The organism is Streptomyces sp. NPDC001668 (assembly GCF_042893155.1).
GTDB lineage: Bacteria > Actinomycetota > Actinomycetes > Streptomycetales > Streptomycetaceae > Streptomyces.
Map to the genome: position 1 here is coordinate 1 of NZ_JBIAUQ010000013.1, position 57236 is coordinate 57236.

Genomic DNA, 57236 nt, shown 5'->3' on the forward strand with positions numbered 1-57236 from the left:
ATGGTGTGCCGGGAGCGCGGGTCGAGCCCGGTGGTCGGCTCGTCGAGGAAGATGATCCGCGGGCTGCCGACCAGGGTCATGGCGATGTCGAGACGCCGCTTCATACCGCCGGAGTAGGTGGAGGCGGGCTTCTTCGCCGCCTCCACGAGGCCGAAGCGCTCCAGCAGCTCCGCGGTGACCCGCCTGCCCTCGCTCCGGGGGAGGTGGTGCAGGTCCGCCATCAGGAGCATGTTCTCCTCACCGGTGATCAGCCCGTCCACGGCGGAGAACTGCCCGGTGACGCCGATCGCGGCCCGCACCGCCTGCGCCTCGGCGGTGAGGTCGTGGCCGCCGACCTCCGCCTGTCCGGCGTCGGCGGAGATCAGGGTGGAGAGGATCTTCACGGCGGTGGTCTTGCCGGCGCCGTTCGGTCCGAGCAGGGCGAACACCGACCTGGCCGGGATCCGCAGATCGATGCCGTCGAGGACGGTCTTGTCCCCGTAGGACTTGCGCAGGCCGGTGGCGGAGACGGCGGCCGGGGAGCCGTCTCGACTGGATGTGGGCATGACAGAAGAAGGCATGAGGCCCTCCCGTTCGAAGGCTGAAGTGACCGGGCGATGGGTGAGACGGGCGCTGGTGCGGGCGGGGCCGACCGGGAGACGGTCAGGCTTTGGCGCGGAAGACGTCGATGTTGCCCCAGTTGGTCCGTGCGCGGACCTTGACCGTGTCCTCGGTCTGCTCCGGGGCCTCCGAGGCGGCGAGCGTGTTGCGCACCAGCCCGCGGTTGGAGCTGACGTCGAGCCAGGCGGCGGCGCCCTCACGGATACCGACCTCGATGGAGCCGTTTGAGGTCTCCAACTTGACGTCACCGCAGGCGACTTCGGCCACCCGAAGAACGCCGTTGGTAGCGGTGCCGGTGACCGACGCCTCCGCGCACGCGATGTCGATGGCGCCGTTGGCACCGCTCACGCGCAGGTCACCGGAGACGGCACCGACAGTGGTGTTGCCGTTCGAGTTCTTCAGGACGGCGGGACCGGCAACGGTGCCGACGCGCAGGTTGCCGGAGCTGGTGGTGATCTCGGCCTTGCCCTCGATCCGGTCGACGACGATCGAGCCGTGGGAGGCGGTCAACTGGACCGGCCCAGTGGTGTCGAGACGAACGTCACCGACCGAGGTCTTCACCCTGACCTCGCCGAGCCGGCCCTCACCGAGCACCTGGGCCCAGGCGCCGGTCACCTCGACGCGTGAACCCGTGGGAAGTTCGACCGTCACGTCGGCGACACCGGAGGGGCCGATCATGCGGCGCTCCTTCGTCTTCACGGTCAGAACTCCGCTCGCGTAGCTCACTTCGGTCTGCTCGGCGGCGCGTACGTCCTTGTCCCGCTGCGGGTCGCGGGGCCGCACCTCGACGACGGTGTCGAGGCGGTCGCCCGCGGTGAGGCGGAGGGAGCCGGCGGCCACGTGGGCGTTGACCGAGATCGGTTCGGGAGTGTCGAAAGAAGGCATGGCTGTCCCGTCCTCTTGAGTCTTTGGGGCGTCCCCGCTGGTGGGACGTGGTGTGAGTGAAGCGCCTTTCCGTGCGGGCAGATGCGGCTAGCGCACCCAGCCCGTGAAGCTCTGTCCGACGTTCTGGACCTTGCCCGGCGTACGCTGCGGCCGGGTTCCGCCGTCGACCGAGGCGGCCACGGCACGTACCAGCCAGGCGTTGACCGACAGGCCCTCGCGGCTCGCGGCCTCCTCGGCGCGCGCCTTGAGGTGGGCAGGCAGCCGGAGGTTGACGCGAGCGGTGCCGCCCTCCTCGCCGTCAGCCGGGTCCTTGAACGGTTCGAGCGGGGCGGCCGGCGCCACGGGGGCGTCACCCTCGGTGGGCGGCAGCGTCACGACGAAATCGGGGTCGAGGCCGCGCAGCCGTACGTCGACCGAGCCTGGGGCGAGTTCACGGGTGATCTCGTCCATCGCGGCGGAGAGCACGTTGAGCATGACCAGCCGGGTCGCCGACTCCAGGGGAGCGGTCAGCCTCTCGGCCAGCTCACGGGCTTCGTCGCCTCCGGCTTCGGCAGCCACCGCGAGTTCGCGGCGGAGGTTGTCGACGTACGGTGTGAGGTCCATGGCGTCATCATGGCACCACAGTGATGCCACACGCAACCCCGCTACATCGAGTACGGCGATAGAAGCCGCCTCACCAGCGAGAATGCGGCGAGGACGGGAATGGCACCGGGTGGTGTCATCCGGTGCCATGCTGCGCCACCCGGTGCCACCCGGTGCCACCCGGTGCCACCCGGTGCCATGCGGCGCCAAACGTCGCGCTTCAGTGAGCCGTCAAGCGGGCCTGGCGGATGCAGGTGTCGAGGGGCCCGGGAACGGTGGTGGTCATCGGTCGTCTTCTCCTCGGGGGCGCCCTGGTCAGGGGCTGTGTGACGACGCCTGTGCGTCATCCCTGACGGCCTGCTGACGGCGCTGGGGTGCCGTGCCCACGACCAGCACCATGGTGAGGCCGCCGCCCGGGGTGTCCTCGGCGTGGATCGTGCCGCCCATCGCCTCGGTGAAGCCGCGGGCGACCGCGAGCCCGAGGCCGACGCCGGCGCCGCGCGGGGAGTCGCCGTAGCGTTGGAAGGGTTCGAAGATGCGGTCCTTGGCCTGGTCGGGGACACCGGGGCCACGGTCGACGACCCGCACCTCGACGCGGTCGGCGAGGGCGCTTGCGGCCACCAGCACCTTCTCGCCCGGGGGGCTGTACTTGACGGCGTTCTCCACGATGTTGGCGACGGCCCGCTCCAGCAGGCCCCGGTCGACGTCGACCATCGGCAGGGTCTCGGGGATGTCGAGGTCGACGCTGTCCTCGGGGACACCGCCGAGCGCCATCGGGATCACCTCGTCGAGGTCGGTCTCGCGGATGATCGGCGTGACGGTGCCGGTCTGGAGGCGGGACATGTCGAGGAGGTTGCCGACCAGGTGGTCGAGGCGGTCGGCGCCCTCCTCGATGGCCTCGAGGAGTTCCGCCCGGTCCTCGTCCGACCACTCGACGTCGTCGGAGCGCAGGGAGGTCACCGCGGCCTTGATGCCGGCCAGCGGGGTGCGCAGGTCGTGCGATACGGCGGCCAAGAGCGCCGTGCGGATGCGGTTGCCCTCGGCGAGCGCGCGGGACCGGTCGGCCTCCTCCTGGAGACGTCGGCGGTCCAGGACGACGACGGCCTGTGCGGCGAAGGCCGCGAGCACCCGGCGGTCCTCGGCCGGCAGTACCCGTCCCGTCAGCGCGAGCGCCATGTGGTCGCCGACCGGTACGTCGACGTCCGCGTCGTCGGGAACGGCGCAGGGGTGTGCGCCCACGCTCCCGGCACAGGTCCAGGGCAGTACGTCGCTCTCGCGTTCCAGCAGTGCCACCGACTCCATGCCGAAGGTCTCGCGGACTCGTTCGAGCAGCTCCTCCAGACCGGTCTCGCCGCGCAGGACGTTGCCCGCCAGGAAGGAGAGGATTTCCGACTCCGCGCGAAGACGGGCCGCCTGATGGGTGCGGCGGGCCGCGAGATCGACGACGGATGCGACGGACACCGCGACCCCGACGAAGATCACGATGGCGACGATGTTCTTCGGGTCGGCGATCGTGAACGTGTGGACGGGCGGGGTGAAGTACCAGTTCAGGAGCAGGGAGCCGGCCGCCGCCGAGGCCAGGGCGGGGAAGAGTCCGCCGAGGAGGGCGGCCGCCACCGTCAGCGTCAGGTACAGCAGCATGTCGTTGGCGAGCCCGACGTTGGGGGACACGCTGCTCAGCAGCCAGGTCAGCAGCACAGGGCCGCCGAGACCGACCAGCCAGCCCCAGGTCACGCGGGACCGGCCCAGCCGTGCACCCCGGTTGACCGGCAGCCCGCGTCCCTTGCCGGCCTCGTCGTGGGTGATCAGGTGGACGTCGAGGTCAGGTCCCGAGTCCCGGGCGACCGTGGCGCCGACGCCGGGTCCGAAGACGTACTGCCAGCTCCTGCGGCGGGAGACGCCGAGCACGATCTGGGTGGCGTTGACCCCGCGCGAGAAGTCGAGCAGGGCGACCGGTATGTCGTCGCCGACGACGTGGTGGAAGGTGCCCCCGAGATCCTCGACGAGGGTGCGCTGGTCGGCCAGCTCCTTCGGGGAGGCGGCGGTGAGGCCGTCGCTGCTGGAGATGTACACGGCGAGCACCTCACCGCCGGCGCCCTTCTCGGCGAGCCGGGCGGCCCGCCGTATCAGCGTCCGTCCCTCCGGACCGCCGGTCAGGCCGATGACGATCCGTTCCCGTGAGCCCCAGATGGTGGAGACCTGGTGCTCATTGCGGTACTCGGTGAGATAGGCGTCGACCCGGTCGGCCACCCACAGCAGCGCCAACTCCCGCAGGGCGGTGAGGTTTCCGGGGCGGAAGTAGTTGGAGAGGGCCGCGTCGACCTTGTCTGGTTTGTAGATGTTGCCGTGCGCCATACGTCGGCGCAGGGCCTGCGGGGACATGTCGACCAGCTCGATCTGGTCGGCACGGCGTACGACCTCGTCGGGGACCGTCTCGCGCTGCCGTACCCCGGTGATCGACTCGACCACGTCCCCCAGGGACTCCAGGTGCTGGATGTTGACCGTGGAGACGACGTCGATCCCGGCCGCCAGCAGCTCCTCCACGTCCTGCCAGCGCTTGGTGTTGCGGGAACCGGGGACGTTGGTGTGGGCGAGCTCGTCGACGAGGGCCACGTCGGGGCGACGGGCGAGGACCGCGTCCACGTCCATCTCGGTGAACACCGAGTCCCGGTACTCGATCGCCCGGCGCGGGATCTCCTCCAAGCCGTGCAGCATCACCTCGGTGCGCGGCCGGCGGTGGTGCTCCACGAAGGCGACCACGCAGTCGGTGCCCCGCTCCACCCGGCGGTGCGCCTCGGACAGCATCGCGTAGGTCTTGCCGACGCCGGGAGCCGCGCCGAGGTAGATGCGGAGCTTGCCGCGTGCCATGTTCACCCTTCGAAGCGGTAGCCCATGCCGGGCTCGGTGATGAGATAGCGGGGGTGCGCCGGATCTGCTTCCAGCTTGCGCCGCAGCTGGGCCATGTAGACCCGCAGATAGTTGGTCTTGTTGCTCTGGGAGACGCCCCAGACCTCCTGGAGCAGCTGCTTCTGGGTGATCAGCCGTCCCGGGCTGGTGACCAGGATCTCCAGCAGGTGCCATTCGGTCGGGGTGAGGCGTACGTCGCGGCCGTCCCGTACGGCCCTCTTGGCCAGCAGGTCGATGGTGAAGTCCGCCGTCTCGACGAGCGTCGTCCCGGTGGCGAGCGGCGTCTCCTCGGTGCGCCGTACGGCGGCCCGCAGCCGGGCGAGCAGTTCGTCCATGCTGAACGGTTTGGTGACGTAGTCGTCGGCGCCGGCGTCCAGCGCGGCGACCTTCTCGTCGGAGCCCTGGCGGGCGGACAGCACCAGGATGGGCACCCGGGTCCAGCCGCGCAGGCCCTTGATGACATCGACGCCGTCCATGTCGGGCAGGCCCAGGTCGAGCATCACGACATCGGGTTGCCGGGTGGCCGCGAGCCGCAGCGCGGTGGCGCCGTCGGCGGCCGCGTCGACCCCGTAGTGGCGTGCCTGGAGATTGATGATGAGGGCCCGTACGAGCTGCGGGTCGTCCTCCACCACCAGCACCCGTGTCATCGGCGTGTGCCTTCCTGTCGTACGTCGTGGGGACGTACCCGCTGGGTGACTGCGGGAGTCGGCGCACCCGGTCGTCCGGGCCGCCGACTCCGCTGTGGGTCGTGTAACGCCATCAGCTTTTGGCCGTGAGTGCCTTGAGCGCGATGTTGAGCTCCAGGACATTGACCCTGGGTTCGCCGATGAAGCCGAGGGTGCGGCCCGTGGTGTGCTCGTCGACCAGCTTCCGCACCTGGGCTACGGTCAGGCCGTTCTTCTCGGCGACCCGGTGGACCTGGAGGTCCGCGTAGGCCGGGGAGATGTCCGGGTCCAGGCCGGAGCCGGAGGAGGTGACCGCGTCGGCGGGGACCTGGGAGGGCTTGACCCGGTAGTCGGCGGTGGAGTTGTCCTTGACGACCTTGGCCTTGGCCTCCTTGACCGCCTTGACGAGCTCGGGGTTGTCGGCGGAGCGGTTGGTGGCGCCGGAAAGGATCAGCTTGTACTGGGTGTTGACGGAGTTCTCGCCGAGCCCATCCGCCGGCCGGGGCTGGAAGTAGTCGGGGCCGTAGCCCTGTTGGCCGATCAGCGAGGAACCGACGACCTTCCCGTCCGCCTTGATCTCCGAGCCGTTCGCCTGGTCGTGGAAGAGGGCCTGGGCGATGCCGGTGACGGCCAGCGGGTAGAGGACGCCGGTCACCAGGGTCAGCACCAGCAGGGCCCGCAGCCCCGCCCACAGCAACCGGCCGGTGTTGGTTAGGGAGTTGTTCATGGCTTTCAGCACGCTTTCAAGGAGTCACAGCCCGGGGATGAGGGAGATGAGCAGGTCGATGAGTTTGATGCCGACGAAGGGGGCGATCAGGCCGCCGATGCCGTAGATCGTGAGATTCCTGCGCAGCATCTTGTCGGCGCTGACCGGCCGGTACTGCACGCCCCGCAGGGAGAGCGGGACCAGCGCGATGATGATGAGCGCGTTGAAGATGACGGCGGACAGGATCGCGGAGTCGGGCGAGGACAGGCCCATGATGTTGAGCTTGTCGAGGCCCGGGTAGACGGCCGCGAACAGCGCCGGGATGATCGCGAAGTACTTCGCGACGTCGTTGGCGATGGAGAAGGTTGTCAACGCGCCCCGGGTGATGAGCAGTTGCTTCCCGATCTCGACGATCTCGATCAGCTTGGTCGGGTTGGAGTCGAGGTCGACCATGTTGCCGGCCTCCTTGGCGGCCGACGTACCGGTGTTCATGGCCACGCCGACGTCGGCCTGGGCCAGCGCGGGCGCGTCGTTGGTGCCGTCCCCGGTCATCGCGACGAGTTTGCCGCCGGCCTGCTCCCGCTTGATGAGCGCCATCTTGTCCTCGGGGGTGGCCTCGGCGAGGAAGTCGTCGACGCCCGCCTCCTCGGCGATCGCCTTGGCGGTCAGCGGGTTGTCACCCGTGATCATGACGGTCTTGATGCCCATGCGCCGCAGTTCGTCGAAGCGTTCGCGCATGCCTTCCTTGACGACGTCCTTGAGGTGGATGACTCCCAGGACGCGGGCACCGTCGGTGTCCTCGACCGCGACGAGCAGCGGGGTGCCACCCGCCTCGGAGATACGGTCGGTCAACTCTCGTGCGTCCGAGGCGACTTCACCGCCCTGTTCGTCCACCCAGGCGATGACCGAACCGGCCGCGCCCTTGCGGATCTTGCGTCCCTCGACATCCACTCCGGACATCCGGGTCTGGGCGGTGAAGGCGATCCACTCGGCGCCGACCAGCTCACGCTCGCGCAGGCCGTACTTCTCCTTCGCCAGTACGACGATGGAGCGGCCCTCGGGCGTCTCGTCGGCCAGCGAGGAGAGCTGGGCGGCGTCGGCCACCTCGGCCTCGGTCGTCCCGGCCACCGGGACGAACTCGGCGGCCTGGCGGTTGCCGAGCGTGATGGTGCCGGTCTTGTCGAGCAGCAGCGTCGACACGTCACCGGCCGCCTCCACCGCACGCCCCGACATCGCCAGGACGTTGCGCTGGACGAGCCGGTCCATGCCGGCGATGCCGATCGCCGAGAGCAGGGCGCCGATGGTCGTCGGGATCAGGCAGACCAGCAGGGCGACCAGCACGACCATCGTCAGGTGCGTGCCGGCGTAGTCCGCGAAGGGCGGGAGGGTCGCGACCGCCAGCAGGAAGACGATCGTCAGGGACGCCAGCAGGATGTTCAGGGCGATCTCGTTCGGCGTCTTCTGCCGGGCCGCGCCCTCGACCAGGTTGATCATCCGGTCGATGAAGGTCTCGCCGGGCTTCGTCGTGATCTTGATGACGATCCGGTCGGAGAGCACCTTCGTGCCACCGGTGACCGCGCTCCGGTCACCGCCGGACTCCCGGATGACCGGCGCCGACTCGCCGGTGATCGCCGACTCGTCGACGGAGGCCACGCCCTCGACGACGTCACCGTCGCCGGGGATGACGTCACCGGCCTCACAGACGACCAGGTCGCCGATCTTCAGCGCGGTTCCGGGGACCTCAGTGCCGTCCACGAGACGTGCCACCGTGTCGGTCTTCGCCTTGCGCAGGGTGTCGGCCTGCGCCTTGCCGCGGCCCTCGGCCACCGCCTCCGCGAGGTTGGCGAAGACGACGGTCAGCCACAGCCAGGCGCTGATGGTCCAGCCGAACCAGTCCCCGGGGTCCTTGAAGGAGAACACCGTGGTCAGCACGGACCCGATCCACACCACGAACATCACGGGCGACTTGACCATCACCCGCGGGTCGAGCTTGCGGAAGGCGTCCGGCAGGGACCTGAGGAGCTGCTTGGGGTCGAAGAGGCCCGCGCCGACACGGCCCTCGGCGGACTTGTGCCCGGTGGGTACGTCGCTGTGCGGCGCCCGGGTCGGTGTGGCTGTGGACATCTCTTCGCTTTCGATACGGGTGGTCATGACGCCAGCCCCTCGGCCAGCGGCCCCAGCGCGAGCGCCGGGAAGTACGTCAGACCGGTGATGATGAGAATCGCGCCGACCAACAGGCCCACGAACAGCGGTTTGTTGGTGCGCAGGGTGCCCGCCGTCTCAGGGATGGGCCGCTGCTCGGCGAGTGAGCCGGCCAGGGCCAGTACGAACACCATGGGCAGGAAGCGGCCCAGGACCATCGCCAGGCCCAGGGTGGTGTTGAACCACTGCGTGTCCGCGTTCAGCCCCGCGAAGGCCGAGCCGTTGTTGTTGGCGGCGGACGTGTAGGCGTAGAGGATCTCGGAGAACCCGTGCGCCCCGCTGTTGGTCATCGAGTGGACCGGGGTCGGCAGGGCCATCGCGATCGCGGCGAAGACGAGCACCAGCGCGGGCGTGATGAGGATGTAGCAGGCGGCGAGCTTGATCTCCCGGGTGCCGATCTTCTTGCCCAGGTACTCGGGCGTACGGCCGACCATCAGCCCGGCGATGAACACCGCGATGACCGCCATGATCAGCATGCCGTAGAGGCCGGAACCGGTACCGCCGGGCGCGATCTCGCCCAGCATCATGCCGAGCATGGTGATCCCGCCGCCGAGCCCGGTGAAGGACGAGTGGAAGGAGTCCACGGCACCGGTCGACGTCAGCGTGGTCGACACCGCGAAGATCGACGAGGAACCGACGCCGAACCGGACCTCCTTGCCCTCCATCGCCCCGCCCGCGATCTGCAACGCCGGGCCGTGGTGGGCGAATTCGGTCCACATCATCAGGGCGGTGAAGCCCACCCAGATCGTGGCCATGGTCGCGAGGATCGCGTACCCCTGCTTGACCGAACCGACCATCACCCCGAAGGTGCGGGTCAGCGAGAACGGGATCACCAGCAGCAGGAAGATCTCGAACAGGTTCGTGAAGGGGGTGGGGTTCTCGAAGGGATGCGCGGAGTTGGCGTTGAAGTAGCCGCCACCGTTCGTGCCGAATTCCTTGATGGCCTCCTGCGAGGCGACCGCTCCCCCGTTCCACTGCTGCGAGCCGCCCACGAACTGGCCGACCTCGTGGATCCCGGCGAAGTTCTGGATGACACCACAGGCGACCAGCACGATCGCGGCGACGAAGGCACCCGGCAGCAGGATGCGGGTCACCCCGCGCACCATGTCGGCCCAGAAGTTACCCAGTTCACCGGTGCGGGACCGGGCGAACCCGCGCACCAGCGCCACGGCCACGGCGATGCCGACGGCGGCCGACACGAAGTTCTGGACAGCCAGTCCGGCGGTCTGTACGACATGGCCCATGGCCTGTTCGCCGTAGTACGACTGCCAGTTGGTGTTGGTCACGAACGAGACCGCGGTGTTGAACGCCTGGTCCGGGTCGATCGCCTTGAAGCCCAGCGAGCCCGGCAGTACACCCTGGAGCCGCTGGAGCAGATAGAGGAAGAGCACGCCCACGGCGGAGAAGGCGAGGACACCGCGCAGGTAGGCGGGCCAGCGCATCTCCGTGTCGGGGTTGGCACCGATGCCCTTGTAGATCCACTTCTCCACGCGCCAGTGCTTGTCGGTGGAGTAGACCCTGGCCATGTAGTTGCCGAGGGGAATGTGGGCGAGCGCCAGCGCCCCTATGAGGGCGAGCAGCTGGAGAACGCCGGCGAGTACGGGACCCATGTCAGATCTCAGAACCTCTCCGGGAAGATCAGGGCGAGGACGAGATAGCCCAGCAGGGCGACGGCCACGACGAGGCCGACGATGTTCTCGGCGGTCACAGCTTCGTCACCCCCTTGGCGACGAGAGCCACCAGCGCGAAGACCGCGATCGTGGTGACGACGAAGGCCAGATCGGCCATCGCGAACTCCTAGAAGAGGTTCGGAAGAGATACGGACAGAAAGAGGAAACCCCGCCCCTGGCCGGAATCGACCGGCCATTGACGAGTCCCTTACGGCGGCCCCCGCACCTTTGACGGACCCCTTACGGCCCCGTCCCAGCCGCTCTCACAACGGCCCGCACAACGGCCCGCACAAGGGCTCTCACAACAGGCGGAACCGCAGCCGGCAGATCACCGCGTCGGTCTCCCTGCGCACGGCGTGCGCGACGACGGCGCCCCGCTGGTTCTGCAGCAGCCGCTGCCACAGCCGCTCCGGCTCCGCCTCCGGGATCAGCACCGTGACCCGGGTGGCGGGCTCGGCCGCGGCGATCTCGCGGACGTAGGCGGCGATGGGACGGCCCAGGGAACGCCGCTCGCACGACAGCCGCACGAGCGGGACACCCGGGTCCCACGCGGCCCAGGACCGTTCCAGGGCGTGCAGGGCGGCACGGTCCTCGGGATCGGGGTAGCAGACGGTGACCGCGCGCACCTCGTCGCCCAGGGAGGCGGCGGCCGTCAGGGCCTCCGACGTCAGCCGGGACAGGGAGGAGACGGGCACGATCACCAGCGAGCGCTCGCGACGCGGGGGTTCCGGGATACGGCCCAGACCGAGCCGCTCGCCGATGCGGCGGTAGGCGCGATGGACGGCGAGGAAGGCGGCGACCAGCAGCGGCAGCGCGATCACGACCAGCCAGGCGCCCTCCTCGAACTTCTCCAGCGTGACGACGACCGTGGCCACGCCGGTGAGCAGGGCACCGAAGCCGTTCAGCAGCGCCTTGCCCTTCCAGCCCGGCCCCCGCTGAAGCAGCCAGTGGCGGACCATTCCGACCTGCGCGACGGTGAAGCCGACGAAGACACCGATGGCGAACATCGGCACAAGGGTGTTGGTGTCACCCCCGGAGAACACCAGCAGCGCGGCGGAGATCGCGGCCAGGGCCAGAACACCGTGGCGGTGGACCTGGCGGTCGGCCTTCAGCGCGAAGACGTGCGGCAGGTAGTTGTCGCGGGCGAGCAGCTTCAGCAGCACCGGCAGCCCGCCGAAGGAGGTGTTGGCCGAGAGCGCGAGCAGGATCATCGTGGCGAACTGGATGACGTAGAAAGCCCAGTTGTGCCCGAGCGAGGCGTCCGCGAGCTGGGCGAGGACGGTGACGCCCTCGACGGGCTGGAGGTGGAAGCGGCCGATCAGCACCGACAGGCCGATCAGCATCACACCGAGCACGGCCCCGAGGGCGACCTCCGCGCGCTGGGCCCGCCTGACCCGTGGGCGGCGGAAGGAGGGCACCGCGTTCGCGATCGCCTCGACGCCGGTGAGCGCGGCACACCCGGAGGCGAAAGCTTTCAGCAACAGCAGCGCGCCCACGGTGGTGGCGTTGTCGGCGAGCACGGAGGCGTGCCCGTCGGCGGTGGCCGTGCTCACCGGCCCGGACCGGAACAGGCCCACGGCTATGAGCGCGAAGATCGACCCGACGAACACCACCGTCGGCACGATGAAGACCCTCGCGGACTCGACGATGCCCCGCAGGTTGACGCCCGTGATCAGCACGAGCACCGCCAGGCACAGCCACAGCCGGTCTCCGTAGAGGGCCGGAAAGGCCGAGGTCAGGGCGGCCACACCGGCCGTGACCGCGACGGCGACGTTCAGCACGTAGTCGAGGACCAGCGAGGCCGCCGCCACCAGGCTCGTGCGCGCGCCCAGATGCGTCTTCGCGACGGCGTACGAACCACCGCCGTCCGGGAACGCGGCGATCACCTGCCGGTACGAGGCCACCAGCACCGCCAGCAGTCCGGCGATGGCGAGGGTCACCGGCAGCGTGAAGCCCAGACCGTGCGCCCCGGCCGCGGCCAGCACGAGCACGATCGCCTCGGGGCCGTACGCCACCGACGCCATCGCGTCCAGCGACAAGGCGGCAAGGCCCGTGACGGCGGTGAGGCGATGGCGCTCGCCGGTATCCGGTGGCTCCTCACCGGCGGGGACGGCGCCCGGTTCGACGGTCAGAACGGACATGGCGGCGAGCTCCTTCGACGTATCTGGACCCCGCGCCCCCGGATCCGTGCGCGGTGCACCCAGGGTGTGCCGTCTCCATCCGCCGCCGACCGGTCTTAGCGGCTTCTTCGCGCCGGAGCAGGTGACTTTGACGCGACCTTGACGGGGTGCGGACGACCCGGGTGAGAGCGGCATCAGAGTCCCGTCAAAGGGGGTGCGTTCCGGTCCCCCGCATCCCTACGGTCACCTGCATGGCAACCCGCGACGACACGTGCGAGACCACCGGCACGGCACACGACCTCCGCTGGGCACGGGACGTGCGGGACTCGGTGCGCTGCGCGGGCGTACTCCTCGCACTGCTCCTCCTGCTCGACTGGGGCACGGGGCGGCTCACGCTCCTGCGAGGCGCCCTGTGGATCGCCCTGGCGCTGCTGCTCTTCCTCACGCTGTACCCGGCTCACGTCCACGCCGGTGCGAACTGGCTGTCGTCCCGTCGCCTGCTGCGCGAACGCCGGGTCCGTACAGATCTGTTGGTGTCCGTGCGCCGTCTGGACGGCGTCTCGCAGCGGCTGTTGCTGCGGGACGCGCTGGGTGGACGGGTGGAGATCGACCCCGAAGTACTGGTGAGGAACCCTCAGTTGTGGTTCCGCCTGGAGGCGGGCGCCCGGAAGGCGGCGACGGACGGCACGCTGCTGTGCGGGGCGACCGCCTTGCGCCACCTCTCCCGGCGCGTCGACCACGAGACGGCCCACGCCGTCTTCAGGGCGTCGGGGCTGGAGTGACGCCTTCGCGTGCCATGCCGCATCAAACGACCCAGGTAGTGGCCGTTGCCGTAGGCCCGCAGCTCGACCTCCTCCGAGGCGCAGCCGGTCACGCTGCCGTCCAGGTCCGTGCGGAACGGTACGAGGGCGAACGCCCCCAGGGATTCGGGCACCTCCTACGCTCGGCGCACCACTGGGCGCGGGGTCTGCTCGGGCCGCTCGGCCCCGGCCTGTTCCGCGCAGGGCAGCGACACGACCATCGTCAGGCCGCCGCCGGGTGTGTCCTCCGGGGTGAGGGTGCCGTTCATCGCCTCGGTCAGACCGCGTGCCAGGGCGAGGCCGAGCCCGAGGCCCGTGGTGTTGTCGGTGTCGCCGAGCCGCTGGAACGGCTCGAAGAGGCGCTCCCGGCCGTCGGGCGGAAGCCCGGGGCCCCGGTCGACAACTCGCAGCTCGACCCGGCCCGCCAGGGCACTGGCGGTGACCAGCACCTTCTGTCCGGGCGGGGTGTGCCGGACGGCGTTGCCGACGAGGTTGGCCACCACCCGCTCCAGCAGGGGCGGATCCGCCAGTACGGCCGGGATCTCCTCCATGTCCCGTGCCTCGGCTTCCGGTGCTTCCGCGAGCGCCATCGGGAGCACCTCCTCCAGGGTCGTGGCCCGCAGGTTCAGGGTGAGGACACCGGCCTCCAGGCGGCTGAGGTCGAGGAGGTTCTCCACCAGCCGGCTGAGCCTGGCCATGGACTCGTCGGCGGTGGCGAGGAGTTCGTCGCGGTCCTCCGGGCTGAACTCCACCTCCCGGCTGCGCAGTGAGGTCACCGCCGCCCAGCCTGCCGCCAGCGGGGTGCGCAGATCGTGGCCGACGGCCCGCAGCAACGCCGTACGCGTCCGCTCTGCGGCCCTCACCGGCTCCACCTCGGCCGCCACCTCGGCCAGCCGGGCCCGCTCGACGGCGGACCCCATGTGTGCGGCGAACGCGGCGAGGACGCGCCGCTCGGAGGAGGAGAGCGGGCGTCCGCGCAGCACCAGGTAGGCGTCCGGGCCGGCGGGCACGGCGGTGGCGCCGTCGCCGTCGGGCGGTTCGTCGACGAGCTCCGCGGAGTCCATGCCGAAGGTCTCGCGGGTGCGTTCCAGCAGGGCGGGAATGGTGGCGCCGCCGCGCACGATGCTGCCCGCGAGCGACGACATGGTCTCGGCCTCGGCGGTGGCGCGGGCCGAGCGGCGGGACAGCCGCAGGGAGCGGTCGACGACGGCGGCCACGGTGGCGGCCACCACCGCGAACACCCCGAGCGCGATCAGCGCGTCGGGGTCGTCGAGGGTGAAGGCGCCGATGGGTGGGATGAACCAGTAGTTGAGCAGCAGGGACGCCGTCACCGACGCGATCAGGGCGGAGGCGACCCCGCCTATGCAGGCCACGCCCACCACCGTGAGCAGGAACAGCAGCGCCTCGCTGGTGAGATCGAGAGAGCCGCGCAGGCGGTCCAGGACGAGGGTGAGCAGCACCGGCGGCACCAGCCCGGCCACGGGGCCCTCGACCAGCCGCCCGGTCGACAGGGTCCGGCGGCGGGACGGCAGCAGGGTGCCCCGTCCGGCCCGCTCGTGGGTGACGCGGTGCACGTCGATGTCGCCGGACAGCTCGGTCACGGTCTCCCCCGTGCCCGGCCCGGTCAGGAACCGTTCCAGACGGCCCCGGCGGCTGGTGCCCAGCACCAGCTGGGTGGCGTTCTCGGCGCGGGCGAAGTCGACCAGGGCGGTGGCGATGTCGTCGCCGACGACGGAGTGGTAGCTGCCGCCGAGGTCCTCCACCAGCCGCCGCTGCCGGGCCAGCGAGGCATGTGAGACCCCGGCGGCCAGGCCGTCGCTGCGGGCCACGTGCACGGCGAGGAGATCACCTCCGGCCGACCGGGCGGCGATCCGGGCGGCCCGCCGGATCAGCGTGTCCCCCTCAGGACCGCCGGTCAGCGCGACCACGACCCGCTCCCGGGTCTCCCACACCCCGCCGATGGAGTGCTCGGCCCGGTAGGTCTGGAGCGCCTCGTCGACCCGGTCCGCCACCCACAGCAGGGCCAACTGCCGCAGGGCGGTCAGGTTGCCGGGCCGGAAGTAGTTGGCGAGGGCCGCGTCGACCTTCTCGGGGGCGTAGACGTTGCCGTGTGCCAACCGTCGCCGCAGGCCCTCGGGCGGCATGTCCACCAGCTCGACCTGATGGGCCCGCCGTACGACGTCGTCGGGCACCGTCTCGTGCTGCGGCACCCGTGTGATCTTCTCGACCACGTCGCTCAGGGACTCCAGGTGCTGGATGTTCAGCGCGGTGACGACGTCGATGCCCGCGGCGAGCAGCGCCTCGATGTCCTGCCAGCGTTTGGCGTTGCGGCCGCCGCCGGGGGCGTTGGTGTGGGCGAACTCGTCGACGATCGCGACCTGTGGGCGGCGGGCCAGCACCCCGTCGAGGTCCATCTCCTCGAACTGTCCGCCGCGGTAGTGGCAGCGGGCCCGCGGGACGATCTCCAGACCGTCCAGCATGGCCTCGGTGCGCGGCCGGTCGTGGCACTCGGCGAAGCCGACCACCACGTCCGCGCCCCGGGCGGCACGGCGCCGCGCCTCGTCGAGCATCCGGTAGGTCTTGCCCACCCCTGGGGCCGCCCCGAGGTAGACCTTCAGTCGTCCTGGCCGTACGTCACCACTCATCGCCGCCGACGCGCTCCGCTCACTGGCTCAACTCCCACAGGAGGCGGGTTACTTCTCCTACCGAAGCGTCTCCGGGAGCCGGCCGGGGTGTGTGTTAGCGCTTCCTTGGCGCCCGTCGCAGGGACCTTGACACTGCCTTGACGTCCCCCGGGCGGATAGGGTGAAGGCGGTGTGCCGGGAAGTCTGGTCGGCGTGGGAGTCATGGCGGCTCCCTCATGACCCCAGGGGGACGGCATGCGCGGCGTGGGCACGGTTCTGGCACTGGTCGTCCTCGCCACCCTGGTGGCGACCTTCGCCCGCCGGTGGCGCATCCCGGCGCCGTCCCTGCTGGTCGTGGCCGGTCTGACCGTGGCGCTGCTGCCGGGCACCCCGGACATCGAGATCAGCCCGGAGGTCATCGGCCTGGTCGTGCTGCCGCCGCTGCTGTACGCCAGCGCCGAGGAACTGTCGTGGCGTGAGCTGAAGGCCGTGTGGAAGCCGGTCGGCGTCCTGTCCATCGGCCTGGTGCTGGCCTCGGCGGCTGCCGTCGGCTGGGTGGCGTCCCAGGTCACGCCCCTGTCGTGGCAGATGGCGCTGGTGCTGGGCGCGGTGCTGGCCAGCACCGACCCGGTGGCCGTGACCGCACTCGGCAGACGCCTCTCCCTGCCGCCCAAGGTGCAGGTCCTCGTGCAGGCGGAGAGTCTGTTCAACGACGCGACCTCGCTGGTGCTGTACCGGGTCGCGGTGAGCGTGGCGGTGGCGTCGGCGGCCGGATGGGGCCCGGCGGGCGGCGAGTTCGTCGTCCTCGCGGGCGGCGGCACGGTCATCGGCGCCGCGGTCGCCGGGGTGGTCGCGCTGATCCGCCGGCGCACCGAGGACCCGGTCCTGGAGACGGTGATCTCCCTGGTCACGCCCTATGCCGCCTACGTCCTCGCGGAGGCCGCCCACACCTCCGGTGTCACCTCGGTCGTGGTGGCCGGTGTCGTCCTGGGCGGACGCGGCGACCGCCTCACCAACGCCCGGATCCGCCTCCAACTGCACGCCGTGTACGGCACGGTGGTGTTCCTGCTGGAGAGCGTGGTGTTCTCCCTCATCGGTCTGGCCCTGCCCGCGCAGGTCCGGGCCTTGGACGACGGCGACCGGGCCTGGCCGCTCTACGCCCTCGCCGTGGCCGGCACCCTGGTCGCCGTACGACTGCTGTGGCTGGCACCGCTGTCGGCGGTCGTCCAGCGCAAGGGCGGGATCCAGCGGATGAACTGGCGGGTGCCGTTGGTGCTGACCTGGGCCGGTACCCGGGGGGTCGTCCCGCTGGCGGCGGCCCTGTCCATCCCGGAGACCACGACGGCGGGCGCCGCACTGGCAGACCGTCCGCTGGTCCTGGTCCTGACCACGTCGGTCGTGGTCGTCACCCTCGTCGTGCAGGGCTTCACCCTCGCCCCCGTGGTCCGCCGCTCCGGCATCGCCCTGGAGCCCGACCACACCGAGCGCGAGGAGGCCGCGGCCCGCTGCCGGCTGGCCGACGCGGGCATCCGGCGCCTGGACGAACTCGCCGAACTGGAGGCCGTCCCGGACATCGTCCTGGACCGCCTCCGCCGGGGCCTCACCGCCCGCCTCGACGACGCCCGCGACCGCCTCAACGAGGACACCGGCACGTCCGGGTCGGCCGACCTGGTCTACCGGCAGCTGCGGCGCGACTTGATCGCCGTCGAGGCGGTGGAGTTGCAGCGGCTCTACGACGACCACGCGATCAGCGATGTGACGCGCCGTCGGCTTCAGCGGTCGTTGGACTTGGAGGAGGCCCGGTTGGCGGATGTGTGACGCCGCGAGGGTCGTCGGTCGGGTGCGGCACCGTTGTGGCTGATCGCGCAGTTCCCCGCGCCCCTGAGGAGCTTCAGCCGAACTCGGTGAGACGGGGCCGTAGTCCGAGCGCTGTCAGCAGCAACGCGGCGAGCAGCAGGGCCCCCGTCCACGGCAGCAGGTCGGCCACAGCCGAACGGCCCTCCCGCACCGAGTCCGTGAAGTGGGCCTTGTTGATGTCCGTCACCTGGTCCAGCGCCGCCATCCACGCCCCGAAGTGCGCGTTGGAGGTGCCGGGCTCCCAGCCCATGCAGAACTCCACGGCCTGCCGCTCCTTCCCCGCCGCCAGCAGCGCCCGGATCCTGCGGTCGTCGCGCTGGTAGACGGCGTACGTCCGCACCGTCCTCTCGGCGGCGGCCCGCTCCCCGGGGAAGGTGATGTTGTCGAGCTCGCGCCGGAACTCGCCGGTGAAGCGCGGGGCGCGAGGGTCGGACCCGTACGCCTTCCAGGTGGTGGTGAGCCCGGAGTCGTACGTCGAAAGGGTCGCGCCCTTGATGCCGTACAACTCCTGCGACTGGGCGAGGAACGCGCGCGCGTACCGGTCCCGGCGCCGCGGGTCCAGGAGGTAGCGGCTCTCGTCGGCGTTGGCGTCGTAGGCGATCGCGCGGGCGCGGGAGAGGGCGACGACGGAGTCGAAGGCGTCGCGGCGCGCACCCCGCAGGTGCCCGGCGGACGCGGACAGCATCTGCGCGCCGAGGAGCACCGCGAGCAGGGTGCAGACAGTGGCGGCCAGGACACCGGGGTTGAGGATCCGCCGGAAGCGGCGGGCCAGGTACCACTGGAGGACGCCGAGCGCGGCGAGCAGCAGAACCCCGAGGACCAGCACCGCCGCCAGCTGACCGGTGAGAGCGGAGCGGGCGGCCGTGTACGCGGTGTCGAAGCGGCCGTCGTTGGAGGACACCAGTGTGCGCGCGGCGGGCAGGAGACGGCTCTGGAGGAGGTCCGTCGCCTTGCGGTAGTCGACGAGCGCGAGCGCCTTGCCGCCGGTGCGGTCGTCGTTCTCCAGGGCGCGGCCGATCAGTTCCTGGTACTCCGCGAAGTCGTCGGTCAGGTTCTCGACGGTCTTCTCGTCGGCCCGGTCCCCCTGTGCGGCGACGGCCAGCGTCCGCAGGTCGTGCCCGATCTCGCGCCGCGCGTCGCCGTAGAAGCCGACCGCCTTCGCGTACGGCGTCTTCAGGCGGCCCTTCCCCGCGTCACCGTCGGCCAGCAGGATGTTGGCGGCCTGCCCGTCCATGTCGTTGAGGGCGAGTTCGAGGTCGGCGGCGCTGGTGGTGCGGGGTGCGTCCCGGTCGGCCACGGACTCCCAGGTGCCGTTCGCGGCGAGCCCGGCGACGAGAAGCAGCACGGCCAGGGCGGCGGTGAGCGAGGCCGTGGCCGCGCGCAGGAGGCGCAGCCGCGCGGGCACGGTGTCCCGGAAGCGGCGGTGCAGAGCGGCCCGCGCGGCCACGGCCCGTGGTCGGGCGCGGGGGCCCGGATCGGGTGCACCCGTGGGCCGCGGGCCATGGTGGTGCGGGACGGCCACCGGTGGCCGGGGCTCTTCACCCGCCTCCGGCTGGGCCGTACCCGCCGTACCCGCCGTACCGGCCGTGATCGTCACGGTTCCCCCAACGCCACGCCACGGACGGTCTCCCGTCCCTCGACGCCGATCAGTCTGCGACCGGATTCGGCCACCGGCGACCGGCGTTGACGCTCTTCTGACGGTGTACCGGGGTCATTTGACGGATCGTTGACGGCATCCGAAGCCAGGCCGTCCAGCAGTCGAGTAACGCGGGGACCAGTTGGACGAACGCCTCCAACAGGTGCTCACCGCCAGGACACACAGCGAGCTCGAGCCCGCACTGGGCTCGCTCCCGGAGGCCCCTGGCGGGTGCCCCGGAGTCTCAAGGTCGAGTCCGCCTACGGAAACGTGCGCCTGGACCTGTCCCGGGCGGTCGTCGAACATCGGGTGGTCGACATCGAGCTGCACCTCGGGACGGGCAAGGCGAAGATCACCGTGCCTCGCGACGCGATCGTCGAGTTCGAGGCGCTGCACACCGTGTGGAAGGACACGCGGTACCGGACCCGGCGGAGCTCCCGTCCCGGCGGGCCGACGATCCGGATCTCCGGGACCATGGGGTTCGGACGGCTGAAGATCCGCCACGCGCGGCGTTGAGGCCCGTCCGTCCCCGAGGCACGGGCAGTCCCCGGTGCCCCGAATGGCCGAGCCCTCCCCCGACAAACCGAAAGAGCCCTCCTCGATGCACCGCCGGTGCCGTCGCGGCCGGTCTTAACGCAACCCTGACGCGAGCGTGTGATCCATCCCTCGGCCCTCGGGTCACTCTCTGCATACGCTGATGCCGCCGTCTGTGTGATGGCCGGATCCCATGCTGAGCCGCACATCAGGAGAGCTCCCCGATGGTCACCACCGAACACCCGCCGCAGAACCGTCTACGGACGTGGATGCTCCAGGGTCTGTCCGACATGGGCAAGGCCGGCGGCCACACGGGCCCGCACGCCGAACCCGGGCCGCCGCACCAGGGCCAGCGCTGGTGGCGGGTGATGTGCCTGACCGGCGTCGACTACTTCTCCACCCTCGGCTACCAGCCCGGCATCGCCGCGCTCGCGGCCGGCCTGCTCTCCCCGATCGCAACCATCGTGCTCGTCATAGTCACCCTGGCCGGCGCGCTGCCGGTCTACCGCCGGGTGGCGGAGGAGAGCCCGCACGGGGAGGGCTCGATCGCGATGCTGGAGCGGCTGCTCTCCTTCTGGCAGGGCAAGCTGTTCGTCCTGACCCTGCTCGGCTTCGCCGCGACCGACTTCCTGATCACCATCACGCTCTCGGCGGCCGACGCCTCCACCCACCTGGTCGAGAACCCGCACCTGAACAGCGCCCTGCACGACCAGCAGATGCTGATCACCCTCGTCCTCGTGGCACTGCTCGGAGCGGTCTTCCTCAAGGGCTTCCTGGAAGCCATCGGTGTCGCGGTCGCCCTCGTGGGTCTCTACCTCGCGCTGAACGTCGTCGTCGTGATCGTCGGCCTGTGGCACGTCGTCACCGCGGGCCATGTGGTCACCGACTGGTCCAGCGCGCTGACGGCCGAGCACGGCAACGTCTTCGCCATGGTCGGCGTGGCGCTGCTGGTCTTCCCCAAGCTCGCCCTCGGCCTGTCCGGCTTCGAGACCGGCGTCGCGGTCATGCCGCATGTGAAGGGCGACGACGGTGACACGGAGGAGCGTCCCACCGGCCGGATCCGCGACACCAAGAAACTGCTGACGGCCGCCGCCCTGATCATGAGCGTCTTCCTGATCGCCACCAGTTTCATCACCACCCTCCTGATCCCGGAGAAGGACTTCGAGTCGGGCGGCCCGGCCAACGGCCGCGCGCTCGCGTACCTGGCGCACGACTACCTGGGCGGCGTCTTCGGCACGGTCTACGACGTCTCGACGATCGCGATCCTGTGGTTCGCCGGCGCCTCGGCCATGGCCGGCCTGCTCAACCTGATGCCGCGCTATCTGCCCCGCTACGGCATGGCCCCGCACTGGGCCCGCGCCGTGCGCCCGATGGTCATCGTCTTCACCCTCATCGGCTTCCTCGTCACGTGGGTCTTCGACGCGGACGTCGACGCCCAGGGCGGCGCGTACGCCACCGGCGTGCTGGTCCTCATCAGCTCGGCGGCGATCGCGGTGACCATCGCGGCCCACAAGGCCGGCCAGCGCGGCTGGACGATCGGCTTCGCGGTCATCTCGGCCGTGTTCCTCTACGTCACCGTCGCGAACGTCATCGAACGCCCCGACGGCGTCAAGATCGGCGCCTGTTTCATCGCCGGCATCATCCTGGTCTCCCTGCTCTCCCGCCTCGCGCGCGCCTTCGAGCTCCGCGTGACCGACGTGACGCTCGACGACATGGCGGAACGTTTCATCCGGGACATCGCCAGCCGCAAGATCCGTTTCATCGCCAACGAGCCGGACCGGCGGGACAAGGCCGAGTACCGGGACAAGATCGAGCAGATCCGGGCCGACAACGACATGCCGGAACAGGAGGACTTCGTCTTCGTCGAGGTGACGGTGACGGACCCCTCCGAGTTCGAGGCGAGCCTGACCGTGCGCGGCGAGGTCATGCACAACCGCTACCGGGTCCTGACCCTGGAGTCCTCCTCCATCCCGAACGCGCTGGCCGCTCTCCTCCTGCATGTCCGCGACACCACCGGCTGCACCCCGCACATCTACTTCGAGTGGACCGAGGGCGGCCCGTTCGCCAACTTCCTGCGCTTCTTCCTCTTCGGCCAGGGCGAGGTCGCCCCGGTCACCCGGGAGGTCCTGCGCGAGGCGGAACCGGACCGCGCCCGCCGTCCCCGCGTCCACACCGGCTGATCCGATTGATCCGGCGCGCGGCGTAAGGATCCCGTCAGGATTCACGCGTACGGCGTCAGGACCCCGTCAGCGGCAGCCGCCTGCCCCCGGAGGGCCGCCTAGCCTCAGCGACATGCGACGTTCCGACGACCGGTGGACCCGAGCCGGTGACCGCCACTGGCGTGGCAGCGCCCGGCTCGCGGCGAGCTGCGCCGCACTGTTCGGCGCCATGTCCCTGCTGGTCGACTGGGACGCGGGCAGCCTGACACCGCCGCGCGTCGTGCTGTGGCTCGGCCTGTCGGCCGCTCTCCTCACCGTCCTGCTCCCGCCGCGGGTGACGGCAGGCCCCGGCTGGCTGGCGGTACGCGGCCCCTTCCGCAGACGCGTGGTGCACACGGACACGCTGACGACCGTACGGCGCTACGACGGCGTCTCGTCCCACCTGGTCCTGCGCGACACCTACGGGCACCGCCTGGAACTGGACCCCCGCGTCCTCGCAGCCAACCCGCTGATCTGGCACGAACTCGACACCGGCGTCCGACGCTCCGTGGAGCGCGGCACGCTGCTGCAGGGCGCGGACGTGCTGGACCGGCTCGGCCACAGCATCGACGACGAGACCGCACGAGCGGTACTCAGGGCGTCCGGGCTCTCCTGACCTCGCGGGCTTGCCGCGACCGAGGCGAGAACCCGGTTCCTACCCGGCGCCGGCCCTCCACACCGAGGAACCCCCGCTGACCGCCGTGTGCCGGGGGCCGTAGTGCTTCGACGCCGCTTCCCCTGCCCTGCGGGAAGCACGCCGTCGGTGCCGATCGAAGGGCCCGCTTCACCAGTGTGCTGCTGCGGGAATCATGGCCTCTCCCTACGTGGACCGCTCATCGGCCGGGGGTGGGTCGCGCCTTGGGCCTTCCGCGTAAAGCCGCCGCAGGGCACGCCGCAGCGCCCGCTGCATCCGCTCCGGGAGCGGCTTGCCCTCCCAGGCGGCGACCATGGCCGCGGCCACCTCCGAAAGTTTGGTGTTGGACTGCCGAGAGATGTCGACCAGGAGGTCCCTGGCCGTCCCGCGGCTGCAGGGGGTCAGGACCATCATCATGCCGCGGGCCTGGTCGATGCCCGCGCGGCCGGCCAGCGCCCGCCGCAGCTGATCGTTCTCGGCGCGCAGTGCGACGAGATCCTCTCCCGCGGCTGCGTTCCCCCACGTGGCCTCGGCCCGCAGCTTCCAGTAGTCCTCTTGTAGCAGAGTCGTGCGATGCATGACATGCACCTCTCAACGAGTTCGGACTGCCCGGCCCGGCTGAAGCCGTCCGGCACACATGACGGCCAGGTCGCTCCACGAGTCACCCGTGGTGTTCGCGGTACCGGCGGTCCTCGCGCTGCCAGCGCGCCCGGTTCTGGCGGCTGTAGCGGCGGTCCCAACGGTCCTGACGGTCCCGGCGCTCCTGGTAGTCGCGGTAGTCCCCGAGATCGGAACCGCCGCCGTGGCCCCGGCCTCCGCCACGATCGCGGGCGTGCCGGGTCGCGCCGTAGACCAGCACCGCTGCGGCCACCCACCAGATCGGGTGAAGGAAGCCCAGGGCGAACAGGGCGGCGATGAGGATGAGGAGCAGGACGAACACGGTGGGCCTCCCCGGGGTTGGACACTGCATCGAAACCGGGGACCGGGGCCTCACTCCAGAGCGTAGTCCTGCCCAACGGTTGTGGATACCGTGCGAGGTCAGCGCATCTGCCCGGCGTGGGAGGACCACATCCTGCCGACGTCGCCGACCGAGCCGGCCGGACCACCCGCCGAGGCTCCGTTCACCCCGGCGGCCCCTGCTCAGCTCCCCCAACTCCTCAGTGTCGACACAGCGTTGACAAGGGAGGATGCCGGGCGTTGACTGGCAGCACGGTGCAGGGCCATGCCACTCCGGATCATTCGGGCGCGGCATTCCGCCCTCCCGCTTCGCCCGGACCCCGCGGAAATCACGACATCCCCGCGATTCGGAGGCCCGGCAATGATCTGGATGCTTCTCCTTCTGCTGATCCTGGTGGTCTTCGGGTTCGGCTTCACCCTGCAGATCCTGTGGTGGGTCGCCGCCGTCCTCCTGGTCCTCTGGGTCGTCGGCTTCGCCATGCGGGGCCGCGGTGGCGGCCGCCGCCGGTACAGCCGCAGGTAGGCCGTTCCGGAACTCGATCCCGCAGGAGGCTGCCATGAGCGTCGGACGGACCACCAGGCACAGAACCCGAAGCAGTCCGGCGACACGGCCGGTGGCGGTGGGCGCGAAGTCCGCGGCCGGTTCCCCGGAGCGCGAGACGTTGACCGCCGCAGGGCGGGCGGGCTTTGTCGCGGGCGGCATCGTGTACGTACTGATCGGGCTGCTGTCCATCCGGATCGCCGTCGGGAACGGCAGCGGCCAGGCGGACCGGCAGGGCGCACTGCACGAGATCGCGACGCAGCCCTTCGGGAAAGCGATGCTCTGGGCGCTGGTGGTCGGTTTCGCGGCCATGGCGCTCTGTCGGGGAGCCCGCGCCGTGCTCACCACGGGGCCCCGGCGCAAGGCGGGCTCACGCGTGCTGGACGGCGGGCGGGCGGTCTTCTACGCCTTCGTCTGCTGGACCACGGCGGTGTACGCCGCCGGGGGCGGGCAGGGCTCCAGCGGCAATGCGCAGTCGCAGGACTGGACGGCCTCGGCGCTCCAACTGTCGTACGGGCGGGTGCTGGTGGGAGCCGGGGGCTGCCTCCTGATCGGCATCGGCGGGGTACTCGCCGTCCGGGCGGCCCTGCGGAGCTTCCTGAAGCAGTTGGACACCGGCGGCATGAGCCGGCGTACGCAGCAGGTCGTCACCGCTCTGGGCGTGGGTGGGGGGTGGCGCGTGGCGTGGTGTTCGCCGTGGCCGGGGTCTTCGTCCTGGTGGCAGCCGTCCGCTTCGATCCGGACGAGGCCAAGGGCATGGACGCGACGCTCCGGAGCTTCGCGCAGACACCGGCGGGGCCGTGGCTTCTGGTGGCCGTGGCGATCGGGCTGATCCTCTTCGGTGTCTTCTCCTTCGCCTCGGCTCGTCGGCACCGGCTGTGAAGGCTGCCCCGAGACACAGCGGAAGCCGCCTCGGCAGCGTCCACGGAGGCGACAGCCCGCGCCAGGGTGGTCAGGACACCAGCCCGGGGAGGGGTTCGGAGTCGTCGATGAAGGCGCGGGCCACATCGGACAGTCGCCGGTTGTGGGCGCGGGCGTAGCCGCGCAGGGCGGTGAAGGCCCGTTCCATGTCGATGCTCTGGCGTTCGGCGAGTTTGCCCTTGGCCTGTTCGATCAGTACGCGGCTGTTCAGCGCGGTCTGCAGCTGTTCGTTGAGCACGGTGCTTCGGTGGGCGGACCGTTGCTGCAGAACGCTGATGGTGGCGACGTCGGCCAGGGCCTGGGCGATGAGTGTGGCGGACGGGTCGAAGGGGCCGGGCGCGGCGCGGAAGAGGTTCAGGGCGCCCACGGTCTCGTCACGCAAGCGCATCGGCAGGGCCTGTACGGCGCCGAACCCGCTGCGGTGGGCCGCCGTGACGAAGCGCGGCCAGCGCTCGGCCTCCCGCGTCAGGTCGGGGACGATCACCTGTGCGCCGGTACTGAAGCACTCCAGACAGGGGCCCTCGTCGTTCTGGAGCTGGAAGAGCTCCAGCAGGCGGACCTCTTCGTCGGAGGCGGCCATCACGCGCAGTTTGCCGTCCCGGTCGGCGAGCAGCAGCCCGGCGGCGCTCGCGTCGAGCATGCTCACGCAGCGGTCGGTCAGCAGGCGCAGGAAATCGATCAGGTCGAAGTCGGCGACCAGGTTGTCGGCGAGCTCGACGAAGGTCTTGGCCAAAAGCTGCTGATTCATCGTGACACCCTCGATTGAGACTAGTCCCGCCGGGAGGGGGCGGGAAGCGCAGCGCGTTCGTCGGCCTGAGCCGATGGTCAGTTGCCGTTGCCGGTCCGTGTCGGTTCGCTGTCCGGGGAGAAGCGGAGTCGGTGGGCCACCACGTCGGCGGCCACGTCGGCGAGCCGGCGCCCTTGCGTATAGGCGTAGGCGCGGAGCCGGACGAAGGCTTCGTCGATGCCGACTTCGAGCTGGACGGTGAGGACGCCGGTGGCCTGGTCGATCTCCGCCCGGTTTCCGCCGAGGTCCTCGAAGCCGTGGTCCCGTGTCGGTGCGCCGGCCTGCCCGCCCGTCTCGTCGATCCGCGCGTCGAGCAGCAGCAGCGTCGCGAGATCGGCGAACGCCAGCGCGTCGGCCAGCTCCTCCGCGTCCAGCACGGTCGGCACATCGGCGTACAGGTCGAGGACTCCCGGGCTGATCGCCCCGATCTGCAGGGGGAGTGCGAAGACGGCGCGTGCCCCGGCTTCCAAGGCCGCGTCGGCGAACACGGGCCAGCGGTCCTGCACCCCGCCGGTCAGCAGATCGGGGGACAGGACGGCCGAGCCGTGGGCGAAGGCGTCCACGCAGGGGCCCTCGCCCAGGGTGAGCTGGAGTTCCTCCAACTGCCGGCTGATGTCGTCGGTGCCGCACAGCGGATGGCTCGCGGTGGTCCTGGACATCGCCGACGCCCCGGCTCCGCCGACCGGCAAAGCGGCCACGGCGGCAGCGCACACGTCCACCACACCGACCGGGGCGCCGCGGCGGGCCGCCTGCTCGGCGACCAGCACCTGGATGCGGGCCGACCGGCTGTCGGCCCTCATCCGGGCCACCGCGTCCAGGCACCGTGGGCCACGCCCTCCAGCCGCGCCGTGGCGCGTTCCCCGAGGGGGAGTACCAGCGCACGGAACATGGTCGGGCCCGTCGGCCGCCATACCTCTCCCATGTCCAGCCATCCCCAGGAACGGAGCGACGTGAGGGTCGGGTGATCGCCCGGATCCGCCAAGGTGGCGCCGAGGGATGCCTGGTGCCCGCTCAGCAGCCGCTCCTGCAGACGGCGGGCCACGTCCTGGTCCCGCGGGTGTGGCCGGACCAGGACGCTGGTGATGGCGAAGACGCCGCCGGACGCGGTGAGCTGCTCGATGCTCTGCGGCAGTGCTCCGTCGAACCCGAGCCACCAGGTGCCGTCACTGGCCACCGGGAACCCGAAGGCGCATCCCGCCAGGCGGTCCGTCTCCGCGATCACCATGGCGAACCCCGACCGCCGGATGTCGCCGGTGAGACGGTTCAGGAAGTCCTGGCGGCTGCGGTTGTGGTACGCCTCGGCGGCGGACGTCTCCCGGGAGTCGACGTACAGATCCGCCAGCTCTTCGCCCAGGTCCTGCGCCAGCCAGCGGTTCACGTGGCGCAACCGCACCGCGCCCCTGGTGGACGAGTGGCCCGCATGCGGCTCGTGCGGCTGCTCCTGTCCGGGCCGGGCCTTCACCGCACATCGCCCGAGAGGACAGTCACCAGCGGAACACTCCGGTCCGGCCGGGCTGGAGCGACCGGGTCGGGGACGTCCCCGAGAGACGGCGGCAGATGCCCGAGCGGAAGGCCGAGGAGCAGGAAACCGCAGCCGGTGAGGTCGAGGATCCGCCCCAGTGACTGTGGCGGGTTGTGCAGTTGCAGGACCCCGCCGGCCTCCTTGGTCCGCTGCGCGGCGTCGAGGAAGGCGTTGAGGCCGCTGCAGTCGCAGAAGGTCACAGGAGTGAGGTCGACATCGACGACGCGGATGCCGTCGCTCAGGCATCGCGCCAGCACCGCGCACACCAGCGGTGCCGTTTCCAGGTCGATCTCACCGGCCAGGGTGATCAGTGCCCGTTTCCGTCGGTCATGACGATGGATGGTGAGCCGTGGGAGGGGCATGACGCCTCGGTTCCGAAGACCATCCGGCAGCGAGACGAGGACGCCGGGAGCCCGGCTCCTCTTGGCGCACCGCCGGCAGGGGCGTACGTACGGCGGAGGCGGAACGACGGGTGGTCCGAGGGCCTGCGCAACAGGACATGGGGCCCGCCCGGTTCTCTCCAGGGACGCGTCGGATGACGGACGGGAGGTCCGCTCCGCGCAGCCATCTGTGTCGCGAAACGACAAGCCGCCGGGGTCTGGGACGCTTGTACGGCAGCATAGTCCTGGCCCAGTGCGACAGACGGCCGAAGCCGCCTAATCTCAGCATGTGGACGATGTCGAAGTGCCGCGGCGCTGTCATATCCGGTGTCCTGCACGGTACTTGACCCCATGACGGGAAGGCGGCCGCTCGCATCGGACTGAGCTCTGGATCTTTTGCAAGGGCTGCGGCAGGAGGACGTCGGGGCGGTCTCGGCCGTCGGCGTCGCCGGTGCACTGCAATTGAGGCGGGCGGTGGCGGGGCGGCGGGCCGCGACCAGCAGGGCCCCGGTCAGCAGTCGGTGGCGGCGGGGCAGCCGGGCCACGCTGTGGCGCCATTCACCGGCCGGCACGCCGGCCGCGAAACCGATCGCCGTCCTGTTCTTCTGGTGGTCGCAGCGGATGCTGCTCGGCGGGCGGATCGCCTGGAGTGCCCTCGTTCCCGGCCCGGAGGTATCGGCGCTCGGGCTGCTCGGTCTCCGGGTCTTCTCCCAGCTCGTCTTCTCACGGATGTCGTCGTCTTCGGCGGTGCGCTGACCGGCCGCCTGCCGCTCGAGGAACTCCCGCGCGTGGCACAGGCATCGGCCCTCCAGGCCCACGCCGGAAGTGACCCGGGCGCCGGTGACGTTCAGGACGATGGCCGGTGAATCGTCCTGTCCCGTCCAGGCCGCGCTCGTCCGCTGCGCACATCGAATGCCCGGCCCGGGACACTTGCCCTGCCCCGTCACGGTGTAAGACCTGCCCGGCAGGGCACTCGCAGCCAGACAGGAGGTCTGCACGGCCGTCGGCTGTCGAAGCGAACGTCATCCTCGCTCCCCGGTCACACGATGCGCTTCCCGCTGCGGAGCAAGCGCATGACCAGGCTGCGGCCCGGTCTCAGCGGCTCCCCAGGCAGCGCCGAGCCACTGCCTCCTTCGGAGAGAGTTTCATCATGAGCAGCAATACTCGCCCCCTTCTCCCGAAGACCTCGGGCAGCGACTTCGCCCGACTGTCGCGAAAGATCACTGATGCCGGCCTGCTGGAGCGCCGTCCCGGCTATTACGCACTGCGGATCACGGGGGTCGCCGCGCTGTACGTCAGTGGGTGGGCCGCCGTCGCACTCATCGGCGACAGTTGGTGGACCCTGGCGGTCGCCGCGTTCCTGGCCGTGGTCTTCGGCCAGGTCGCCCTTCTCGCCCATGACGCGGCCCACCGTCAGGTGTTCCGTCGACGCCGGGCCAGCGAAGCATCCGGGCGGATCGCCGGCGCCGGCGTCGGGATGAGCTACGGGTGGTGGCAGGACAAGCACACCCGCCACCACGCCAACCCCAACCATGAGGAACTCGACCCCGACCTCGATCCCGACCTGCTGGTCTGGTCCCAGGACCAGGCCCGGGCCGCCAAGGGGCTCCCCCGTCTGATCGGCCGCTGGCAGGCGTTCCTGTTTTTTCCGCTCCTCACCCTGGAGGGGTTCAACCTGCATGTGTCGAGCGTGAAGGCGCTGGCCAACCGCTCGCTCAAGCACCGAACTCTCGACGGTGCCCTGCTGTTCGGACACTTCGCGCTCTACCTGACCGTCCTGCTGTGGCTGCTGCCGCCCGGCATGGCGATCGCCTTCCTCGCCGTCCACCAGGGCCTGTTCGGCGTCTACTTGGGCTCCCTCTTCGCGCCCAACCACAAGGGCATGCCGATCCTGACAGGCGAGGACCGCCCGGACTTCCTGCGCCGCCAAGTGCTCACCTCACGCAACGTGCGCGGCGGCCTGTTCACCGACATCGCACTGGGCGGGCTGAACCACCAGATCGAGCACCACCTGTTCCCGAGCATGCCCAGCCCCAACCTGCGCAAGGCCCGGCCCGTCGTGCGGCGCCACTGCCAGGAGCTGGGTCTGGACTATGCGGAGACCGGGCTGCTCACCTCCTACCGCCTGGCCCTCGCCAGCCTCCATCAGGCCGGAGCACCGCTCCGGCACACCAACGTCGCAGCCCAGGCACCTGCGGCCGCCATCGGCGGCAGTGACGTGTAGCGGACGGCACACCCCGCCAACTCCGCACCCGGATCGCACGGTTACTGCTCTGCCTTCGCTTCCCGCCCGCGCTCCACGACGAGTTGCGCGATCCGTCGGCCTGGAACCGGAGCCGAGGAAGGTCCAACACCTCTCGACGGCACGGAGGAAGCGGAACCGGCGGATGCGAGAGTCGGTGCTGACCGCCCGCGAGTACCAGTGGCCCGCTGCGGCTACGACGGCAAGATCAGCGCGGTGCCGGTCGGGTTGAACGCCGCGCACGTGCGCTGGCGGACCCTCGCGGCCCGGACAATGTCACCAACGCTCCGCGCCTGTGCTCACTGCACCGCAAACTCCTCGACAAAGGCGTCCTCGGCATCGGCGACAGCCACCGCGTCCTGGTGTCGCAGCGCTTCGCCGGCAGCAGCGCCGTCGCCGGCCAACAGGTCATATCGCTCGCGGGCTGCCCCCTTACAGGCCCACAGCCGGGCACCCGCCCGTCGCCGCGGCCCACGACGCTCGCACACCAACCAGGTCTCCCACGACACTCCGCGCGCTGCCACTGCGACCTGTGCAAAGACACAGCCCTCGGCCTCCTGATCGACGCGCTGTGCCCCGTGCCGCCCGCCGGACACAACCGAGTGGACACCGACGACGGCACCAACGTCCCGCTCTGCTGCGCGATTGCGCGGCGCGTCCGCACCCGTCACACAGTCCTTCTCGCACGCGGACGCTACGGCAGGCACCTCCTCGCAGAAGCAGAGCTTCACCGGCGGCTGACCATCGGAGCGTATGCGGGTGGAGCGAGCGCGTGAGCAGCTCGCGGCGGCCGGGGGAACAGAGGACCGGTTCCAGCGCCGATTCCGCCGCCGCGACCGGCTCCGGGCGCACCTCGGCCGCCGCTCACCGGGCGCCCGGGCGGCGAACGTCCGTACTACTGACGCTCGTTGCCGTGCTGGCGGGGGTCGGCGGATTCGCGCTGGGCGCCACCACGTACCCGGTGGAGGAGGCCGGGGAGAACGGGCCGGAGGTCGGTACGAAGGTGGCCGCGAGCCCTTCCCCGACCGTGACCCGACACGCGTATCCGCACGGCCGGCAGGCGGGGCTGCGCGAGGAGCTCACACCGGGACAGTGCGGCCGACCACAAGGCCTTCAGTTGCTCGACGGTACGGCCTGCGACGGCACGAGTGCAGGCTCTCCGCCCGGCGGAGCACCCGTACTCCAGACGGGTGGCCGCCCGCGAGTGCGCCGCCACAGTCGTCCCAGTGACCGGTAGAAGCGGTCCGGCAGGAACACGGCATCCGCGATGATCATCGCGCCGGAGAAGAGGGGCAGCCCCATGAGGACGGCGATGCTCAGGTGCATGCCCAGCAGCATGGTCAGGACCGGGTACTTGAGCCGTCCGAACAGGACGAACGGGAACCCGACCTGCAGCAGCACCGTCAGGTAGCAGGCGATGCTGATCATCACGTCGTGCTCGTCCACCATGAGCGAGAGCTCGGGCCAGGGGCGGAACAGGTCAAGGTTCAGGACGTAGTGGAGGGCGGTGCCGTTGCCCCACGAGCCGCCCTGCACCTTGTACAGACCCGCGGATCCGTAGAGGAAGCAGACCTGGGCCGCGATGACGAACATGCCGCAGTTGTGGAGTACCGCCGTCAGCGTCCGGCGAAATCGACAGAGTTCCTCTGCGCCCGGAGTCATCGGTGCGTGCGGTGTCGTGCCCGCGGAGGTCCGAAGGGAGGTTCTGCGCGCATCCAGCGACCAGCGCCTGCCGCACGCGGTGAAGACGAGGTACAGGGCCATGAGGAGGATCAGGTTGTCCCCTCCGTCGGTCATGAAGATCGCTCTGGCGTGGAACGAGGCCACCACGACAGCGAACAGAACGGACACCGCTCTGGTCCGCCAGCCCAGCATGAACAGCGCCGACGTGACGAGGGCCAACACGTAACAGACCTCGAAGTACGCTCGGCTGTCGGAGAGCGTGAGGATGCTGGCCCACCCCGTCTGGTCGAACAGCTGCCTCGCCAGCTCGGGAGTCCACGGCGACCCGGGGCCCCAGATCTCGTCGCGGTGCGGAAACTCGCGCAACAGGAAGACGAGGTAGAGAAGTCCGTAACCGATGCGCAGGACCGCCGCGGCGTAGAGGGAGACCGGCCGCTCGGCCAGGACGGTGAGGAACGCAACGATCCGGTGCGGTGCGCGTGTCTGCTCAGTTTCCATGGGAGGTCACCTTCCACCACGGCAGATACCGCGTTTCGGGAGACGCCGGTGCGGCGGCGGGCCCGGCGATGGGCACCGTGATCACCCGCAGCTGGACCGACTCGAAGGCGCCGCCCCGATGACCGGAGATGCGTTCTGCGGCGATGTTGGTCAGGTACTTCTGGATCATCAGCGCCCGCTCCGAGCGAGGGCGATCGTCACCACCGTGGGTTTCCACGTACGAACTCCAAGCCCGCCGCAGGGTGTTCTGTGCCGTGTGGCTCGGGAACGCGTTGTGCTTCACCGCCGAGTTGTCGAGGGCCGTCAGATCGAACCAGCCGCTCACCTGCACAGTGCCGTCCGGGACGGTGTGCATGGTCCTCGCCGAAATCTCCCGGTTGACCGACTCGGGATCCGGCGCGAAGAGCCGCCAGTTCTGCTCGAACAGCGGGAAGACCCACGCATCGACCTGACGGCTGTACTGCCGGGAGAGGGGATTCGGTGGTGCCACGTGCAAAAACACGAGGAGGACATGGGTCAGGGCCGTCGCCAGGCAAAGGATCACTGCAGCACTCGTTCCCGCTTTCAGGAGAGCGGGCGAAGGCTTGGCAGGCGGGTGGTGGTGCGCAGAGGTTGTCCCACCCCGATCTCTCCGTTCTGTCGGCTCAACTCGGGTCCTGGCTTCTCTCATCGCTTCTCCTGAGAATTCGCCAACGGCGCGCGACGGAATCGACAACGATCCGCCGCGCGCCGCTCGTTCTGCTCGCTCACATGGAGTCAGGCAGCCTTCTTGTCGTGGCCTTCGTGCTTCTTGTCGTGGCCTTGGTAATCGCTGTCATAGCCGCCCGGCTTCTCGCCATGGTCATAGCCGCCCGGCTTCTCGCCATGGTCGTGGCCACCCGGCTTCCCACCGTAATCGTGGCCACCCGGCTTCCCACCGTGATCGTGGTCTTCGGGCTTCCCACCGTGATCGTGGTCGTGGTCGTGGTCTTCGGGCTTCCCACCGTGGTCGTGGTCGTGCTCATTGCCGCCGGTCCCACCACCGCTTCCACCGCCCGTGACGCTGCCCGTGGTGCCCGCGACGAGGCCGCCCAAGGCGCCTCCGGTGGTTCCGCCCGTCGTCAGGACACCGCCGAGAAGACCACCCAGGGCGCCGCCGGTTCCGCCACCCGTCGGCACGCCGCCGATGACGCCGCCCGTCGTGGTGCCGCCTGTCGTGGTGCCGCCCGTCGTGGTGCCGCCCGTCGTGGTGCCGGCGATCACACCTCCCGTGATCAGGCCACCGGTGGTGCCACCCGTGCCCCCGGCCGCGCACGGCCCCAGGAAGATCCTGTTGGTGTCCAGCGTCACGGCGCCGTTACCGGTACCGCCCGCGTCGGCCAGCAGTCGGCCGTTGATGGTCGCCCCCGTGGTGGCACTGATCGAGGTGTTGGCCAGGATGGTGCCCACGAACGAGGTGTGTGTACCGAGCGTGGCCGAACTGCCCACCTGCCAGAACACATTGCACGGCGAGGCGCCATTGACGAGGCTCACCGTGCTGTTCTCGGCCGCCGTCGTCAGGGTCGAACCGATCTGGAACACCCAGACGGCATTGGCGTCGCCCTGGGCGTCCAGGGTGAGTGTGCCGGTGATCTGTGCGCTGCTGTTCGCCCTGTAGAGGCCCGGCGTCAGTACTTGGCCGCCGAACTCGTGGGGAGCGTCGTTGTACACGACGGGGTTCAGCGACTGTCCGGCGGCCTGGTTGTACGCCGTGGTCAGCTCGACCTTGGCCTGGCCTGCGTGGGCATCGGCAGCGTGCAGAGTCCCGGGCGGCGTCACAACGCCGGGCGGGAACCCGGTGATGGCTGTACCGGGGCTCACACCGACGTTGAGACCATTGACCACCGTGGGGCCGGTATTGGTGACCGTCGCGCCACCCAGTACTCCGTAGGTGGCCAGCGTCGTACCGATTGGCACGGGGGTGGCAATGGCACTTGCGCGCGTCGGCGTCAGAACGAGGACAACGGCGGCGATCACCACAGCCGCTACCGCCGTGATCCACACCGACATGGTGCGCCGTAGCGGCGCATCGGGAATGTTCAGCGTCATCGAGGGGCCAACTCCTTGGTACGGATGAAAATCCTGGCAGTCCCGGTCGCAGAGAATCACCTGTTTGCGGCGTTTGCATATTACTGAGGGGCATGCCGGTCGATGATTTATCTGAGCAAGTTCTCCGGAATCAGGGAACGAACCTCGAAATGCATAGGAATACTTAATAGGCTGGATGGCTCTGAAATATGAACTATCGCCAGAGGCGTCCAGCCGGCACGATCGACGGAGCGGGAGACCGCCGCCAGAGGATCACATGTCACCCATGGTGGGCCGTCGGCCCTATCGGCAGCGACCGAGACGGGACGACTTAATGATCTTTCTATCGCGACGAGAATCCGGTCCACTGTCTGCGCTTATCCGATGAGGGAGGGTCTGGTCGCAACCGCCAAAGCCACGGGCGATACACCCAGCACACTCACACCGACACACCAGGCATCCGGCGCCTGGCAGGCCGCAGGAAGAGCGCGGCCGAGGCAGCGCTCGGAACATTTCCGAGCAGCACGGTCCGCGGTACTATTGTCTGTGGGTTGGTTCACTCTCACGTGCAACCACCCGGAAGGGCGTCTCCGGCGTGTTACGCCGGAGACGTTGTCACCGCCGTCGGCGGGCCGCCCGATCAGTGCCGGGCAACATTGCATGGGCCGACTGCACGGCAGGCGCGTGGGTCGGAACAAGAGAGCATGATCCAGGGCAGCGGATGTCCGCGAGCGGCGCGATCGCCGGGTCATCGATCCGAAGGGCCAGAAGATCGACGTGCTCGAAGCGGCGTACGTGGACACCACCACCCGTGAGCCGATAAGTCCGAGCGCGGAGAAGGCGACGGGCACGGCGCTCGTTCGCTTCACGGAGTCGTTCCCATAGCGTGCCCTTCAGAGCGGACAACCACGGTCAACAGCGGCGTCACCAGATCCTCGCGCCTCCGGTAGCCCAACGAATCCACGCAGATCAGAAGCCATGTGGCCATACAAGCGCCGACGCTTCCCAAGCTGAGAGCGCGAGTCCCATTCTCGTCACCCGCTCCATGGATAAGGCCCAGGTCAGAGACCCGGGCCTTTTTGCTGTTCGTGGTGATCAGTTGTCGCGTGCCAGATTCGTGCCAGATGGTTGATCGTCCGGGCTGTCCGGCTCTCCTTCGTCATGGAGGACGGTCAGACCGTGATGGGCCGCGGTGGCGGCGATGACAAGGTCCGCGGGCGAGGCACCGCGATGCTCCCCAGCCCGGGCCATACGGTGTTGCACCGCGCCGATCCAGCGCCCCGCGTTCTTCGGCACCAACCACCGTCGGGGTAGAGGTCGGTGAACATCTCCACGATCTCGTCGTACTCGCGTCCGTTCCGGGCCCGGTGGAGAAACTCGGCGCGCTGCACATAGCAGGAGGCGATGGCCCGGCGTCGATCGCGTCGTACCAGGCCGCTTGCAGTTTCGGATCGCGGAGCAGCCGGACCAGGCCGGACGTGTCGAGCTGTCGTCCCCTCCTGGGGCAGTATTCAGGTGTCGCGGGCTCGCCCTGAGTGGCGAAGCGGAGGGCTCACCGACTGATCCCGCTGAGGTGTCTCGACCTCGTCAGATCGCTACCTTCTCAATACATTCGTGTCTCTGCTGCCGCGTCCTTTCCTCCTGGTGGCTTACGCCGCTGCCACTCTCGCGCCAGTTCTGTGGGGAAGCGCCGACCGCTGCGTGCCAGAACCACACCCTCGGTCAGCTCCAGCTGGTCACCGCTGCGAAACTCCCGTGGCACCCCTGTCGTGAGATCGTGCCACGGAGTAAAACCCGACCTGCCTCGGGTGGACTGCCAACGGGTACCGAAGGTGCTCCGATCCGTTACGTGTACGACACCTCCGACAGTCCGGAGCTCCACATGTGTGCGACTGATGCGGATGGCCCGCTCCGCGGACACCAGATCGTGCAGAGAGATGCCACCGGGCGTCGGTGCACGGCCGATGCGTACGATCGCCCCGTCCTCCAGTGTGAAACGCGCCGCGCACGAGCCTTCCAGGATCAGCTTCACCTGTGCGGTGGCCGTGCGTGGTCCGTCGTCGATGAGTGGAAGGCCGTGCACGTCACACGTGGGCAGGCCACGACGCATCCGGGGTAGTGCCACGTAGGTGCCGCTGTGTGTGTCGTACAGGGTGCAGCGCTTCTCGGGGCAGCGCCAGTTGCGTCTGACCACCTCCGAGCGGGGAGCACGCGAAGGGCGGAGGAGGCCCTGCTTTTTCAGTGCTGTCTCCTCCGCCTTCCGTGAGATGTGCATCGCGCTGGCCACCCCCATGTCAAGAGGCACGAGTACGACCGTGTCGCCAGGGCCGGCGACAGGCTCCAGGAAGTCGTCCGCATTGCCTTGAAGAAACGCGAATTCGTCCCTTTTGTCCCGGTAGTAGTCGCCGGTGATGACCGGGATTCCAGTCATCTCGCACAGTTCCAAGACACGCTCATCAGCGTCGTCGAGCTCTTCGACGAGCCCCTGTCGTACCCATTTCGCCAGCAGGCGCACATCCGCAGGGTCGTTGAACTCGTCCCTGCCGCCGTGCCGCAAGCTGCGGTCCGCCACCAGATAGAGCCTGACGTCCGGGTCGCGGGCGAGGGTCGCCGCAGCGTCGACGACGAGGGCGAGGCGCCGCAAAGAGCGCAGTCCTGGCGGCCCGATGTCCCGTCGGCGCACCACGTTCGACAGGTCGACGATGAAGCACGCGTCCTCGAAGTCGGCGGTCAAATGTTCCTCCACAGACCCCTCCGATTCTACGAATCCCTGACGAACCGAGCCGATGTGTTGTTAATTACCTTATGGGCGCCCCACGTTGAGAGGTGTTCTATTGCGCAGATCGCGACGAGAGGTCCAGCGCAACCAGACGCGGTCACGGGGCATGGCCGGGAACGGGGGGCATTGTGTCCGAATGGGGTTCATTCATCGATGAAGCTCCACCGGGGGACGAGGAGCCGGGCTCTGCCGTGGGCGAACCTGGGGCGTCAGTCCCCGGCTCCGCTGGGGCGGACAACTTCTGGCGCACTGACTTCGTCGAGGAAGAACAGTCCGCGGGCGGTGGTACGCCTCCGCGTCCCACCGGCACTCCGGTTCCGTCGTCGGAGGCGGTCGCCTCACTGCTGACGGCCGGCGAGACCCTCTGGGCCGAAGTCGACGGTTCCGTGGCGGTGTTGGGCTCTGGTTGCGTCCTCACCGCTGTCTACGACGACGAGCCCGACGGCTTCACCGGCTGGCGTCCGGTCACGGTGGTGGATCCGGCCCGACTGCTGGTGCGCCCCGCGCCGCTGTCACTGGCCGAACCGCCGGTCGGTGTCGCGACGTCCGTGGCCGAGCTCTACTCGGACACGGAACCGTTGCCCGACGACGAGCCGCTCCGGGTCCGGCGTTTTCCGGTAGGCAGGGGACCCGACCTGGACGCCCTGCTGCGCCGGGCGGAAACAGAGGAACGGGAGCGGGTGAGGGCCGAGGCCGAGACGCAGGCGCGCCGGGCTGCCGAGGAACTGGCCTTGATCAAGAGGGGGCTGGCGGAAAGAGCCGAGCTTGCAGACCGGCACGCCCGACAGCGCGAAGAGCGCGCGCATGAGGCCGTACTACGCATCCGGAGCGAAGCGGACCAGCGGATCTCCACGGTCGAGGCGGAAGCCCAGCGGGAGGTGGCGGCGGCCCGCGAAGCAGCGGAGCAGATGGTGCGGCGGTGGCAGTCCCGCGCCGAACGGGCGGAGGAGAAGCACGCCGGACTGGCCGAGCAATTGAAACAGGTGCATCGTGCGAGTGTGCAGCGCCTTGTGCTCGTCACAGTGCTGGCTGTGATCGCCGTTCTGCTGGCCGTCGTACTGAAGGGGGCATGAGCGCATGGAGTCACCGGTGAGAGCAGCGGCGGAGTCGGAACTACCGAAGAAGGCCGGGGCGCCCGCGTCGGAGGAGGCACTGGACGAGGCCGCCAAGGAGCCAACGGCGCGGGAGCCGGCCGAAGAGGGACCGGCACCGGTGAAGGAGAATCCGGCGCAGAGTGGCACGCCCGAGGCCCTGAAGGGGACGAAGGACGCGCCACAAGAGGTGTCCACTGCCGCAGAGGGACCGGCTGACAGCCCGACGCCAAGCCCAGCAGTGGTCCCGGCAGACGGTTCCGCGCAGGTGACGGAACCGGACGCGCCCGCCGAGTCCCAGGCGGTCGTCATCCCCGAGATCACCGTCCGGTGGGACCAGACACTGGCACCGACCCTGCGCGAGAGCATGCGCCACGAGGCTGGCCTGGACACTCCGGAACTGCTCGCGGCCCTGCCCGGGCTTTGGGAAACGGTGGACATGGCTCTGAGGCGCGTCGGCCCAGGATGCCTGTCAACGGAGTCCGTGCGGTACGACTCCTACGGTTGGCAGGTGGCCACTCTGCCGCGCTACGACCTCGACGGCGGCATCGAGCCCCGCAACTCCCTGCGGGACGTCGCCCCGCAGGCACGTGACCGGCGTGCACTCGTCCAAGCGCTGGTGGACGCGGTCGCCGACCGGCCCTGCCTGGACCTCAGCGACGCGCTGAATCTGTCGGAGATGTCCGCTGGCGTCTTTCCGCCGGGCCTGGACGCGGTGTGCCGCCGGTTGCTCTGGCACGGGCTGCGACAGGGCCTGGCCGTGGGGATGGCTCCGCTGCACGAGGCACTGGAGCGTGGCTGCGACGGACGCGTTTCCATCGCCTGCTACCAGGAGAGTGCGGTCGGGTCGCACAAGGCCAAGGGCGACCCGGACGGGGACAACGAGGACGCGGCAGGTGCCCGGCGGGGCAAGGACGGGATCCTGCGCTGCGCCGTCTTCGACGGAGTAACGGGCGATCACGACGGTTCCGGCGCCGTCGCCTCCCGTGCGGCGCTGGCCCGGGCCAGGCTGCAGTGGACGACGGAAGAGGACCTGGAGCCGCAGGCACTTGTCGCGGAGCTCGACGACGCAGTCTTGCGGGCGGGCGGCAGCGCGGCCGTGGTCCACGCCACTGTGCGCCCGGACGGCATCGCGTCCCTGGTGTCCCTCGGCGACGCGGAGGCCTGGCTGGTACGGCCGCTGCGTGACCCGGCGGGTGGATCCGGCCGCCAGGCAGGCCACGAACCCCGCTACGTGACATGGAAGCTGACGCCGTCCCACACCGGTTACGCCGAGCATCTGCGCATTAGTCCGGAAGCGGAGGGGCAGGAGTCCACGCTGGTGCGCTATCTGGGGCCCGGCGGATCGCGTTGCGGGAGCCACCGACCCATCGGCCTAGCGCCCGGAGATCTGTTGCTGCTCGCCTCGGACGGAGCGACCCGGCCGGAGCGGGACCGCTGGTTCGGGGCGGTGCTGGCCGAAATGGCCACGCAACTGGAGGGATCGGGGCGCCGTGTGGCGCCCGCGTTGGCTGCGGCCCTGGTGCAGCGGGCGGAGTCACTGGGCGGCTGGGACAACGCCACGGCGCTGGTGTGCGCGATCGGAGAGGCGGGGGACATATGAGCGAGGACATCGACATCGCAGCGGACCGGCACGAGATCGACACCGGCGACGAGTTCCATGTGTCCGTGGCTGTTCGTGTGCTGCGCCGGTCCGATCGCGTGACCGGGGAGATCTCGTACGTCCTGGCGGTCGACGACAGTCTGTCGATGAGCATCAGGGCCGACGCCGCCGACAACGAACGGGCTGATCCCGACGATCCCGACGACCTCAGCCGCAAGGACCTCGCCGAGGAGGGCGTTCGCCGGCTGGCCGCCGCACTGCCCGAGGACGCCCGGGTCGACCTGATCACCTTCGCACGCGAGGCCGGGCTGAGGTTCTCCGGCACGGCTGGGGAACTGCGGAGCCTGGACGGATGGGACGGAACCCGCGGGGAAGAGCAGGGCTCGACGAACATCGAGGACGCTCTCCGGCAGGCATACACCCTGCTCGAACAGCGACAGGCGCGATCCCGACGGGTCGTACTGCTCAGCGACGGCTGGCCCAACGCCGGTGAGACGGATCCCGAGCGGCTGGCCGCAATCGCCCGGAAGGCGGCCGACCGAGAAGTGCACACCGACGCCATCGGGATCGGTGCGGGAGCCGACTACGCGCTGCTGAGGGGGCTTGCGCCCACCGGCATCACTTGGCATGTGAGTGCGCGCGCCACGGCTCCTGACCTGATGAAGGAGATCTCGGCGCGTTTCGCAGCGTACGGCAGGGACGTGGTCGTGGGCAGCGGAGAGTTGTCCGTGGAGGTCAACCCGCACTGCCAGGTGCTCGCCGTCTATCAGCTCGACCCGATCCGTCATCGGCTCGACGGAGTGGTGTCCGACGGCGCCGGCATCCGTCCCAGCGAGGTACGGCTGGAACTCGGTGCCATAGCCGAGGGAGTCGACGGCCAGGTGCGCTATGTGCTCAGGCTCCGCGCCCCCGGCCGGGTGAGCGCGGGGCCCATGCCCATCGTCAGAGTGACCGGACGCCTCGGATCTGGCGCCGGGGCCCGGCAGTTGAGGCCGAGGAGCTTGGAGCTGCCCACCGTACGCAATCCGATGGCCCAGAACATCCGGCCGCAGTACGGCTGGGAGGTCACCGCCGCGGAACTCGAAAGGGAGATCAACGACCGTGCGGCTGCCGCGGGGTCACGCTCCGAGGAGGAGCGGATCTACGAGGAGGGCGTGCAGCGCGCTCGCGATATCCCTGACCCGAACCTCGCGGCGGCCTTCCTGCAGGCGGTCGGCGGACTGCACGAGGGTATGCAGCGCAAGGATGTGCAGAACGAATCCCGTGCCACTTCCAGCAGCAGCTCGACCAGGAACAAGCCCACCTGGTTCCAGGAGATCCCCGAACAGTCTCCGCTCGAAATCCAGGAGAAGCGGAGGCAGCGGAGTCTGTACGACGACGACGAGGACCTGTCCGGGTTCGGGGCGCACGGCGGGGGGTCTTATGGGTACGGAAGCGGGTCATACGACCATCCGGTGGGCGAATCCGACCACGATGTCGGCACCGGGCAGGGCGCGGACGACCCTACTCTCCCGCCGCACCACGGGCGGAGGGCGCCGTGACTGTTCCCGGTGTGATCATCGACGCGTCCAATGTCGCCGCGACCAGGACAGGGCGCTGGCCGTTCTCCCGGGTCGTTGAAGTGCGCGACGCGTGGCTGCGAGATCACCCGGGTGCGGGCGCGATCGCGGTCCTCGACGCGAGTGTCCGGCGGTTCCTCGACGACCAGCATCTCTTGCAGCAGGCCGAGCGAGCCCAGTGGCTGGAGGTGTACCGGGGCGACGCCGACGACCGGATTCTCGCACTGGCGGTCAAGTTCAACGCGGGCATCGTCTCCGGCGACAAGTTCCGCTATGCCCGCCGAGAGCATCCTTGGCTACAGGGCAACGACTCCCGTGTATGGGGCGTGAGCTGGGTGAGCGGGCAAGTTGTCTTCGTTCCGCGCAGGCTCGGAGTGGCCACGGACGAGGAGATCGAGCGGGACCGGGAGAAGAAGCGCAGCAAGGCGGGCCTGCTGCCGGACGACTCCGAGGTTCGGTTCCGCTGCACGTCGTCCACGGACGGCTGTCTGCGCGGTGGTGAAGTGCTGCTACCACGGCATGTCAACAAGGACGGCGACCGCTGGTACTGCCGCTCCTGCAGTTGCGAGGCGGTCGAGATCCTGGTCGAGCCACCTCTGCCGGAAGGCCTCGGCACAGGTCCTGTCCAGGTGACCGTCCGGCACGGATTCACTGTCCGGCGCATACTCACGGTGCCAGCGGAGGGGCTTGTGCTGGGCCGGGCCTCACGTCGTCACCCCGAGGTCACCGACGTCACCAAGGGACTCGCCCGCGACGACGCCGACGCGATCTCACGGCTACACGTGCGGGTCTACCTGGACGATGACGGAAATCCCCTCGCCGAACACGTTCCGGAGAAGGAGCGGAATGTTACCTTCCTCAATCCGGAGCTGGACTTCGAGGGCCAGCCCACTTCGGGCAGGCTCGCCCAGGGGCTCGCGTACGGGCTGGAACAGGGCGACGAACTGTTTCTCGGCCCCGGGCTGGTCCGGTTGCGGGTCGGTTTCGGAGGCGACACGTGAGCGAGTTCGTCCCGCACTGGGAACACGCCGACCACGCGGACGAGTTCGGGCTGCCGCGCCGGGCCTGGATCCCGGCCGAGTACGGAACGGCCAGCCGGTTCGTCACCCGCAGGCTGCTCGCCAGAGCGGGGCAAGGGTATGCAGTACTCGCCGAGGACCGCTGGTCAGGCGGCGATGTCGTGGTCAAGGGCATGTGGTGGCCGGAGACGGCCCTCGACGATCCGCGGCAGGTGCATAGCGTGCTCTCCTCCCAGGAGAGTCGGCGCAGGCAGGGGCTGCACGCTGCTCACCGGGCGAGTCAGCTCACCCAGCAGTGCCCGGTCGTCATCAGCGAGGAGTCGCAACCCTCGCCGTCGCTGGTCGCTGCGGGCAGGCATCCCGACCCGCCCGACGAGAGCTTTCTGATTCAGCAGTTCATCGGCCAGCGTGGGAACGCCTCACGCACCCTGCAGCAGGACATCGAGGAGCGGGCGCAGCACGGGCACTTCTACACGGAGGCCGAACTCCTAGATCTCGCTGAACAGTTGTGCAACACGCTCGCCGCGCTGCACGCCGAGCGGCACACCGGCGAGAAGTCCGCCAAGGGCTGGATCCACGCCGATGTCAAACCGGAGAACATCCTCGTCCTGGGCCCGCCAGCCCGCTACGTGCTGATCGACTACGACGCCGCGGTACAGATCGGCGACCGGATCGCCACCACCACCCGGGCCTACGCTCCGCCCGCCCCGGAGGGCTCCGACGAGCCCGGCGAGACGACGGAGGGAAATGTGCGGTTCGACATCTACATGCTCGGAGCCACGCTCGCGCACGCTGCCGGACTGCGGCGCCTCACCGAGGAGCAGTACCGGCAGTTGTACGCCGAGGACTTCGAGACGATCGGCCCCGCCCGCAATTACCTGAACGGCCTTGGCTACGGGCCGGTCCTCACCACCGCTCTCGCCACCTCTCTCTCCGCCCGCAAGTTCCGCCTCGCCACCGTCGACCGGGTGCGCATCGACCTGGCCCGCGCGCGCAGCGCCACCGTCCTGCTGTCCGCGCTCCGCACGCCGGGAGGTTCCGCGCCGTGATCACGAACGCCGCGTCGGGCCGGTTTCCCGACCTTGTCCGGGGCCGCTCGGAACGCTTGTGGGAGCCGCACACCCTTCAGGTGCGCCAAGGCCATCTACGGTCAGCGGACGCGGCCGAGATCCGGGCCACCCGGTTGGTCAAGGACAGGGCAGCGGACGTATACGGCGCGCTGCGCCTGTTCGCCAACAGGACGCAACGCGGACTGGCCTCCGCCCTGCTCGCAGCGGGCAACCCCGTCACACCCCCGCTGCTGGATGTTGTGGACCAGCCGGGCCTGCCGCCCGGGCTGATCACCGCTTGGGCGCCGGGCGACCCCTTCGTGCCCGCGCGGCGCTTGCAGGAGTGCGACGACCTGGACGCGCTGCTGACCAAGGGCAGCCGCTGGACCCCGGCCGAGGCTCTTCGCACGCTGGTACCGCTCGGCCGGGCACTCGACGACATGGCGAACAAAGGATTCGTGCCGATCGAGCTGTCTCCCGACCACCTCGTGGTGAACTCCGACTCGGTCGTGCTGGTCGGAATCGGCCGGCACTGTTACATACCCAGGGAGGGGGCCCTGCCGGGCCCCCAGGGAATGTCGCTGCCCAGTGCCCTGCTCCTGGGCAGCGACGTGCCGTCGGCCGCCACCGGCCAGGAGGCCCGGGTGCGGTGGCGGGAGATCCAGGTACGTGCTCTGACACGCCTGGCGGGCTGGATGTCCTGCGGACTGGCGCCCGGAGCCTGGGGGGCGGTGGCCGGACCGTCGGACCTCCGCGCCTACCTGAAGGCAGCGGGTTTCCAGCATGTCCCAGAGCTGCGCCCCGGCCAGCTGGCGGACACGCTGGCCCGAGCGGCCGCGGACGAGGAACAGGCCCGCGCGCGGGCTGATATCGCCGACACGCAGGTTCTCCTTGTCTACGATCACGCGGCCCAGTTCCGCGGCGGCTCCCCGCTTATGATCAATCCCGAGGCCCTGAGGCTGGGTCTGTTGCATGATCACGGCCCCAAGGTATTGGCCCTGGCCGCCTTCGAGAGCCGTCGGCAGGGCGCACGCGTCGCGACCCTTCTGTCGGGCGCGGGATGGGTACTGGTGCGACCGACCGAGCTCGTGGACCGGGTCCGCAGCGCGCTGTCGTCGGCTCCCCGGGCACGCGTCGTGATCGTCGGCCGCATGAGCGCCGCTGACCTGCGTCGTATCGAACAGTCGTGGGACGGGCGCGTGGAACGAGTCGATCCCGAGGACCTATCCCTGGCCGTTCCGAGAATCGCCGGCAGGCCGGCCGATCAACTGCCGTATCTGACGGACCCGGCACTGGCGCAGTACTCGGCGGACCTCCTGGAGGACCCCAACGTACCGGCGGCACGTCGGCGCCCCACCGGACAGGCGATCCGCCGCCGGACGTTCGCCGGCGGCTGGACGCTCAGGCTCGGCGACCCCGAGCGGATGAACGCGCGGGAGCGCGGCAACCTCCTGGACCGGATGGCCGACTGCTTCGGCACCAACACCGAGTTGCTGGTGGCAGTGCGGTCCCTGCAGAACAAACGAGGCATGTGGCGACAGAACCGGCTGCTCGACGAGCCCGGTATGCGGCGATTGGTCACCGCTCTGTCCGGCGTGCCCCGCTCGGTGTTCCGCGACTGCCTGATGTCGGCACTCCTCGGGCCCGCCGCCGACGACCTCTACGAGGAGGCGGCCCACCGACTGCTGCCTGTGGCGGTCCGGCTGACCGAAGTCTTCGACCCGCACCGCGAGATCGGCGCGGACGGACTGACCATGGACGACGCCCTGCGCGAGCTGGCCGGGATCCGGCGCGTGGGTCTCCACGGACGGTTGTGCACGGCCGTTCCCACCGTCCACCCCGCCCGGCTCGCGTCCGCGATCGCCGGCATGGACGACACCCTGGTCTCGCTGCTCTCCCGGATTCCCGCTCCCAGTCTCCAGTTCCTCACCGGACGGATGGAGGACCCCGGCCTGCTCGACCTGCTGCGGCCCCATCTCCACGGCGACGACCTGGACCTGCTGGCGCGCTACACGCCCCAGATGTGGCGGCTCCTGCTGGACGGGCTGCGCCAGCCCGAGCACCTGGGCGTGCTCGGGCTCGGCTGGGCCCAGGTGGTGGCGCAGGACCCTCCTGGGGCGGTGGACGCCCGGGTATTGCTGCGGATCGCTGCGGGCGCCGGCAGCACCGGGCCCGCGGTGGTCCGCACTCTTCTGGGCACAGCGCCCGGGGACTGGCCGCTGGTCTGCGCTCACCCGGCCCTCGCCGCCTCCTGGCTGGGGGAGCAAGGGGACCTGGAGATCGCTGGGGTCGTCGCCGGCTTCCCCGACACCGAGACGGCACTCGCACGCTACGGCACCGACGGACTGCGCAACGCCCTTGAACTCGGCCTGAACCAGCGGGCCATGAGTCTGATCAAGGACTATGCGGACAACATCGGCCACACCACACAGGCAGTGCTGGCTGCGTTCCAGGAACGCGGCTACGAACGCCCGGAGGACACCGAGCCGCTGGGCACCGAGGCCGCGGTCGCCTGGTCGCGGTGGCAGCTCGCTCGTGGCAACGAACTGGACTGGGTGCTGGGCAACGTCATTTCACGTCCCGGCAGAATCCGTGAGTGGGCCGTGGAAGGGCCGCACTTGGAGGACCGCGTCGTCACCGCGGTCCTCGGATCCCGAGCCGCCTCGGACCGGGCCGCGGTTCTCGCCGCCGACCCGAACCTGCTGCCCCTGCTGGCCGACCTGCGCAGCGCAGAACAGCGGGCGTCCCTGCTGGAGTTGTACGAAGTGGATCCCGAGGGCGTCCTGGATCCCCGCGCGCGTCGCGAACTACCGCTCGTCCTTGCTTCCGCGGACTCATCGTATGCGCTGCGCACCCTGTTGTCTGAAGGGCTGGGTGTGGCGGCGCAGCAGTTCGCCGACCAGTACCAACTCAGTCCTGAGAGGCGTCGCTTGCTCGCCGAACTGACCCCTCTGACGGAGCGGCTGGCAGCCAGTTCTCTCCAGTCCCTGCTCGACGTCGGCGGGCGATTCGGGCCGAGGGCGGCGGTCACCGCGGCGGTGGTCGAGCAGAACCTGCCGGGGACCGCAGCGGTGATCGCCGTCTGGGGGCCACGCTGGCTGCCTCTGCTCGCAGGCGGTTCTGGAGAGTCCGTGCTGCGGCTGCTGGTGGCGCACCGAGAGAAGCACGGCGCCCGCGCGGGTCGGCTCACCCCGTGGCTGCTGGCAGCGGGCGAGGACGGACTCTCGCTGGTCGGGAACTTCGGCTCCAAAGCGCTGGACCTCGTACTCGCCACCGACGCCTCGCCGACGGAAGCCCGGATGCTGGGTGAACTGCTGACGCTGCCTGGATCAGCACAAACGATGTATCGACTTGTCACGGACTGGGGGCTTCCTGCAGCCGTCTGGCTGGAGGCAGCTCGGCGTCTCGCTCTGGGGGAACAGGCGGAACGTGTACTGCTCCACTTGTGGAGCCGCGGTCCATCGGCCTGAGCAAACTGAGCGGGGCCCACCGATACCGGTGCACCTGCTCCACGATGTGGACAAGCCACATCCGGAGGCGCCGGCTTGCCTCGTGCGGTCAAGTGCTGTGGTGTCCGGAGTTGATGCCGGTGCGGGGCCCCGTATCGAGCTGGGCGGCGCGGTGTCCGTTGACCTCGGACTGGGCTGCGAGGAGCCGTCCGGCGGCCACCATCAGCGGCACCGACAGCACACGGAACACCCTGCCCGGCGCCGAGTGCGGCCCACCAACGACCGTACGAGCAGCGGTGTTCACCGCTGCTGCTGCTCGGCAATCGCAGCCCAGTCATCCGCACCGCGGCCGTCGGCGATCGCCTGGTCGAACACGCCCGTGAGCAGTTCACCGAACGGCAGGGAGACCGCTTGACCGTCCGCTGCATCGAGGGCGAGGTGGGGATCCTTGCGTCCAAGTGCTGTGGTGGACCCGGCCGGCCGGTATCTGCGCTGCGCGATCATCCACCCGTATCCGGAGTAGACGGGTCCGGGGAACAGCGTCGAGGCCAGCAGTTCGACGAACTGACCCAGGTCGGCGCCGACCGCATTGACGACGGTGTTGGCACGCTCGGGCCGCTCACCCAGGCGCCAGGTGCGCAATCCGATCGCGTCGAAGACGACGCTGACCCGACCGAATACCGGGGCGGCAACATATCCGATCCCGAGTGTTGCGTGCGCCTTTACGTCCCGCCGGGCCAGCCTATCCGCCGCACCGGGCCGGGCCGGCTGGCCACGCTCCGGACCGCCACCCGCGCCTACGACAGGGCCAGCCACCTGAACAGGTAAGGCCTGCATCATCGCGCCAACTTGCCCCGATCCCGGTCTCGATTCCGATCAGGACCGCATCGCTCGTTCGAGCCTTCTACGGGATCCGGACCGTGTACACCCCGCTGGACACGTCGGCCGCCGTGGGCTTGACGGTCACGCCGCCGAGGGACTGTGTCCAGCCGGGCGCGTCGCAGTTGCCGGTCTCCCAGGCGGAGATGCCGTAGGTGGTGCCCGGGGTGATCTTGTAGTCGGTGGCGAATATGATCCGGCCGTTGCCGCCGGAGGTGCGCCCGCCCCACCCGCTCAGGCAGGTGACGGAGGTGCCGTCGTCGATGCGGAGACTGCCGAAGTACACGACGGAGTTGCCGGCCCCTCTGGCGGCCAGCGGTACGTCGGCGGTGAGGGAGGCCGTGGGGGCTGCCGACGCTGCCGACGCCGTGGGGGCTGCGACGACGGCGGTGGCACCCGTGAGGGCGAGCAGGGCGGCCAGGGAGGCCGAGCGGACCGTGTGGCGGGTGCGGCCGTGGGGGGACGTGAAGAGCATGCCGTTTTCCCATCATCGAAGGGTCGTACAACTCTCAAGCAGTTCCGGTGACCAGTGTTACCCGAGGGAACAGCGGTACGGGACCCCGGTTTCGGCCATGTTGTGGGCCGTGGTTACGGCGGGGACAACAGGCCGCCGCCCGTGACGCGCAGGAACTCCAGTTTTTCCGCGTCGGCGGAGCCCGCGGCGACCGTGTAGACGACAAGTCGGATGTCGCTGCCCGGGACGGTGAGCACGTCGCAGTCGCAGACCACCTCGCCCACCTGGGGGTGTACGACGGTCTTGCGGGCCGAGACGTGCGGGCCGACGGTTCCCTCGTCCCACAGCCGGGCGAACTCCGCGCTGGTGGACCGCAGTTCCTCGACGAGGTCGGTCAGGCCGCGGTCGCGGGGGTAGTTGACGAGAGCGGTGCGCAGGTCGGCGACGAGGGCGGGCTGTAAGGCGTTGTCGTCCGGGAGGACGGGCCAGGACGCGAGCCGGCCGGCCCCCGGGGCGAAGACCGCCCGGGCCAGATTGCGCTCGTCCTGTGTCCGTGCGCCGGGGTCGCCCATCAGTACGGACCATGCGGGGGTCCAGGACAACAGGGTCCAGTCGGCGCTGAACACGCCCACCGGGAATTCCCCGAGGCGGGCCAGCATCCGCTGGACCCCGGCGGGGACGTGCGTGGAGACCGTTCCCTCCTGGGGCGGGAGGAGGCCGGCCAGCCGGTAGGCGTGGTCGCGCTCCATGGGTTGCAGCTGGAGGGCCCTGGTCAGGCTCGCGACGACCTGCGCCGATGGACTGGTGGCGCGCCCCTGTTCCAGGCGGACCACGTAGTCGACCGACAGCCCGGCGAGTTCGGCCAGTTCCTCGCGTCGCAGCCCCACCGCACGCCGTCCGGGCCGTGAGGTCAGTCCGACGTCGGCGGGGGAAAGCCGGTCGCGCCAGCGGTGCAGTGCCGTGCCCAGGGTCTCGTCCACCCGGTCATTGTGTCCGCCGGACCGTCGTCGTTGCCTGGTACTGGCGGTCCTACCGTCACGCAGAGCACTGGCTGTCCCTCTCGCCACGGGTCGAGAGTGGGCGCATGACGACAACCTTCATCACCGGAGCCAACAAGTCCCTCGGCTACGAGACCGCCCGCCGCTTGATCGAGGCCGGCCACACCGTCCTCATCGGTGCGCGTGATCCGGAGCGCGGCCGGGCGGCCGCCGACGCGCTCGGGGCCCGGTTCGTGCGGATCGACGTGACGGACGACGCGTCGGTGGCCGCTGCCGCCGCCGATGTCGCGGCGCACGAGGGCGGCGTCGATGTCCTGATCAACAACGCGGGTGTCCTCGGGACACACCGCCCCGCCGACCAGATCACGGCCGCTGACGCCGGCGAGGTCTTCGAGGTCAATGTCGTGGGGATCGTACGGGTGACGCACGCGTTCCTGCCTCTGCTGCGCAAGTCCGAGCACCCGGTCATCGTCAACGTGTCCAGCGGCATGGGCTCGTTCACGCTGACCCATGACACCGGGCGCGCCGAGGGGCGGAACCTCGCGCCGCTCTACACGGCGTCGAAGGCCGCCGTGACCATGCTGACCACGCAGTACGCGAAGTCCCTGCCGGACGTGAAGATCAACGCGGCCGACCCGGGCTACACCGCGACCGACTTCAACGCGCACAGCGGCCCACAGACCGTGACCGAGGGCACCGACGCGATCGTCGCCCTCGCCACCATCGGCGCGGACGGACCGACCGGAACCTTCCGCAGCCGTCACGGTGAGATGCCCTGGTGATCAGTCCCTTCGCCCATCAGCCGTACTCGGGCTGCCACATGGCGTCCTGAACCTGCTGGATCACGTCGTCGAGGCGGGTTCGGGCAACGTCGTCCTCGGCGGCTCGGCGGGCCACGGCCGCGGCGACGACGGCCGAGGATGTGCGGAGGTTCTCCACCGCGGGGAGCAGGGGGGCGCCGGGCTCCGACAGGTCGGCGAGGCCGGCGACGGCTTCCGCGGCCGCCTGGAGCATGCCGTCGGTGACGCGCTCGGCGCGGGAGACCACCGCGCCCAGCCCGAGTCCGGGGTACAGGAGGGCGTTGTTGGCCTGGCCGATGACGTACGTGGTGCCGTCCAGCTCCACCGGAGATACCGGGATGCCGGCGGCGACCAGGGCCTTGCCTGCGGTCCACCGGAGCACGTCCTCCGGCATGGCCTCGATCTTCTCCGTGGGGTTGGACAGCGGCAGGACGACCGGCCGGTCCACGTGGCGGGCCATGGAGCGCACCACGTCCTCGGTGAAGGCCCCGTGCTGGGTGGAGGTGCCGACCAGGACCGTCGGGTGCACCCGGTCCACCACGCCCGGCAGGTCGGCCGGGCTGTCGTCGGGCCACTCGTCGTCGGGGCGCGCGTACGGCCGCTGGTAGTCGCGCAGTCCCTCGGTGGACTGCCGCAGCAGGCCCTGCCGGTCCACGCACCAGATGCGGCGGGTGGCCTCCTCACGGTCCAGTCCGTCGCGGACCATGGCGTCGCGCAACTGGTCGGCGATGCCCACGCCCGCCGTCCCGGCGCCGAAGACCACGATCCGCTGGTCCCGCAGGGGGGTGCCGGTGACCTGTGCCGCGTTCAGGACGCAGGCCAGTGTGATCGCGCCGGTGCCCTGCATGTCGTCGTTGAAGGTGCGGATCTTCTCGCCGTACTGCTGGAGGATGCGGCGGCCGTTGCCGGGGCCGAAGTCCTCCCAGTGCAGCAACGCGTGCGGGAACAGCTCGCCGACCGCCTCCACGAAGGCGGCGACGAAGGAGTCGTACGCCTCGCCGCGCACCCTGCTGTGCCGGTTGCCGACGTAGAGCGGGTCGTTGAGCAGCGCCTGGTTTCCGGTGCCGACGTCGAGCATCACCGGGACGGCCCGCCCCGGGTGGATGCCCGCGGCAGCGGTGTAGACCGCCAGCTTGCCGACCGAGATCTGCATGCCGCCGACGCCCCAGTCGCCGATGCCGAGGAGCTGTTCCGCGTCGGTGGCCACCAGCAGGTCGACGTCGTCGGGGCCCAGGCCCAGCGCCTGGAACGCCGGGCGGATGTCCTGGGGGCGGTCGATGGACAGGTAGACACCGCGCGGCCGCCGGTATTCGTGGCTGTAGTGCTTGACCGCCTCGCCCACCGTCGGGTCGTACACGATCGGCAGCAGCTCGGTGAGGTGGTCGCAGAGCAGCCGGAAGTAGAGGACCTCGTTGCGGTCGTGGAGCTGCTCCAGGTACACGTTCTTCGCCAGGTCGTCCGGCTGCGCCCGCAGCTGCTCCCAGGCGCGGCGCGCCTGGAGCTCCAGCGAGAGCACGGCGGGCGGCAGCATCCCGACCAGGCCGTGGCGTTCCCGTTCCTCCTCGGTGAAGGCGACGCCCTTGTTGCTCAGCGGGTCCGCGAGCAGGGCGCGGCCGCTCGGTCCCTTACGGCCGGTGCGGCCTGTGCCCTCTCCCTCTCCCTTGTGTCCGTCTCGTGCGCGGTTCCGGGGCGGGGCCATCGGGTCTCCTCACGTCGAGCGCTTGCCGTCGGGGCTGGTTCGTCCCACGCACCCGGGTAACCCGCTCGCCGGGACAGGGGCGTGGTCGCGCTCCCTTTTTGCCGCTCCTTTGACGTAACCGGTCCCTCAGGTCCGAGGCGCACCCCCGTGGGCTCGTCGGGGGTGCGTCCGTCCCGGCCGGCCGGCCGCTAGCGGCGGGCGCGGTGGATGCCTGCCCGCTTCGCCTTCTCGACGCGCTCCGGTCCGGCGTCGGCCCGGTCCTCCTCCCTTGCCCTCCAGTCCCTGGGCTGGAGGAAGAGGAGTTCACCGCCGCCCGGCACGATCATCGCGCCGCCGAAGGGTTCGTCGCCGGCGAACCAGACGCCGTCGGTGATGCCGACGGGCCAGCGGCCACGGCCCACGGCGTCCTTCGCCCGCAAGGTGAAGGGGGTGCCCTTCTGATCTCCGAGGCGGAGGTAGAGCGTGTGGGTCGACTCCATGCCGATCTTCTCGACGGGGGTGCGGAACTCGAGCGGGTAGGTGCGGAACACTTTCGCGCACCTCCGGGTCGAACTCACGCGGCCGGCGAGAAGGAAGAGCGTCCACACCATGCCGAGCATGCCGACAATGGCCACCGGCAGCAGCCAGTCGCTCCGGGTGAAGAAGATCTGGATCCACAGCAGCACGAACACCGGGAAGAACTTGATGAAGTTCTGAAAGGCGACCCGGTAGTGGTATCGCACCGCGCCCCGGTAGTCCGATCCGTCGGTCGGGTACGGCGCGGGCGGGGTGTCCGACTCCAGACCGTCTTTCCATCGTTCCGGCACCGTCATCCGAACGGGCTCCTTCCGTACGGGCTGGGCACATCGTCCACCGGGTCGGGTTCCGGCGCCGCCGGGTCGTCGAACGTCACCGTACGCGCGACGCCGAGCAGCACGCCACGGTAGTCGTCGGCGAGCTCCACCGCGGGGGTGACCAACTGCACGGTGATGATCGACGAGGTGCGGGGGACCGGGATCGCGACGGTGCCCTGCCAGACGGTCTCCTGCACGGGCTCGTCCTGGCCGTCGGGGGGAGCGGTCGGCGCGAGCGTGGTCCGCTGCGTCTCCAGTACGTATCCGGTCCCTACGGGCAGTTCCACGGGCACGATGCCGTTGTCCGGGCCGGACCCCAGCATCTGGAGCAGCACGGCTTCGGGGTGCGCTCCCGAGGTCGGGACGGTGGAGACCGTGAGGACGGACAGCGTGGGCTCGCCGCGCTCGCCGGGGTGCATGCCGAGCGCACACCCCATCACGGCCTGGCTCCGCAGCAGCGTCAGGACGACGGAGTAGAGCCGGAACACCTGGTCCGCACGGTCCCGGACCTCGTCGGGCAGCGAGGCGAGCAGCCGGGCCACCTCCTGGATGCCCTCCGGTGTGGGCCGGAGGTCCAGCTGGAGGTATCCGTAGGGCAGCCCGTACCAGAATTCCGGCTTCGGCTCGGCCTCCACCGTGTCGAGGAATCCACTCACAGTCGGATGCCGCCCATCAGTTCGCCGATGTCCTTCGCGATCTCGCTCACGCCGGCCTTCAGACCGGTCGACGCTGCCGCGCCCTTCGTGACCTCGGACGCGTCGTGCCCAGGGCCGTTCTTCGGGAACACGCCCAGGTTCTCCAGGGACGACGCCATGTTCGCCGCCACGTTGACGCCGTTGATGCCGTACTGGAGCGCTCCAGTGGCGGGGTCGGTGGCCACGTCGAGCGCCTTGAAGTTGAAGGCGGGCACGATCTCCCTGCCGAACGCGCCCAGCTTCGAGCCCAGCGACAGGGCCTCGCCGCCCTCTCGGGCGACGGCCGCAGCCAGACCCGCCTCGCTGCCGGCCCGGGCGAGGGCGCCGACGCCGGGCACCATGCCGAGGGTGTCACCGGCCATGGAGGCCCAGGCGAACGCGCCTTCCTTGAAGCCGTACTCGCCCATCAGCGAATCCCTGAAATCCTCGCTGGCGAGGTTCTTCGCCATGGACACCGCGGCCGCCGCGACCGCGATACCCGCGAACACCGGGGCCAGCGGGGTGGGAAGCAGGGCCAGCAGCCCGGCGATGGCCCCGATGGTCCCGGCATGCTCCACGAGGAACTCGCCGACCGCCTTGAGGCCCTCGCCGATCGCATCGAGGGTCTTGCTGAACCAGCCCGGCTCCTTGGGGGCCAGATTGTCGTCGGCCTCGTCGAGGGTGCGGGCGACCGCCTCGGCCGCGTCGGTGTGGGTGCCCTCCAGCTCCTTCGCCTTGGTGATGACGTCGTTGTAGGCGGCGTTGGCGTTGTTGAGGTGGGTGGTGGCCTCGTTCAGTTCGCGCTCGGCGGTACGCAGGCGTTCCGTGGCGGCGTCCGCCTCCGCCTGGCTGGGGTACTCCTTGCCGGCGAGCTTGAGGTCGGGGTTCTGCTTGGCCTGCTCGTAGCGGGTACGGGCCTTGTCGGCGTCGGCCTTGTTCTCGCGCGCGGCATCGTCGTACTTCTTGGCCAGGTCGCGGTGGGAGGTCAGGTCGCCTTCCCAGGTGCCCAGTGCCGCAGCGGCTTTGCCGAGCGAGTTCCCGGCGTTCTTCATGGCGGTCTTGAGGTCGCCGTCCAGGGTGTCCCGGAACGCGCTCGCCGCGTCTCCCTGCCAGCTGGAGCTCGCTCCGAGCAGGTACTCGATCTGACGGTGGCAGTTGTCGAGCGTGTCGGCCGCGGCCTTCACCTTGCGGTAGAGGGAGCTGACCTGCTCGGGAATTCCGGGTACCGGGTTCCAGCCGAGGCTCGGGTAGGGGTTGTCGGCCACCGGTCAATTCCCCCCGGTGTTCGCGGCGTTGGTCTCTTCCATCTTCTTGAGGGCCTTGGAGAGGTTCTCCTCGAACTGCTTGTAGCTCAGCGCGGTCTTCTCCACGCCCTCGTCGACCGCTTTGATCATGTCTTTCAGCTGGCCGGTCCCGTACTTCCATCTGTTCTGGAAGGTCTCACACGCCTCGTCCAGCCGCGGAGTTCCGATCTGGTCGGCGCCGACCGCGGAGAGCGCTTGGCGCGCTTCCTCCAGATCGGTGACCGACTGTTTCAACACCCGGCCAAAAGAGCTCAGTTGGCCCAGGTCGACCTTGAATTCATCCGCCATGCGGCGACCCCCGTCTTCGACTGCGAGCGAACAACGCAGGCCGCGCGAAGTGCAGAACACGTGTTCCCCCGCGCGGTCGGCGCACGACTACATTAAAGGACGCGCAAAGAGGGGATCACGCCGAGCCTGTGGGAGCTTCGTGAATTGACGTGCGGCGGTGGTGGTGGTGAGAGGTGGGGGGCTGGGCGGGGCCCAGGGAGTCCTCCGTGAACCGAGGCCCCCCACCCCTCACCCCCAACCCCGTCACCCCCGCCCCCTCACCTCCGCACCCCCGCCGTAGCCGTCGGCTCCGGGCCGTCCGCCTCCAGAGGCGCCTTCCCCGGCTTCGGCGGCTTCGGCGGGTCGGCGACCACCGTCCCCTTCTTGTGGTGGCGGGGGACGACGTCCTGGGGGAAGGTCAGCTGCTGGTTCATCCACTTCAGGGCGGGGGGCATCTCCTGCACCCAGGTCGGGAAGTTGTGGCTGCCGTGCTCGGGGAGGATCGACGCGACCCGCATGGGTGCCTTGACGGCCCTGATGAAGGCCTGGGTCTGCGGATAGCCGCGTTCGCCGTGCTTGCTCTCGGCCACCAGGACGGAGACCTGGGGCGCGGGCAGGTGCTTGAGGCGCCACATCAGGTCGTGGCCGTTGATCCGGTCGGCGCGGTCCGGGCCGTGGCCGAAGAGATTGCCGGTCGTCGGGTCGTCCTTGACCCTGTAGTCGGGCGAGAGGGCCGCGGCCGTCGTGTACACGCGCGGATCGCGCATCGTCAGCTGGAGGGCGCAGCTGCCGCCGGAGGAGTAGCCCATGACCCCCCAGGCACTGGCGTCGTGGCCCACCCGGTAGGCGGACTTCAGGGCTTCGGGGAGGTCCTTGGCGAGGAAGGTCTCCGTCTGCGGGCCGCCCGGGACGTCCACGCACTCCGTGTCGCGGGGCGGGGCGATCGTCGGCCGGATCATCACCATGATGGTCGGCTGCATCTGACCGCTCTTCTGCAGTTCACCGGCGGTCTGGGAGACCCGCAGGTACTGCGCGAGGTTGAAGATGCTGCCCGGGTAGCCGCTGAGCGCGACGATGACGGGAAAACGCTGCCGCTGGTACGCCTTCTGGAAGTACTGCGGCGGCAGGTAGACGAAGGCCGGGTCGACCACGCCCGTGCGGCGGCCGATGACCTTCACGGACTCCACCCTGCCGTTGACCGCGGCGGGGCCGGTGGGCAGTCCGCTGACCCGGCTCAGCTGCTCGTCGGAGGCCGGCTGCACCAGGGTGCCCTTCACGGCGACGCCGCTCACCGTGCCGGTGCCGCCGTCCGCCGCCTGGGTCACCCCGACGGGGGCCGTCTCGACGCGGCCGAAGAGCTCGCCCCACGAACCGAAGAACTGGTACGACGAGTTCAGCCAGCACGCGAACGCCGCGATGATCACCACCTGGGTCGTCCCGAGGGCCACCAGGCGCCCGAGCACCTGCAGCACTCCCTGCCGGGCGAACCGTGGCCACCACCAGACCAGCAGCGCCACACACACGGCGGCGAGCCCCGCCATCACATACACGGTCGTCTCGCTGGTCAGCCCCATACCGGTCGATCCCCGATTTCCCTGCCTGTGCGGCTTCTTTCACACAGGAGGAGGGCAATCGACCCCGTCGCGTTCCCCAATTAGTGCAAATGGGGTAAAGAATCGGCCAGCATCCACTCAAGCGGCCGTCTGGGGGCCACCGGAGTCCGGGTCAACCACCGGCCGTGCCGTGGCCGCCCATCGTGCTGGCCCGCGGGATGAGCCGGTGCGGGGCCCGGATCTCCATGCCGGGGACAGGGGTCGGGCTGCCGATCCGCTTGAGGAGCCGCTCCACCGCCGTCTCGGCGATCATCTTCTTGTCCGGGGAGATGGTGGTGACGGGCGGGTTCGCGTAGCGACCGTCCTCGATGTCGTCGTAGCCGACGACGGCGACGTCCTCCGGCACGCGCAGCCCGCGGGCGGCCAGGGTGTGCAGGGCGCCCAGGGCCACCAGGTCGCTGTAGCAGAAGACCGCGTCGGGCGGTTCCTCCAGGTCGAGCAGGTGGGCCATGGCGCTGGCGCCGTCGGAGCGGTTGAAGCGCGGGGTGGAGATGACCAGTTCCTCGCGGACCGGGATGCCGGCCCGCTCGTGGGCCAACCGGTAGCCCTGGGTGCGCAGTTGGGCGGCCTCACCGGTGCGGTAGGGCTGGTCGCCGATCGCGGCGACGCGGCGTCTGCCGAGGCCGAGCAGATGCTCGGTGGCTTCCCGGGAGGCGGTGACGTCGTCGATGCCGATGTGGTCGAAGCCGCCGTCGCTCACCCGCTCCCCGAGCACGACCAGCGGGAGCGTCGCGTCGCGCTCGCCCAGGTCGGACTGGGCCAGGCCCAGCGGGCTGAAGATGACGCCGTCGAACAGCAGTTGCTGGGAGCCGCGGCTGAGGAACTGCTTCTCGTGCTCCGCGTCGCCGTCGGTCTGGTCGATCAGGACGTTGTAACCCCGCACCCGGGCCGCCCGGATGATGCCCTGGGACAGTTCGGCGAAGTAGGGCGTGTCCAGGTAGGGCACCACGACCGCGATCTGGCCCGAGC

Annotated in this window: 47 protein-coding genes and 3 pseudogenes (1 of these 50 running past the window's edge); 17 read left to right on the forward strand and 33 right to left on the reverse strand. The window is 70.0% G+C overall.

The genetic code is table 11. The features are described from left to right. From ACFYZ8_RS31710 to ACFYZ8_RS31755, 10 genes are all read right to left on the reverse strand, one after another. Positions 1–560, reverse strand: a 560-nt coding sequence (locus ACFYZ8_RS31710) for an ABC transporter ATP-binding protein (protein WP_389050163.1), incomplete at its 3' end; no start/stop codon positions are given. Positions 561–642: 82 nt separating this feature from the next. Beyond that, positions 643–1485: a DUF4097 domain-containing protein gene (locus ACFYZ8_RS31715; protein ID WP_388538722.1), complete on the reverse strand. Its 843-nt coding sequence runs from the start codon at positions 1483–1485 to the stop codon at positions 643–645. An 87-nt stretch (positions 1486–1572) separates the two neighbouring features. Then, complete coding sequence (locus ACFYZ8_RS31720; RefSeq protein ID WP_388538724.1) at positions 1573–2088, reverse strand: toxin-antitoxin system HicB family antitoxin; 516 nt, start codon at positions 2086–2088, stop codon at positions 1573–1575. 294 nt (positions 2089–2382) lie between these two features. Further along, positions 2383–4935, reverse strand: a complete 2553-nt coding sequence (locus ACFYZ8_RS31725) for an ATP-binding protein (protein ID WP_388538726.1) — start codon at positions 4933–4935, stop codon at positions 2383–2385. A 2-nt stretch (positions 4936–4937) separates the two neighbouring features. Beyond that, a complete protein-coding gene (locus ACFYZ8_RS31730; RefSeq protein WP_359040528.1) occupies positions 4938–5621 on the reverse strand; it encodes a response regulator in 684 nt (227 codons plus the stop codon). A gap of 112 nt (positions 5622–5733) precedes the next feature. Beyond that, on the reverse strand, positions 5734–6366 hold the full coding sequence (locus ACFYZ8_RS31735; RefSeq protein ID WP_388538728.1) for a potassium-transporting ATPase subunit C: 633 nt from the start codon (positions 6364–6366) through the stop codon (positions 5734–5736). A 24-nt stretch (positions 6367–6390) separates the two neighbouring features. After that, complete coding sequence (gene kdpB / locus ACFYZ8_RS31740) at positions 6391–8496, reverse strand: potassium-transporting ATPase subunit KdpB (RefSeq protein ID WP_388538729.1); 2106 nt, start codon at positions 8494–8496, stop codon at positions 6391–6393. Beyond that, on the reverse strand, positions 8493–10157 hold the full coding sequence (gene kdpA / locus ACFYZ8_RS31745; RefSeq protein WP_388538731.1) for a potassium-transporting ATPase subunit KdpA: 1665 nt from the start codon (positions 10155–10157) through the stop codon (positions 8493–8495). The genes kdpB and kdpA overlap by 4 nt, the downstream gene beginning before the upstream one ends. A gap of 8 nt (positions 10158–10165) precedes the next feature. After that, on the reverse strand, positions 10166–10255 hold the full coding sequence (gene kdpF, locus ACFYZ8_RS31750; RefSeq protein ID WP_016434100.1) for a K(+)-transporting ATPase subunit F: 90 nt from the start codon (positions 10253–10255) through the stop codon (positions 10166–10168). A gap of 261 nt (positions 10256–10516) precedes the next feature. After that, positions 10517–12358: an APC family permease gene (locus tag ACFYZ8_RS31755; protein WP_388538734.1), complete on the reverse strand. Its 1842-nt coding sequence runs from the start codon at positions 12356–12358 to the stop codon at positions 10517–10519. Positions 12359–12588: 230 nt separating this feature from the next. On the opposite strand from ACFYZ8_RS31755, the gene ACFYZ8_RS31760 reads away from it, so the two are divergent. Then, entirely contained in the window at positions 12589–13119 is a 531-nt protein-coding gene (locus ACFYZ8_RS31760; RefSeq protein WP_388538736.1) for a hypothetical protein, read from the forward strand. Between the two features lie 155 nt (positions 13120–13274). On the opposite strand, the gene ACFYZ8_RS31765 is transcribed toward ACFYZ8_RS31760, so the two are convergent. Next, positions 13275–15782: an ATP-binding protein gene (locus ACFYZ8_RS31765; RefSeq protein WP_388538738.1), complete on the reverse strand. Its 2508-nt coding sequence runs from the start codon at positions 15780–15782 to the stop codon at positions 13275–13277. Positions 15783–16016: 234 nt separating this feature from the next. Here ACFYZ8_RS31765 and ACFYZ8_RS31770 point away from each other — a divergent pair, with 234 nt between their 5' ends. Then, positions 16017–17579 (forward strand): Na+/H+ antiporter, encoded by a 1563-nt coding sequence (locus tag ACFYZ8_RS31770; protein WP_388538740.1) that lies wholly within the window; start codon positions 16017–16019, stop codon positions 17577–17579. Positions 17580–17652: 73 nt separating this feature from the next. On the opposite strand, the gene ACFYZ8_RS31775 is transcribed toward ACFYZ8_RS31770, so the two are convergent. Beyond that, the gene (locus tag ACFYZ8_RS31775) at positions 17653–19215 is read right to left on the reverse strand and encodes a hypothetical protein (protein WP_388538742.1); all 1563 of its coding nucleotides are present in this window, start codon (positions 19213–19215) and stop codon (positions 17653–17655) included. A gap of 181 nt (positions 19216–19396) precedes the next feature. Between ACFYZ8_RS31775 and ACFYZ8_RS31780 the strand changes: the two are divergent. The 3 genes and pseudogenes from ACFYZ8_RS31780 (at position 19397) to ACFYZ8_RS31790 (ending at position 22602) form a co-directional block, all read left to right on the forward strand. Continuing rightward, positions 19397–19770 (forward strand): annotated as a pseudogene (locus ACFYZ8_RS31780) (hypothetical protein). 242 nt (positions 19771–20012) lie between these two features. Then, positions 20013–21968 (forward strand): APC family permease, encoded by a 1956-nt coding sequence (locus ACFYZ8_RS31785; RefSeq protein WP_359039333.1) that lies wholly within the window; start codon positions 20013–20015, stop codon positions 21966–21968. A 112-nt stretch (positions 21969–22080) separates the two neighbouring features. Beyond that, on the forward strand, positions 22081–22602 hold the full coding sequence (locus ACFYZ8_RS31790; RefSeq protein ID WP_388538744.1) for a hypothetical protein: 522 nt from the start codon (positions 22081–22083) through the stop codon (positions 22600–22602). 204 nt (positions 22603–22806) lie between these two features. Here the strand turns inward: ACFYZ8_RS31790 and ACFYZ8_RS31795 are convergent, their stop codons facing one another. Beyond that, on the reverse strand, positions 22807–23199 hold the full coding sequence (locus ACFYZ8_RS31795; protein WP_388538745.1) for an ANTAR domain-containing protein: 393 nt from the start codon (positions 23197–23199) through the stop codon (positions 22807–22809). A gap of 82 nt (positions 23200–23281) precedes the next feature. Continuing rightward, positions 23282–23560 carry a hypothetical protein gene (locus tag ACFYZ8_RS31800; RefSeq protein WP_388538746.1) on the reverse strand — a complete coding sequence of 93 codons (279 nt, stop codon included), beginning with the start codon at positions 23558–23560 and terminating at the stop codon, positions 23282–23284. A gap of 387 nt (positions 23561–23947) precedes the next feature. On the opposite strand from ACFYZ8_RS31800, the gene ACFYZ8_RS31805 reads away from it, so the two are divergent. Continuing rightward, positions 23948–24100: a hydrophobic protein gene (locus ACFYZ8_RS31805; RefSeq protein ID WP_388538747.1), complete on the forward strand. Its 153-nt coding sequence runs from the start codon at positions 23948–23950 to the stop codon at positions 24098–24100. Positions 24101–24134: 34 nt separating this feature from the next. Then, positions 24135–25000, forward strand: a pseudogene (locus ACFYZ8_RS31810) (DUF1206 domain-containing protein). Between the two features lie 70 nt (positions 25001–25070). On the opposite strand, the gene ACFYZ8_RS31815 reads toward ACFYZ8_RS31810, so the two are convergent. The 4 genes from ACFYZ8_RS31815 to ACFYZ8_RS31830 all read right to left on the reverse strand — a co-directional run bounded on the left by ACFYZ8_RS31815 (position 25071) and on the right by ACFYZ8_RS31830 (position 27710). Further along, on the reverse strand, positions 25071–25787 hold the full coding sequence (locus tag ACFYZ8_RS31815) for a GAF and ANTAR domain-containing protein (RefSeq protein ID WP_359039322.1): 717 nt from the start codon (positions 25785–25787) through the stop codon (positions 25071–25073). A gap of 77 nt (positions 25788–25864) precedes the next feature. Next, positions 25865–26626 (reverse strand): ANTAR domain-containing protein, encoded by a 762-nt coding sequence (locus ACFYZ8_RS31820; protein ID WP_388538749.1) that lies wholly within the window; start codon positions 26624–26626, stop codon positions 25865–25867. Beyond that, positions 26623–27204: a hypothetical protein gene (locus ACFYZ8_RS31825; RefSeq protein WP_388538750.1), complete on the reverse strand. Its 582-nt coding sequence runs from the start codon at positions 27202–27204 to the stop codon at positions 26623–26625. The genes ACFYZ8_RS31820 and ACFYZ8_RS31825 overlap by 4 nt, the downstream gene beginning before the upstream one ends. Before the next feature lie 80 nt (positions 27205–27284). Then, positions 27285–27710, reverse strand: coding sequence for an STAS domain-containing protein (locus tag ACFYZ8_RS31830; RefSeq protein ID WP_388538752.1), 426 nt, complete (start codon positions 27708–27710; stop codon positions 27285–27287). A gap of 414 nt (positions 27711–28124) precedes the next feature. Here ACFYZ8_RS31830 and ACFYZ8_RS31835 point away from each other — a divergent pair, with 414 nt between their 5' ends. From ACFYZ8_RS31835 to ACFYZ8_RS31845, 3 genes and pseudogenes are all read left to right on the forward strand, one after another. After that, positions 28125–28484 (forward strand): hypothetical protein, encoded by a 360-nt coding sequence (locus ACFYZ8_RS31835; RefSeq protein WP_388538754.1) that lies wholly within the window; start codon positions 28125–28127, stop codon positions 28482–28484. A gap of 394 nt (positions 28485–28878) precedes the next feature. Next, positions 28879–29952, forward strand: coding sequence for a fatty acid desaturase family protein (locus ACFYZ8_RS31840; protein ID WP_388538756.1), 1074 nt, complete (start codon positions 28879–28881; stop codon positions 29950–29952). A gap of 17 nt (positions 29953–29969) precedes the next feature. Further along, positions 29970–30531: pseudogene (locus tag ACFYZ8_RS31845) on the forward strand (restriction endonuclease); the annotation flags it as partial. 552 nt (positions 30532–31083) lie between these two features. Here the strand turns inward: ACFYZ8_RS31845 and ACFYZ8_RS31850 are convergent. From ACFYZ8_RS31850 to ACFYZ8_RS31865, 4 genes are all read right to left on the reverse strand, one after another. Continuing rightward, positions 31084–32151 (reverse strand): HTTM domain-containing protein, encoded by a 1068-nt coding sequence (locus ACFYZ8_RS31850; protein ID WP_388538758.1) that lies wholly within the window; start codon positions 32149–32151, stop codon positions 31084–31086. Beyond that, positions 32141–32821 carry a DUF5819 family protein gene (locus ACFYZ8_RS31855; protein ID WP_388538759.1) on the reverse strand — a complete coding sequence of 227 codons (681 nt, stop codon included), beginning with the start codon at positions 32819–32821 and terminating at the stop codon, positions 32141–32143. Before ACFYZ8_RS31855 ends, ACFYZ8_RS31850 begins: the two co-directional genes overlap by 11 nt. Positions 32822–32907: 86 nt before the next feature. Next, a complete protein-coding gene (locus tag ACFYZ8_RS31860) occupies positions 32908–34218 on the reverse strand; it encodes an ice-binding family protein (RefSeq protein ID WP_388538760.1) in 1311 nt (436 codons plus the stop codon). 1582 nt (positions 34219–35800) lie between these two features. Beyond that, positions 35801–36931, reverse strand: a complete 1131-nt coding sequence (locus ACFYZ8_RS31865) for an FHA domain-containing protein (protein WP_388538761.1) — start codon at positions 36929–36931, stop codon at positions 35801–35803. A 173-nt stretch (positions 36932–37104) separates the two neighbouring features. Between ACFYZ8_RS31865 and ACFYZ8_RS31870 the strand changes: the two genes are divergently transcribed. The 6 genes from ACFYZ8_RS31870 to ACFYZ8_RS31895 all read left to right on the forward strand — a co-directional run bounded on the left by ACFYZ8_RS31870 (position 37105) and on the right by ACFYZ8_RS31895 (position 46767). Beyond that, positions 37105–38049, forward strand: coding sequence for a hypothetical protein (locus tag ACFYZ8_RS31870; RefSeq protein WP_388538763.1), 945 nt, complete (start codon positions 37105–37107; stop codon positions 38047–38049). A gap of 286 nt (positions 38050–38335) precedes the next feature. After that, positions 38336–39670 carry a hypothetical protein gene (locus ACFYZ8_RS31875; RefSeq protein ID WP_388538765.1) on the forward strand — a complete coding sequence of 445 codons (1335 nt, stop codon included), beginning with the start codon at positions 38336–38338 and terminating at the stop codon, positions 39668–39670. Further along, a complete protein-coding gene (locus ACFYZ8_RS31880) occupies positions 39667–41211 on the forward strand; it encodes a VWA domain-containing protein (RefSeq protein WP_388538767.1) in 1545 nt (514 codons plus the stop codon). Before ACFYZ8_RS31875 ends, ACFYZ8_RS31880 begins: the two co-directional genes overlap by 4 nt. Next, positions 41208–42230, forward strand: coding sequence for a hypothetical protein (locus ACFYZ8_RS31885; protein ID WP_388538769.1), 1023 nt, complete (start codon positions 41208–41210; stop codon positions 42228–42230). Before ACFYZ8_RS31880 ends, ACFYZ8_RS31885 begins: the two co-directional genes overlap by 4 nt. Continuing rightward, entirely contained in the window at positions 42227–43297 is a 1071-nt protein-coding gene (locus ACFYZ8_RS31890; RefSeq protein ID WP_388538771.1) for a hypothetical protein, read from the forward strand. Before ACFYZ8_RS31885 ends, ACFYZ8_RS31890 begins: the two co-directional genes overlap by 4 nt. After that, positions 43294–46767, forward strand: a complete 3474-nt coding sequence (locus ACFYZ8_RS31895) for a hypothetical protein (protein WP_388538772.1) — start codon at positions 43294–43296, stop codon at positions 46765–46767. The genes ACFYZ8_RS31890 and ACFYZ8_RS31895 overlap by 4 nt, the downstream gene beginning before the upstream one ends. Before the next feature lie 88 nt (positions 46768–46855). Here ACFYZ8_RS31895 and ACFYZ8_RS31900 read toward each other — a convergent pair whose 3' ends face one another. The 4 genes from ACFYZ8_RS31900 to ACFYZ8_RS31915 form a co-directional block, all read right to left on the reverse strand. Continuing rightward, a complete protein-coding gene (locus tag ACFYZ8_RS31900) occupies positions 46856–46987 on the reverse strand; it encodes a hypothetical protein (RefSeq protein ID WP_388538774.1) in 132 nt (43 codons plus the stop codon). Positions 46988–47046: 59 nt separating this feature from the next. Then, the gene (locus ACFYZ8_RS31905; protein WP_388538775.1) at positions 47047–47586 is read right to left on the reverse strand and encodes a hypothetical protein; all 540 of its coding nucleotides are present in this window, start codon (positions 47584–47586) and stop codon (positions 47047–47049) included. 64 nt (positions 47587–47650) lie between these two features. Continuing rightward, positions 47651–48100, reverse strand: coding sequence for a hypothetical protein (locus ACFYZ8_RS31910; RefSeq protein ID WP_388538777.1), 450 nt, complete (start codon positions 48098–48100; stop codon positions 47651–47653). A 113-nt stretch (positions 48101–48213) separates the two neighbouring features. Continuing rightward, positions 48214–49059: a helix-turn-helix transcriptional regulator gene (locus ACFYZ8_RS31915; protein WP_359039281.1), complete on the reverse strand. Its 846-nt coding sequence runs from the start codon at positions 49057–49059 to the stop codon at positions 48214–48216. 104 nt (positions 49060–49163) lie between these two features. On the opposite strand from ACFYZ8_RS31915, the gene ACFYZ8_RS31920 reads away from it, so the two are divergent. Continuing rightward, on the forward strand, positions 49164–49859 hold the full coding sequence (locus ACFYZ8_RS31920; protein WP_359039279.1) for an SDR family NAD(P)-dependent oxidoreductase: 696 nt from the start codon (positions 49164–49166) through the stop codon (positions 49857–49859). 16 nt (positions 49860–49875) lie between these two features. Here ACFYZ8_RS31920 and ACFYZ8_RS31925 read toward each other — a convergent pair whose 3' ends face one another. The 7 genes from ACFYZ8_RS31925 to ACFYZ8_RS31955 form a co-directional block, all read right to left on the reverse strand. Continuing rightward, entirely contained in the window at positions 49876–51576 is a 1701-nt protein-coding gene (locus tag ACFYZ8_RS31925; protein WP_388538779.1) for an NAD-dependent malic enzyme, read from the reverse strand. 188 nt (positions 51577–51764) lie between these two features. Beyond that, positions 51765–52388 (reverse strand): hypothetical protein, encoded by a 624-nt coding sequence (locus tag ACFYZ8_RS31930; RefSeq protein ID WP_359039275.1) that lies wholly within the window; start codon positions 52386–52388, stop codon positions 51765–51767. Further along, on the reverse strand, positions 52385–53065 hold the full coding sequence (locus ACFYZ8_RS31935; RefSeq protein WP_388538781.1) for a hypothetical protein: 681 nt from the start codon (positions 53063–53065) through the stop codon (positions 52385–52387). The genes ACFYZ8_RS31930 and ACFYZ8_RS31935 overlap by 4 nt, the downstream gene beginning before the upstream one ends. Next, the gene (locus ACFYZ8_RS31940) at positions 53062–54348 is read right to left on the reverse strand and encodes a WXG100 family type VII secretion target (RefSeq protein WP_359039271.1); all 1287 of its coding nucleotides are present in this window, start codon (positions 54346–54348) and stop codon (positions 53062–53064) included. The genes ACFYZ8_RS31935 and ACFYZ8_RS31940 overlap by 4 nt, the downstream gene beginning before the upstream one ends. 3 nt (positions 54349–54351) lie before the next feature. Next, positions 54352–54675, reverse strand: coding sequence for a hypothetical protein (locus ACFYZ8_RS31945; RefSeq protein ID WP_388538783.1), 324 nt, complete (start codon positions 54673–54675; stop codon positions 54352–54354). A 257-nt stretch (positions 54676–54932) separates the two neighbouring features. Continuing rightward, positions 54933–56228, reverse strand: coding sequence for an alpha/beta hydrolase (locus ACFYZ8_RS31950; protein WP_388538785.1), 1296 nt, complete (start codon positions 56226–56228; stop codon positions 54933–54935). Positions 56229–56379: 151 nt separating this feature from the next. Next, positions 56380–57236 carry the 3' portion of a LacI family DNA-binding transcriptional regulator gene (locus ACFYZ8_RS31955; protein ID WP_359039265.1) on the reverse strand. Its footprint extends 181 nt past the window's final position, so only the last 857 of its 1038 coding nucleotides appear in the window; its start codon lies off the right edge, out of view; it ends in the stop codon at positions 56380–56382.

Coding starts and splice junctions, on each gene's coding strand:
- ACFYZ8_RS31715 (WP_388538722.1), bottom strand. CDS start 1,485: ATGCCTTCTTTCGACACTCCCGAACCGATCTCGGTCAACGCCCACGTG.
- ACFYZ8_RS31720 (WP_388538724.1), bottom strand. CDS start 2,088: ATGGACCTCACACCGTACGTCGACAACCTCCGCCGCGAACTCGCGGTG.
- ACFYZ8_RS31725 (WP_388538726.1), bottom strand. CDS start 4,935: ATGGCACGCGGCAAGCTCCGCATCTACCTCGGCGCGGCTCCCGGCGTC.
- ACFYZ8_RS31730 (WP_359040528.1), bottom strand. CDS start 5,621: ATGACACGGGTGCTGGTGGTGGAGGACGACCCGCAGCTCGTACGGGCC.
- ACFYZ8_RS31735 (WP_388538728.1), bottom strand. CDS start 6,366: ATGAACAACTCCCTAACCAACACCGGCCGGTTGCTGTGGGCGGGGCTG.
- kdpB (WP_388538729.1), bottom strand. CDS start 8,496: ATGACCACCCGTATCGAAAGCGAAGAGATGTCCACAGCCACACCGACC.
- kdpA (WP_388538731.1), bottom strand. CDS start 10,157: ATGGGTCCCGTACTCGCCGGCGTTCTCCAGCTGCTCGCCCTCATAGGG.
- ACFYZ8_RS31755 (WP_388538734.1), bottom strand. CDS start 12,358: ATGTCCGTTCTGACCGTCGAACCGGGCGCCGTCCCCGCCGGTGAGGAG.
- ACFYZ8_RS31760 (WP_388538736.1), top strand. CDS start 12,589: ATGGCAACCCGCGACGACACGTGCGAGACCACCGGCACGGCACACGAC.
- ACFYZ8_RS31765 (WP_388538738.1), bottom strand. CDS start 15,782: ATGAGTGGTGACGTACGGCCAGGACGACTGAAGGTCTACCTCGGGGCG.
- ACFYZ8_RS31770 (WP_388538740.1), top strand. CDS start 16,017: ATGCGCGGCGTGGGCACGGTTCTGGCACTGGTCGTCCTCGCCACCCTG.
- ACFYZ8_RS31785 (WP_359039333.1), top strand. CDS start 20,013: ATGGTCACCACCGAACACCCGCCGCAGAACCGTCTACGGACGTGGATG.
- ACFYZ8_RS31790 (WP_388538744.1), top strand. CDS start 22,081: ATGCGACGTTCCGACGACCGGTGGACCCGAGCCGGTGACCGCCACTGG.
- ACFYZ8_RS31795 (WP_388538745.1), bottom strand. CDS start 23,199: ATGCATCGCACGACTCTGCTACAAGAGGACTACTGGAAGCTGCGGGCC.
- ACFYZ8_RS31805 (WP_388538747.1), top strand. CDS start 23,948: ATGCTTCTCCTTCTGCTGATCCTGGTGGTCTTCGGGTTCGGCTTCACC.
- ACFYZ8_RS31815 (WP_359039322.1), bottom strand. CDS start 25,787: ATGAATCAGCAGCTTTTGGCCAAGACCTTCGTCGAGCTCGCCGACAAC.
- ACFYZ8_RS31820 (WP_388538749.1), bottom strand. CDS start 26,626: ATGAGGGCCGACAGCCGGTCGGCCCGCATCCAGGTGCTGGTCGCCGAG.
- ACFYZ8_RS31830 (WP_388538752.1), bottom strand. CDS start 27,710: ATGCCCCTCCCACGGCTCACCATCCATCGTCATGACCGACGGAAACGG.
- ACFYZ8_RS31840 (WP_388538756.1), top strand. CDS start 28,879: ATGAGCAGCAATACTCGCCCCCTTCTCCCGAAGACCTCGGGCAGCGAC.
- ACFYZ8_RS31850 (WP_388538758.1), bottom strand. CDS start 32,151: ATGGAAACTGAGCAGACACGCGCACCGCACCGGATCGTTGCGTTCCTC.
- ACFYZ8_RS31855 (WP_388538759.1), bottom strand. CDS start 32,821: ATGAGAGAAGCCAGGACCCGAGTTGAGCCGACAGAACGGAGAGATCGG.
- ACFYZ8_RS31860 (WP_388538760.1), bottom strand. CDS start 34,218: ATGACGCTGAACATTCCCGATGCGCCGCTACGGCGCACCATGTCGGTG.
- ACFYZ8_RS31880 (WP_388538767.1), top strand. CDS start 39,667: ATGAGCGAGGACATCGACATCGCAGCGGACCGGCACGAGATCGACACC.
- ACFYZ8_RS31905 (WP_388538775.1), bottom strand. CDS start 47,586: ATGATGCAGGCCTTACCTGTTCAGGTGGCTGGCCCTGTCGTAGGCGCG.
- ACFYZ8_RS31910 (WP_388538777.1), bottom strand. CDS start 48,100: ATGCTCTTCACGTCCCCCCACGGCCGCACCCGCCACACGGTCCGCTCG.
- ACFYZ8_RS31920 (WP_359039279.1), top strand. CDS start 49,164: ATGACGACAACCTTCATCACCGGAGCCAACAAGTCCCTCGGCTACGAG.
- ACFYZ8_RS31925 (WP_388538779.1), bottom strand. CDS start 51,576: ATGGCCCCGCCCCGGAACCGCGCACGAGACGGACACAAGGGAGAGGGA.
- ACFYZ8_RS31930 (WP_359039275.1), bottom strand. CDS start 52,388: ATGACGGTGCCGGAACGATGGAAAGACGGTCTGGAGTCGGACACCCCG.
- ACFYZ8_RS31945 (WP_388538783.1), bottom strand. CDS start 54,675: ATGGCGGATGAATTCAAGGTCGACCTGGGCCAACTGAGCTCTTTTGGC.
- ACFYZ8_RS31950 (WP_388538785.1), bottom strand. CDS start 56,228: ATGGGGCTGACCAGCGAGACGACCGTGTATGTGATGGCGGGGCTCGCC.